At 66.8% G+C, this 57012-nt stretch carries 50 protein-coding genes (1 of these 50 only partly in view); 17 read left to right on the top strand and 33 right to left on the bottom strand.

Annotated elements, in window-relative coordinates:
* From AC3WUM_RS07590 to AC3WUM_RS07580, 3 genes are all read right to left on the bottom strand, one after another.
* Positions 1-245, bottom strand: partial view of an LptF/LptG family permease gene (locus tag AC3WUM_RS07590; RefSeq protein ID WP_492409611.1) — the 5' portion only. 949 nt of this gene lie to the left of the window's left edge; only the first 245 of its 1194 coding nucleotides appear in the window; its start codon is at positions 243-245; its stop codon lies beyond the left edge, outside the window.
* A gap of 16 nt (positions 246-261) precedes the next feature.
* Positions 262-696, bottom strand: coding sequence for an HIT family protein (locus AC3WUM_RS07585; RefSeq protein ID WP_492409610.1), 435 nt, complete (start codon positions 694-696; stop codon positions 262-264).
* 78 nt (positions 697-774) lie between these two features.
* The gene (locus AC3WUM_RS07580; RefSeq protein WP_492409609.1) at positions 775-1683 is read right to left on the bottom strand and encodes a metallophosphoesterase family protein; all 909 of its coding nucleotides are present in this window, start codon (positions 1681-1683) and stop codon (positions 775-777) included.
* A gap of 24 nt (positions 1684-1707) precedes the next feature.
* Between AC3WUM_RS07580 and AC3WUM_RS07575 the strand changes: the two genes are divergently transcribed.
* The 3 genes from AC3WUM_RS07575 to AC3WUM_RS07565 are packed head-to-tail and all read left to right on the top strand — an operon-like array spanning position 1708 to position 4750.
* Complete coding sequence (locus AC3WUM_RS07575; protein ID WP_492409608.1) at positions 1708-2862, top strand: CDP-alcohol phosphatidyltransferase family protein; 1155 nt, start codon at positions 1708-1710, stop codon at positions 2860-2862.
* Positions 2847-3800 (top strand): diacylglycerol kinase family protein, encoded by a 954-nt coding sequence (locus AC3WUM_RS07570; protein WP_492409607.1) that lies wholly within the window; start codon positions 2847-2849, stop codon positions 3798-3800. The genes AC3WUM_RS07575 and AC3WUM_RS07570 overlap by 16 nt, the downstream gene beginning before the upstream one ends.
* Positions 3797-4750, top strand: coding sequence for a hypothetical protein (locus tag AC3WUM_RS07565; protein ID WP_492409606.1), 954 nt, complete (start codon positions 3797-3799; stop codon positions 4748-4750). Before AC3WUM_RS07570 ends, AC3WUM_RS07565 begins: the two co-directional genes overlap by 4 nt.
* Before the next feature lie 104 nt (positions 4751-4854).
* Here AC3WUM_RS07565 and spt read toward each other — a convergent pair whose 3' ends face one another.
* From spt to AC3WUM_RS07545, 4 genes are all read right to left on the bottom strand, one after another.
* Entirely contained in the window at positions 4855-6081 is a 1227-nt protein-coding gene (gene spt / locus AC3WUM_RS07560) for a serine palmitoyltransferase (protein WP_492409605.1), read from the bottom strand.
* A 32-nt stretch (positions 6082-6113) separates the two neighbouring features.
* Positions 6114-6383, bottom strand: coding sequence for an acyl carrier protein (locus tag AC3WUM_RS07555; protein WP_492409604.1), 270 nt, complete (start codon positions 6381-6383; stop codon positions 6114-6116).
* A gap of 67 nt (positions 6384-6450) precedes the next feature.
* On the bottom strand, positions 6451-7416 hold the full coding sequence (locus AC3WUM_RS07550; RefSeq protein WP_492409603.1) for an NAD-dependent epimerase/dehydratase family protein: 966 nt from the start codon (positions 7414-7416) through the stop codon (positions 6451-6453).
* Positions 7406-9181, bottom strand: a complete 1776-nt coding sequence (locus tag AC3WUM_RS07545; RefSeq protein ID WP_492409602.1) for a fatty acyl-AMP ligase — start codon at positions 9179-9181, stop codon at positions 7406-7408. Before AC3WUM_RS07545 ends, AC3WUM_RS07550 begins: the two co-directional genes overlap by 11 nt.
* Before the next feature lie 128 nt (positions 9182-9309).
* On the opposite strand from AC3WUM_RS07545, the gene AC3WUM_RS07540 reads away from it, so the two are divergent.
* The 4 genes from AC3WUM_RS07540 to AC3WUM_RS07525 all read left to right on the top strand — a co-directional run bounded on the left by AC3WUM_RS07540 (position 9310) and on the right by AC3WUM_RS07525 (position 13551).
* Complete coding sequence (locus AC3WUM_RS07540; protein ID WP_492409601.1) at positions 9310-10425, top strand: phospholipase D-like domain-containing protein; 1116 nt, start codon at positions 9310-9312, stop codon at positions 10423-10425.
* 126 nt (positions 10426-10551) lie between these two features.
* Positions 10552-11955 carry a surface carbohydrate biosynthesis protein gene (locus tag AC3WUM_RS07535; protein WP_492409600.1) on the top strand — a complete coding sequence of 468 codons (1404 nt, stop codon included), beginning with the start codon at positions 10552-10554 and terminating at the stop codon, positions 11953-11955.
* Positions 11952-12884 (top strand): hypothetical protein, encoded by a 933-nt coding sequence (locus tag AC3WUM_RS07530; protein WP_492409599.1) that lies wholly within the window; start codon positions 11952-11954, stop codon positions 12882-12884. Before AC3WUM_RS07535 ends, AC3WUM_RS07530 begins: the two co-directional genes overlap by 4 nt.
* A gap of 1 nt (position 12885) precedes the next feature.
* On the top strand, positions 12886-13551 hold the full coding sequence (locus tag AC3WUM_RS07525; protein WP_492409598.1) for an acylneuraminate cytidylyltransferase family protein: 666 nt from the start codon (positions 12886-12888) through the stop codon (positions 13549-13551).
* Between the two features lie 44 nt (positions 13552-13595).
* Here the strand turns inward: AC3WUM_RS07525 and AC3WUM_RS07520 are convergent, their stop codons facing one another.
* Complete coding sequence (locus AC3WUM_RS07520) at positions 13596-15869, bottom strand: N-acetylneuraminate synthase family protein (protein WP_492409597.1); 2274 nt, start codon at positions 15867-15869, stop codon at positions 13596-13598.
* A gap of 108 nt (positions 15870-15977) precedes the next feature.
* Positions 15978-16847: a hypothetical protein gene (locus AC3WUM_RS07515; protein WP_492409596.1), complete on the bottom strand. Its 870-nt coding sequence runs from the start codon at positions 16845-16847 to the stop codon at positions 15978-15980.
* 213 nt (positions 16848-17060) lie between these two features.
* On the opposite strand from AC3WUM_RS07515, the gene AC3WUM_RS07510 reads away from it, so the two are divergent.
* A complete protein-coding gene (locus AC3WUM_RS07510; protein ID WP_492409595.1) occupies positions 17061-18824 on the top strand; it encodes an ABC transporter ATP-binding protein in 1764 nt (587 codons plus the stop codon).
* On the opposite strand, the gene AC3WUM_RS07505 is transcribed toward AC3WUM_RS07510, so the two are convergent.
* Positions 18821-19597: a glycosyltransferase family 25 protein gene (locus tag AC3WUM_RS07505; protein WP_492409594.1), complete on the bottom strand. Its 777-nt coding sequence runs from the start codon at positions 19595-19597 to the stop codon at positions 18821-18823. The two genes, AC3WUM_RS07510 and AC3WUM_RS07505, sit on opposite strands and share 4 nt — an antisense overlap.
* Positions 19598-19870: 273 nt before the next feature.
* Here AC3WUM_RS07505 and ettA point away from each other — a divergent pair, with 273 nt between their 5' ends.
* Entirely contained in the window at positions 19871-21535 is a 1665-nt protein-coding gene (gene ettA, locus AC3WUM_RS07500) for an energy-dependent translational throttle protein EttA (protein WP_492409593.1), read from the top strand.
* Between the two features lie 57 nt (positions 21536-21592).
* On the opposite strand, the gene AC3WUM_RS07495 is transcribed toward ettA, so the two are convergent.
* The 3 genes from AC3WUM_RS07495 to AC3WUM_RS07485 form a co-directional block, all read right to left on the bottom strand.
* Positions 21593-22606: an LLM class flavin-dependent oxidoreductase gene (locus AC3WUM_RS07495; RefSeq protein ID WP_492409592.1), complete on the bottom strand. Its 1014-nt coding sequence runs from the start codon at positions 22604-22606 to the stop codon at positions 21593-21595.
* A 70-nt stretch (positions 22607-22676) separates the two neighbouring features.
* Positions 22677-23234 carry a GNAT family N-acetyltransferase gene (locus AC3WUM_RS07490; protein ID WP_492409591.1) on the bottom strand — a complete coding sequence of 186 codons (558 nt, stop codon included), beginning with the start codon at positions 23232-23234 and terminating at the stop codon, positions 22677-22679.
* An 18-nt stretch (positions 23235-23252) separates the two neighbouring features.
* Positions 23253-25136, bottom strand: a complete 1884-nt coding sequence (locus tag AC3WUM_RS07485) for a RecQ family ATP-dependent DNA helicase (RefSeq protein ID WP_492409590.1) — start codon at positions 25134-25136, stop codon at positions 23253-23255.
* A gap of 93 nt (positions 25137-25229) precedes the next feature.
* Here AC3WUM_RS07485 and AC3WUM_RS07480 point away from each other — a divergent pair, with 93 nt between their 5' ends.
* Positions 25230-25997: an ATP-binding protein gene (locus AC3WUM_RS07480; protein ID WP_492409589.1), complete on the top strand. Its 768-nt coding sequence runs from the start codon at positions 25230-25232 to the stop codon at positions 25995-25997.
* A 64-nt stretch (positions 25998-26061) separates the two neighbouring features.
* On the opposite strand, the gene AC3WUM_RS07475 is transcribed toward AC3WUM_RS07480, so the two are convergent.
* The 3 genes from AC3WUM_RS07475 to AC3WUM_RS07465 form a co-directional block, all read right to left on the bottom strand.
* Complete coding sequence (locus tag AC3WUM_RS07475; RefSeq protein ID WP_411887877.1) at positions 26062-26328, bottom strand: acyl-CoA-binding protein; 267 nt, start codon at positions 26326-26328, stop codon at positions 26062-26064.
* A gap of 110 nt (positions 26329-26438) precedes the next feature.
* Positions 26439-26927 (bottom strand): dihydrofolate reductase, encoded by a 489-nt coding sequence (locus AC3WUM_RS07470; RefSeq protein WP_492409588.1) that lies wholly within the window; start codon positions 26925-26927, stop codon positions 26439-26441.
* Positions 26927-27721: a thymidylate synthase gene (locus AC3WUM_RS07465; RefSeq protein ID WP_492409587.1), complete on the bottom strand. Its 795-nt coding sequence runs from the start codon at positions 27719-27721 to the stop codon at positions 26927-26929. The genes AC3WUM_RS07470 and AC3WUM_RS07465 overlap by 1 nt, the downstream gene beginning before the upstream one ends.
* A 168-nt stretch (positions 27722-27889) precedes the next feature.
* Here AC3WUM_RS07465 and AC3WUM_RS07460 point away from each other — a divergent pair, with 168 nt between their 5' ends.
* A complete protein-coding gene (locus AC3WUM_RS07460; protein ID WP_492409586.1) occupies positions 27890-28639 on the top strand; it encodes an SDR family NAD(P)-dependent oxidoreductase in 750 nt (249 codons plus the stop codon).
* A 4-nt stretch (positions 28640-28643) separates the two neighbouring features.
* On the opposite strand, the gene AC3WUM_RS07455 is transcribed toward AC3WUM_RS07460, so the two are convergent.
* The 7 genes from AC3WUM_RS07455 to AC3WUM_RS07425 all read right to left on the bottom strand — a co-directional run bounded on the left by AC3WUM_RS07455 (position 28644) and on the right by AC3WUM_RS07425 (position 33717).
* Positions 28644-28967 (bottom strand): HesB/IscA family protein, encoded by a 324-nt coding sequence (locus AC3WUM_RS07455; protein ID WP_492409585.1) that lies wholly within the window; start codon positions 28965-28967, stop codon positions 28644-28646.
* Positions 28964-29383: an iron-sulfur cluster assembly scaffold protein gene (locus tag AC3WUM_RS07450; RefSeq protein ID WP_492409584.1), complete on the bottom strand. Its 420-nt coding sequence runs from the start codon at positions 29381-29383 to the stop codon at positions 28964-28966. The genes AC3WUM_RS07455 and AC3WUM_RS07450 overlap by 4 nt, the downstream gene beginning before the upstream one ends.
* A 4-nt stretch (positions 29384-29387) precedes the next feature.
* Positions 29388-30539: an aminotransferase class V-fold PLP-dependent enzyme gene (locus AC3WUM_RS07445; protein ID WP_492409583.1), complete on the bottom strand. Its 1152-nt coding sequence runs from the start codon at positions 30537-30539 to the stop codon at positions 29388-29390.
* Positions 30540-30555: 16 nt separating this feature from the next.
* On the bottom strand, positions 30556-30852 hold the full coding sequence (locus AC3WUM_RS07440) for a DUF6665 family protein (RefSeq protein WP_007185897.1): 297 nt from the start codon (positions 30850-30852) through the stop codon (positions 30556-30558).
* Positions 30849-31988 carry a cysteine desulfurase family protein gene (locus tag AC3WUM_RS07435; RefSeq protein ID WP_492409582.1) on the bottom strand — a complete coding sequence of 380 codons (1140 nt, stop codon included), beginning with the start codon at positions 31986-31988 and terminating at the stop codon, positions 30849-30851. The genes AC3WUM_RS07440 and AC3WUM_RS07435 overlap by 4 nt, the downstream gene beginning before the upstream one ends.
* A gap of 16 nt (positions 31989-32004) precedes the next feature.
* On the bottom strand, positions 32005-32790 hold the full coding sequence (gene cysE / locus AC3WUM_RS07430) for a serine O-acetyltransferase (protein WP_492409581.1): 786 nt from the start codon (positions 32788-32790) through the stop codon (positions 32005-32007).
* 69 nt (positions 32791-32859) lie between these two features.
* Entirely contained in the window at positions 32860-33717 is an 858-nt protein-coding gene (locus AC3WUM_RS07425) for an RNA methyltransferase (RefSeq protein ID WP_341920399.1), read from the bottom strand.
* A gap of 80 nt (positions 33718-33797) precedes the next feature.
* Here AC3WUM_RS07425 and AC3WUM_RS07420 point away from each other — a divergent pair, with 80 nt between their 5' ends.
* Together AC3WUM_RS07420 and AC3WUM_RS07415 are read left to right on the top strand one after the other, a co-directional pair.
* Positions 33798-34589, top strand: a complete 792-nt coding sequence (locus AC3WUM_RS07420) for an inositol monophosphatase family protein (RefSeq protein WP_007185893.1) — start codon at positions 33798-33800, stop codon at positions 34587-34589.
* Positions 34590-34685: 96 nt separating this feature from the next.
* Positions 34686-36416: a potassium/proton antiporter gene (locus tag AC3WUM_RS07415; RefSeq protein WP_007185892.1), complete on the top strand. Its 1731-nt coding sequence runs from the start codon at positions 34686-34688 to the stop codon at positions 36414-36416.
* 830 nt (positions 36417-37246) lie between these two features.
* On the opposite strand, the gene secF is transcribed toward AC3WUM_RS07415, so the two are convergent.
* The 3 genes from secF to yajC form a co-directional block, all read right to left on the bottom strand.
* Positions 37247-38176 (bottom strand): protein translocase subunit SecF, encoded by a 930-nt coding sequence (gene secF / locus AC3WUM_RS07410; RefSeq protein WP_007185891.1) that lies wholly within the window; start codon positions 38174-38176, stop codon positions 37247-37249.
* Positions 38177-38187: 11 nt separating this feature from the next.
* The gene (secD, locus tag AC3WUM_RS07405) at positions 38188-40050 is read right to left on the bottom strand and encodes a protein translocase subunit SecD (protein ID WP_411887874.1); all 1863 of its coding nucleotides are present in this window, start codon (positions 40048-40050) and stop codon (positions 38188-38190) included.
* 67 nt (positions 40051-40117) lie between these two features.
* On the bottom strand, positions 40118-40450 hold the full coding sequence (gene yajC / locus AC3WUM_RS07400) for a preprotein translocase subunit YajC (protein ID WP_007185889.1): 333 nt from the start codon (positions 40448-40450) through the stop codon (positions 40118-40120).
* Between the two features lie 138 nt (positions 40451-40588).
* On the opposite strand from yajC, the gene AC3WUM_RS07395 reads away from it, so the two are divergent.
* Positions 40589-43366, top strand: coding sequence for a protein kinase domain-containing protein (locus tag AC3WUM_RS07395; RefSeq protein WP_411887873.1), 2778 nt, complete (start codon positions 40589-40591; stop codon positions 43364-43366).
* A 332-nt stretch (positions 43367-43698) separates the two neighbouring features.
* On the opposite strand, the gene AC3WUM_RS07390 is transcribed toward AC3WUM_RS07395, so the two are convergent.
* Positions 43699-45483, bottom strand: a complete 1785-nt coding sequence (locus AC3WUM_RS07390) for a carboxypeptidase regulatory-like domain-containing protein (protein WP_492409580.1) — start codon at positions 45481-45483, stop codon at positions 43699-43701.
* Positions 45484-45703: 220 nt separating this feature from the next.
* On the opposite strand from AC3WUM_RS07390, the gene rlmKL reads away from it, so the two are divergent.
* A complete protein-coding gene (gene rlmKL / locus AC3WUM_RS07385) occupies positions 45704-47878 on the top strand; it encodes a bifunctional 23S rRNA (guanine(2069)-N(7))-methyltransferase RlmK/23S rRNA (guanine(2445)-N(2))-methyltransferase RlmL (protein ID WP_492409579.1) in 2175 nt (724 codons plus the stop codon).
* A 201-nt stretch (positions 47879-48079) separates the two neighbouring features.
* Positions 48080-49717 carry an ATP-binding response regulator gene (locus tag AC3WUM_RS07380; RefSeq protein WP_492409578.1) on the top strand — a complete coding sequence of 546 codons (1638 nt, stop codon included), beginning with the start codon at positions 48080-48082 and terminating at the stop codon, positions 49715-49717.
* A 45-nt stretch (positions 49718-49762) separates the two neighbouring features.
* Here AC3WUM_RS07380 and AC3WUM_RS07375 read toward each other — a convergent pair whose 3' ends face one another.
* Complete coding sequence (locus AC3WUM_RS07375; RefSeq protein WP_492409577.1) at positions 49763-50311, bottom strand: ECF-type sigma factor; 549 nt, start codon at positions 50309-50311, stop codon at positions 49763-49765.
* 164 nt (positions 50312-50475) lie between these two features.
* Here AC3WUM_RS07375 and AC3WUM_RS07370 point away from each other — a divergent pair, with 164 nt between their 5' ends.
* Positions 50476-53001, top strand: coding sequence for a protein kinase domain-containing protein (locus AC3WUM_RS07370; protein WP_492409576.1), 2526 nt, complete (start codon positions 50476-50478; stop codon positions 52999-53001).
* 3 nt (positions 53002-53004) lie between these two features.
* Here AC3WUM_RS07370 and tssE read toward each other — a convergent pair whose 3' ends face one another.
* The 5 genes from tssE to tssB all read right to left on the bottom strand — a co-directional run bounded on the left by tssE (position 53005) and on the right by tssB (position 56740).
* Positions 53005-53436 (bottom strand): type VI secretion system baseplate subunit TssE, encoded by a 432-nt coding sequence (gene tssE, locus AC3WUM_RS07365; RefSeq protein ID WP_492409575.1) that lies wholly within the window; start codon positions 53434-53436, stop codon positions 53005-53007.
* Between the two features lie 10 nt (positions 53437-53446).
* The gene (locus AC3WUM_RS07360) at positions 53447-53914 is read right to left on the bottom strand and encodes a hypothetical protein (RefSeq protein WP_492409574.1); all 468 of its coding nucleotides are present in this window, start codon (positions 53912-53914) and stop codon (positions 53447-53449) included.
* 71 nt (positions 53915-53985) lie between these two features.
* Positions 53986-54480: an Hcp family type VI secretion system effector gene (locus AC3WUM_RS07355; RefSeq protein ID WP_007185879.1), complete on the bottom strand. Its 495-nt coding sequence runs from the start codon at positions 54478-54480 to the stop codon at positions 53986-53988.
* 205 nt (positions 54481-54685) lie between these two features.
* Positions 54686-56176, bottom strand: coding sequence for a type VI secretion system contractile sheath large subunit (tssC, locus tag AC3WUM_RS07350; protein ID WP_492409572.1), 1491 nt, complete (start codon positions 56174-56176; stop codon positions 54686-54688).
* Between the two features lie 51 nt (positions 56177-56227).
* Positions 56228-56740 (bottom strand): type VI secretion system contractile sheath small subunit, encoded by a 513-nt coding sequence (gene tssB / locus AC3WUM_RS07345; protein ID WP_492409570.1) that lies wholly within the window; start codon positions 56738-56740, stop codon positions 56228-56230.
* Positions 56741-57012 lie beyond the last annotated feature (272 nt).

The raw sequence follows: 57012 nt of genomic DNA, 5'->3' as shown, positions 1-57012 counted from the left end.
CCGAGCTTGGCGACGACCATGAAGATGCTCGCGAAGAACGCGGCCGGCAGCGCGAGCCCGAGGTAATGCGGCAGCAGGTTGGCGACCATCAGCAGCACCGGCTCGAGGGCCGATCCGCTCGCCGCGACGATGTCGAACAGGCGCAGCAGGCGTTCGAGCAGCAGCGCGATCAGCACGGTGCCGAGCGACACCATGAGCGGTCGCACGAGCAGCCCGAGCAGATAGCGCTCGACGATGCCCGGCATCAATGGCCCCGCGCGTTCAAAGCGACCAGCGCTCGCGCAGGCGCGCGGTCAGCGCCTGCTGTTGGGCGGCGCTCAGTTCGACCGCCGCATCGAGCTTCGGCACGCCGGGCCAGCCGGCGTCGGCGAAGCTCAGGCCATCGAATTCGCGCGCGCTGCCGCTGCGCGGAATCACGTGGAAATGCACGTCCGGGTCGACCATCATGAGCATGAGGTAGTTGATGCGCTCGTAGTCCACCTCGGCCTTGAGCATGCGCTCGATGCCGGCGATGACGGGCTGCAGCGAGGCGAAAGCCCCGGCGCTCAGCTCACCGAAGGCGGACGCCGGCTCGCTGCAGACCAGCACCAGCGAACCGAGCGTCGGCTGCTTGGGCCGCAGCAGCACGAGCCAGGGGCCGTGTTCTGCGACGAGCGTTTCGGGATAGCCGAATTTGCGGGCGGTGGCGTTGGGCATGAGCTCGGTCCGGACGATGGCGGAGTTTAAGGAAACTGCGCGATCGCCGTCGCTTTGCTGACCCAGGCCCGTCGCCGCTCAGGCGACTTGCCGATCGAGCGCGAAGACGTAGGTTCCGGCACTCACGAACGCGGCCTGCCGCGGCTCCCACAGGCGCACGGCCTGATGCAGGCGCCAGCCCTCGCCTGCGCGCTGCAGGCTCAGCTGCTGCCAGCGCGCCCCGGCATCGTGCGCGCCGGGCTCGGCCGAGGCCGAAGGCAGGCCCAGGCAGGGCAGATGGCCCCTGGGCCCGCGCAGCCGGTCGAAGCGCGGATCGCGCGAGTGGCCGTGCAGGACGAGTTCGGCTCCGGCGCGCTCGATCACGGCGCGAAAGCCTGAAGCGTCGACGAGCGCCTTGCGCTTGCCGATGGCGCCGGCGGCCGGCGGATGATGCAGCATCACCACGCGGCAGAGCCCGCGCTCGCCGAGCTCGCGCAGGCGCGCTTCGAGCGCCGCGAGCTGAGCCTCGCCGATGCGCCCGCTCGCGAGCAGCGGTGGGGTCGGCAGTGCGGAGTTCACGCCGATCAGCGCGATGTCCGCACGTTCGCGCACGTAGGGCCAGCTCGCACTGCCATCGTCGTTCGACATCCAGCGCCGCCACAGGCCGAGCCCCTGCTCCTCCGGCACCGCGACGAGGGCGTCGTGATTACCGGGCACCACGCTGACGCGATGCTCGGGGCCCAGGCTCGCGAGCCAGTCGGCGGCGGCCGGAAATTCGCCGGGCAGCGAAAAATTGACGATGTCCCCGCTGATCAGCACGGCGTCCGGGGCATGCGCCTGGACGTCGGCCACCAGGGCCGAGAGCACCGCCGCCTGCTGGGCCTTGCCGCGGTTCTTGGCCCACGACCAGACGCTGAGCTGGCGCTTGGAGAAGCGCTGCGCCGGCGACAGCCGCGGCGTGAAGCTCAGGTGCGGGTCGGAAAAATGGGCGAGGCGGATCGCGGTCACAGTCGGGGTCGCGGATAGCGGATAATGGCGGACTTTTTTCTCGCCCTGCCGATCATGACACAAGCGCAGTCCTCCCCTTCCGCGACGCCGAGCGCGCTCATCGTCGGCGACGCTCCGGTTCGTCTCTGGGGCCTCACGTCCCGCCAGCGTCTGCAGCGCCAGTTCCAGCGCCTGGGCATCACCGAAGGCGCGAGCGGCAAGGAAGTGCTCGTGCTGCATGCCGGCTGGGTGTTCGACGAGCCACTCGTCGCCGCACTGCGCGATGGCCCGATCGACACGCTGCTGCTCGACGAAGCCAGTGGCAAGCCGGTGGCGGCGAAGGTGCGTGCCGCCGCCGCGCAGTCCACCGCCGAGGCGCTCGCTGGCGGCGGTGATCTGTCCACGCTCGCCACGCGCACGCCGGCGACGCTCGCGAACCACTACAACAACAAGCTGCGCAAGCGCGAAATTCCGTACCTGCTGCCGCTATCGGCGGAAACGCTGACGGGCATCGAGAAGCGCATGTTCTCGGGCTCGTACAAGGGTGTCACCGACATCGTCACCAAGTACGTCTGGCCGACGCCCGCGCGCCATGTCACCAAGGCCTGCAGCATCGTCGGCATCACGCCGAACCAGGTGACGACGACGAGCCTGCTCGCGGTGATCGCCGCGTTCTACGCGTTCTGGCACGGGCATTTCGCATGGGGGCTGCTCGCGGCCTGGTTCATGACCTTCCTCGACACCGTCGACGGCAAACTCGCCCGCGTCACGCTGAACTCATCGAAGTTCGGCGACATCTTCGATCACGGCATCGACCTGATCCATCCGCCGTTCTGGTACTGGGCCTGGGTCGTGGGCCTCGGCGTCGTCGGGCTGCCGCTCGAGAACACCGCGCTGATCCTGTGGATCGTCATCGGCGGCTACGTCGCGCAGCGCATCGAGGAAGGCCTGTTCCAGAAGCTGTTCGGCATCCAGCCGCACATCTGGCGCCCGTTCGACAGCTTCTTCCGTCTGATCACGGCGCGCCGCAATCCGAACCTGCTGCTGCTCACTTTCGCGGTGATCGTCGGCCGTCCAGATCTCGGCATGGAATGGGTCGCGTGGTGGACCGTCGTCGGTTTCATCGTGCATGCACTGCAGATCGTGCAAGCGTTCATCGCGCGCCGTCACGGGCCGATCACGTCGTGGCTGAGTCGCTGACAGCCACAGCGCTGGGCGCAGCGCTGATCCACAACCCACGCAGTCATCGCAATCGCAGCATCCAGCTGTCGATTCCGCCCGAGCTGCCTTCGGCGGTGCCGGCGACGACCGATGAACTGCGCGCGGCGCTCGCCGGTTTCGCCGAGCGCGGAACGAAGCTGCTGATCGTCAGCGGCGGCGACGGCACGCTGCGCGACATTCTCGGCCTGCTGCCCGAAACCTTCGGCGCGAACTGGCCGCGCATCGCGCTGATCGCCGCGGGCAATTCGAATTCGGTCGCGATCGACGTCGGCTCGATCTCGCCTGGACCCGGGGCCTTGCAACGCGTGCTGCTGGCGGCGAAGCACGGACGCTGGTCGCGCGAGGTTCATCGCCCGGCGATCACGCTGCGCTGGCCCGACGGATCGCGCGATCCGGTGTTCGGCTTCTTCATGGGCGCCGCGGCGCTCACACGGGCGACGCAGTACGCACGCGAGAACGTCGAAACCGGCGGCCGCTGGTCGGTCATCACCACGCTGATCGCGACCTTCTATCGCTGCATCTTCGGTGGCAGCGACTGGCTGAACGGCTCGCAAATGAGCATCGCCTACGACGAGCGGCCCGAGCTCGAAGGCCGGCGCTTTCTATTCGTCTCCACGAGCCTGCACACGATCATGCTGCACATCTGGCCGTTCTGGAACGATGGCGACGGACCGCTGCGGTACGTCGAGATCGATGCGCATCCGCGCCGGCTCGGACGCTCGCTGTTCCCGCTGCTGTTCGGCCGTCCGACGAAGTGGATGCGCAGCGCAGGCTCGGGTTATCGCAGCGGCGCGGCCACGCGCATGCGGCTGACACTCGACAGCCCGCTGATCGTCGATGGCGAAGCCTTCGCACCCGATCGAGACGGTCGCGTCGACGTCGAAACCGGGCCTGTCGTGCACTTCGTATCGCCATGAGCCTCGACAATCGACAAGCCGCGCGCGAGACGCTGATCGAGCGCGTGCACGCGGAATTGCAGCGCCCGCTGCCGTCCGCGATCGGCGCGTTCTCCGAGCATCTGATCGCCGGCAAATCCGCCGCCTGCGCCGTGCTGTTCTACGGCTCCACCTTGCGCACGGGCGATCTCGACAGCCTGCTCGACTACTACGTGATCGTCGATGACCTCGCCGCCTGGCACGGCCAGCGCATCGCCGCGATCGCCAACGGCTGGCTGCCGCCTAACGTCTCGTTCGAGACCTTCGAGCACGAAGACCGAACGCTGCGCGCGAAAGTCGCGGTGCTGAGCCGCGATCAGTTCGAGCGCGGCATGCAGACGCGTTCGATCGACACCACGCTGTGGGCCCGCTTCGCGCAGCCCATCGGCCTGCCGTGGGCACGCGACGCCGAATCGAGGCAGCGCATCATCGCCATCGTCGCCGACGCGATCGGCACCGCTGCGCACTGGGCCGCGCTGCTCGGCCCCGAGCAGGCCGAACCCGCGAAATTCTGGACCGCGCTGTTCCGTCACACCTACTCCGCCGAACTGCGCGTCGAAGGTGCGGCCGGACGGTCGAAGAGCATCATCGAGCACGAGCAGGCGCGCTACGAAGCCCTGTTGCCGCTGGCCTGGCGCAGCGTCGGTATCGACTACACGGTTCGCCTGGATGAGCTGAGCCCGCGCCTGTCCACGCAGCAGCGCGAACAGGGCCTGCGCGCCTGGAGCCTGCGCAGACGGCTCGGCAAGCCGCTCAACATGGCGCGCATCCTCAAGGCCAGCTTCACGTTCCACAACGGCGCCGATTACATCGCCTGGAAAGTCGAACGACACTCGGGCTACAAGCTCGAACTCAGCGACTGGCAGCGCCGGCATCCGCTGCTCGCGGCGCCGCTCGTACTCGTCAAGCTCAAGCGCGCGAAGGTGCTATGAGGCGTGAAGCGAAAAAGACAAGCAATCGTCGAGCGATAGCACACAAATAAAAAGGGCAGGTTTTCACCTGCCCTTTTCGTTTCTGTTGTCGCTCGGCGATTCGATCAGGCGACCATCGCGACCTGCGGAACCGACGACGGCGAGATGATGCCGAGCTCGACGCCGACCTGCGCGAACAGCGCGACGGCGGTATCGATCTGGCGCGGCGAATGCGCGGCGCTGATGCTCGCGCGCAGCAGCGGACGGCTCGTCGGCGTCGCCGGCGGCAGCGCGAGGTTCACGTAGAGCCCGCCCTGCAGCAGCGCATTCCAGGCCTTCACCGCGATTTCGGCGTTCTCGACTTCGACCGACACGATCGGGCTCGCTTCCGGACCGACATGGAAACCGAGGCCACGCAGGCCGTCGTACAGGCGGCGCGCGTTTTCACCGAGGCGCACGCGCAGCGTCTGGTCTTCGGACAGGCGGCGCAGCGCCTGCGTGGTCGAGGCGATCACGGCCGGCGGCAGCGACGCGGTGAACACGTAGGGACGGCAGGCCAGACGCAGCACGTCGAAGCCATCGATGTCGGAAACGCAGAAGCCACCGACGCTGCCGAGGCTCTTCGAGAAGGTACCGACGATGAAATCAACGTCAGCTTCGACGCCCGCGTGTTCGGCCAGCCCGCGGCCCTTGGCGCCGAGCACGCCCATCGAATGCGCTTCGTCGACGAGCAGGTAGGCGCCCATCTCGCGCTTCACGGCGGCGATCTCGGCGAGCGGCGACGAATCGCCGAGCATCGAGTAGATGCCTTCGACGACGACGAGCTTGCTGCCCGGCGCGTCCTTGATGCGGCTCAGGCGCTTGCGCAGGTCGGCCGGATCGTTGTGGCGGAAGCGGATCACTTCGGCGTGGCCGAGGCGCGCGCCGTCGTAGATGCTCGCGTGGCTGTCGGAGTCGAGAATGAGGTAATCGCCGTGACCCGCCAGCGTCGACAGCATGCTCAGGTTGGCCTGGTAGCCCGTGCTGAACACCATGCCGTGCTTGCGGCCGAAGTATTCGGCGAGCTTCTTCTCGAGATCGCGATGGCCGGCATAGCTGCCGTTGGCCACGCGCGAGCCGGTGGTGCCGGTGCCGAAACGGCGCACCGCGGACACCGACTCCTCGATGCAGTCGGCATCGAAGGTCAGGCCCAGGTAGTTGTTGGTGCCCAGCAGGATCGTCGTCTTGCCGTTGACTACGCCTTCGGTCGAAGAGTTGATCTTGTCGAAGGTGACTCGAAGTGGATTGGCGTCCGGCGGTCCCAGTTTTTCAAAGGTCCGCGCCAACGCATCAAACTTGGAGAGAATGCTCATGCCCGCTGTTTACTCGCTTTCACGACGGCCGATCAGGCCAGAGTCTCGACCGCATGGACGAGATCGTCCACCGTCACGATTTCCGCTACCCGATTGAGCGGAATGGAAATATCGAAGCTGTCCTCGATCGCCAGCATCAGGTTCATGACGGCGAGCGAATCCAGACCGAGGTCCTGCACGATCTGGGTGTGGCCGTCGATCTCGACCGGGCGGTTGACTGCGACGCGTAGCGCCTCCAACACCTGGGCTCGTACGTCGATGGAAGATGAAGTCATTCGATTCGGGTTGTAGTGATCCGGCATCCCGGCCGGACAGCGCACTTTAGCGCTGTAACGTGGTGGCAACAAATACTAACGTAAGGGGGAACGCTTACGTCACCTTCTCGGACAACCATCCGCTTTGTCGGTAAAAGCGTACGGCGCTCTCGAATCCGGATTGCAAATCGTAGGCCGGGGCCCAGCCTGCAGGCACCAGCCGCTGCTCCGGCGGCACTGCCCAGTCCTCGTGCAGCAGCTCGCGCAGCTTCTCCGAAGTGAGCATCGAGGCATCGCCGAAACGGGCCTTGAGGTCACCGAAGCCCGCCACCGTGCGCAGCAAGGCTTTCGGCAGCTGCAGCTTGGCACGCGGTTCGATGCCTTGAACCCGCGCCGCCGTGCTCAGAATTTCCTCCCAGCTGTAGCCCTGCGGTCGCTCGTCGGTAACGACCCCTACGGCGCAGGTCGGTTCCCCATCGAGCACGCGGACGAAAGCCTTGCACAAGTCCTCGACATGAACGACCGCCGAGCGGGCCCTGGGTCCGCCGATCAGCGGGATGAAGCCTGACGAGACCATTTTGAAGAAGGCCAGCGTCTCGCGATCGCCCGGTCCGAACACGGCCGGCGGCCGCACGATGCTCAGGCGATCGCCGAGCAGCTCCTGCGCCACGACTTCGGCCGCGCGCTTGCTCGCGGCGTAATGCGAAAGCTCCGGGTGCCGCGCGGCGAGGCTCGAGACCAGCAGGCAGTGCGCCTGCGGGGCCTGCGCGAGCATCGCTTCGGCCAGCCTGCGCGTGCCCTCGCGGTTGGCGCGCATGAACTCGGCTTCGCTGGTGGCCTTGATGAGACCGGCCAGATGGACGACCGCGTCGGCCCCGTCCATGAGCCGGGCGAGCGACTGCGCGTCCGCCAGGTCGCCCTGCACTACTTCGACGGTGAGCCCGCTCCATTGCACGTCGGCCGGGTCGCGGCGGATCAGCAGGCGCGGACGCCAGCCCTCGGCCGCGAGCAGCGGAACCAGGTGGCGACCGATGAAGCCGGTGGAGCCGGTGATCGCGACGACGCCGCGATCAGCCGGCACTGGCGGGCTCGGCGGCGGCACGGGAGCCCGATTCGAACTGGGCGGACAGGAACAGGGCCTTGGCCTTGGCGCGGCTGAGCTTGCCCGAGGAGGTTTGCGGCAGCGACCGCGGCGGCACGATCACCACGCGCGTCTCGACGCCGTGGCGCGTGCGCAGCACGCCCGCGACGGCATTGCAGAGCGCCTCGCGGGCGGCCGCATCGACGAGCCGCGATTCGACCAGCACGACCACGCTCTCGCCGTCGGCATCGTCGACCGCGAACGCGGCGACGTCGCCGCTGCGCAGGCCGTCGACCTCGCCCTCGGCGCTCCACTCGAGATCCTGCGGGCGGATGTTGCGGCCGTTGATGATGATCAGGTCCTTGGCCCGGCCGGTGATGACGATCTCGCCGTCGACCAGATAGCCGATGTCGCCGGTATCGAGCCAGCCGTCGTCGCTGATGGTGCGCGCGGTGGCCTCGGGTTCGTTGAAGTAGGCCTTCATGAGGCTCGGGCCGCTCACGAAGATCAGGCCGACGCCGCCTTCGGGCAGCACCCGGCCACGCTCGTCGCGCACCTCGACCGCATGCTCGGGCAGGATCGGCCCGCAGCGCACGAATTCGCGCTGGCGCGAGGTCCGCGCCGACGCCGCGACCGCCTGATGCCGGCTTTCGAGCGCATCGCAATCGAGCGCATCGAGGCGCAGGCCGCGGTCGAGCGGGGTGAACGACAGCGCCAGCGCGGCCTCGGCCATGCCGTAGCTCGGCACGAAGGCCTGGGCCTTGAAGCCCGAGCCCGCGAAAGCCTCGGCGAAGCGACGCAGCGGCCCCGGACGCACCATGTCGCCGCCGATGCCGGCAGCGCGCCAGCGCGACAGGTCGAGCCCGTTCGGCACGCCGTTTTCGACCCGGCGCGCGCAGAGCTCGTAGCCGAAGCTCGGGCTGTACGAAATCGTCGCCCCATGGCTCGAAATCAGCTGCAGCCAGGTCAGCGGGCGGCGGGCGAAATCGCGCGTCGCCATGAGGTCGACCGAGACCCCGCAGGCCATCGGCGTCAGCACGAATCCGACCAGTCCCATGTCGTGATAGAACGGCAGCCAGGCGGCGAAACGATCGCGTTCGGTGACTTTCAGGCCGTGCTGGCCGATCGCGCGCAGGTTGGCCATCACCGCCCGGTGCGTCACCGCGATCGCATGCGGAAAGCGCGTGCTGCCGGACGAAAACTGCAGGTAGGCCAGATCGTCGCCCGAGGGCGCCGGCAACTCGATCTCCGGGGCCTCGATGCGCATGAGCTTGCTGACGCCGCCGAGGAAGGCGAGCTCCATGCCACCGGACGCTTCGCTCATCCAGCTTTCGAACGAATCCGGCGTGACCACCGCGCTCGCGCCGATGCTTTCGAGCATGCGGCGGATGTGTTCGAGATAGGTCTGCTTGCCGCCGAGCGCGACCGGCAGCGGCAGCGGCGCCGGCACCAGCCCGGCCATCTGGCAGGCGAAGAAGGCGCGCACGAAATCGCCATCGGTATCGGCGAGCAGGCCGACGCGATCGCCGTGCTTCAGGCCGGTCGACAGCAGCCGCCCGGCCAGGCAGCGCGACTGTTCGAGCAGGCGCGAATACGGCAGCGCTTCGGTGAGCTCGCCGCGCCCGGAATAGAAGTAAAAACCCGTCGTGGCAGTGGCCGCGCGATGCAGCGCATGGACCAGATTGTCGCCTTCGGCGCCGTAGTCAGGTAGTGAGGCTCCCGAAGCCTGCGCGGGCGTGGTCATGAAGTTCGGATCGTCAGGCATGACGGCCAACGGCCGCAGACAGGGTAGGTTCGGCGCGATTTTAGCCGGTGTGGAAGCCGTGCGCAGGCGTAAAAATCGCCGATCACCGGGATGCCCCGGGCGACCGTTCTTGCGGATGCGGCCTCCCGATGCAGCAATCACTCGCCATCGGCCGAACGACTATCGTTAATATTCAACTCCCGAGCACGATCCGGCCGAAGCCCTACGCGATGCCTCTGCCTTCCTTCAAAGTTCATTTCGGCGGACCAGACCGCCCAGGCGCACTACGTGATCTGCTATCCGCGCGGGTGGCCGCCACACCTGTCTCCGGAAGTATCGACTGGGTCACCTACTATTTTCGTGATCGCCCGTTGGCAAGCGACCTGGCGAGCGCTCGGGCGCGCGGCGTGCAGGTGGCGGTGACGATGGAAGCCCGCCCGCGCGCGGCACAAGCCAATCGGGCGGTGATCGACCGTCTCTCCGCCCCCGAAGCGCTTGGCGCCGGACTGCGACCCTTGCAGATGTTCAAGCAGCGGCTGCACGAGAAAATCTATTGCTTCTCCCATCCGGTGCCGACGGCTTTCGTCGGCTCGTTCAATCCGTCGGCGGACAGCCCCGAAGAATTTCCGGACATCGTCTCGGAGATCGGCGACCACCGCGTCGCTCACAACCTGCTGGTGGAAATCCGCGATCCACGGCTCGTGCACTGCCTCCTCGAACATGCGCGCTCGCTGCATCGCAACGGTCCGTGGCTTCCCTTGGGCCTTGGGCCTCGGGCGGTGCGGGATTGCGACATCGGCGATACGCAGCTGCATTTCTGGCCTCGTTTCGGCGCTCACCCGGTCGAGCGACTGCTGAAGCGCTATGGCGCCGGCAGCCGGGTGAGGATCGCGGCCTCGCATATCAGCAATCGGGCTTCGGTTGCCTGCCTGAGGCGCCTGGCGCGGCGCGGCGCGAAGATCGAAATCGCCGCCGAACATACCGAACGGCGCGTGCCGCGGGCCGTGGAACTGCAGCTCGCCCGCGAAGGCATCGCCTTCACGCGGCTTGGCGCCGATGCCAATGTGCCCATGCACCTGAAGTTCGTATTGCTGGAGAACGCCGAGGGACGCCATGCCGTGTTCGGCAGCTTCAACTGGACGGCGCAGGCGTACTGGCTGAATCACGAACTCGCCGTCATCACGCGGGACGACGACGTTTTCGAAGCACTCGACCGGCACTGGACCACACTGCGGCAACCGGCTCCCGAAAGGGGCCAGCCGTAGTCATGTCGCAGAGCAGTTCGCCGAACCTGCGCGGCGGCTCCTTGTCATGGCCCGACGCCGCTCCGCGCGGCGTCCAGGCCGGTTTCACGGAACCGCGCCTCCCCTCCCCGCTTCGCGAGCCCTTACATGCCTGACGCTCCGCTGTTGATCATTCCGGTGGAAAGCCAGGTGCGCGAAATGGACGCCAAGCTGCTGCTCGCCTGTTGCGCGGTGGAACGCGGGTATCGGGTCGTCATCGGCTCGCGCGCCTACGTGCATTTCGCGATGGCGGAGCTGCCGCGCGGCGTCTATGCCGCCAAGAGCATGCGTGGCCTCAGCAAGCTGATGTTCCGGCTGATCCGTGAGCTCGGCCACGACATCATCGCCTGGGAAGAAGAGGCGCTGGTGCATCCGCCACCGGAAGTGTTCTATCCACTGCGGCTGTCGCCCGGCACCCTGCCCTACGTCTCGCACATTTTCGCGTGGGGCGAGGAAAACCGTGAGCTGCTGGCAGGCTATCCGCATCTGCCCAAGGGCATGCCGATGCACCTGACCGGCAATCCGCGCGGCGACATGCTGCGCCCCGAACTGCGGGCCTACTTCGACGACGACGTCCGCGCGCTGAAGCACCAGTACGGCGACTTTCTGCTGATCAACACCAACTTCACGGACGTCAACCCGTTCCAGCCCGGTCTGGGTCTGTTCGCGCCGTCGACGGACCCGACCAGGCCGCCGCCGATGGGCCAGGCCGGCAAGGGCATGCCGCGCGCGTTCGCCGAGGGCCTGCTCGCGCACAAGCAATCCATCCTCGACGACTTCCTCGCCATGATGCCGGCGCTGGAGCAGGCGCTGCCGGGCGTGACGCTGGTACTGCGGCCACATCCGAGTGAAAACCACGCCATCTACCAGGAACTCGCCCGCCGCTGCAGCCGCATCGTCGTTTCGCACCAGGGCAACGTGCTGCCCTGGCTGCTGGCCTGCCGCGCCCTGGTGCACAACGGCTGCACCACGGCGATCGAGAGCTACGCCATGGGCGTGCCGTCGGTGACCTATCTCAAGACCTTCAATACCGAATACGACCTCGATTTCCAGGGACTGCCGAATCGCCTGAGCGTGCAATGCCACACGCTCGACGAATTGATCGCGAGCCTCAAGGACATCATCGAAAACCAGGAGGCAGCGAGGACGAGCGCCGAGCGCGACGCTCTGATCGGACACTACATCACCGCCCGCTCGGGCCGGCTCGCCTGCGAGCGCATCCTCGATCAGCTCGATGCCATTTATCGTCGCGAAGGCAGCCTGCCGCTACCGCCGCTACCGGTGCGCCTGCGCGCCTGGCTGCACACGCGTTTGCGCTCGCTGGCGAAGCGGCGCAAGCACGAAAAACCCGGCAACTATCACGATCACCGCTTCCCGCGCCTGTCCACCGACGACGTCGCGCGACGGATCGAAAAACTCGGCCGCACACTGGGCCGCTTCGGCTCGGTCGGCGTGCGCACACGCAGCGAGCATCTGTTCGAGGTGTTCGCCACACCTCGCGCCGGACAATGAATTTTCCGTCAAGCCTTTCGTCCCGCCTGCTGGCGCTGCTGAGCCCGTCCTACAGGCGCGCGCAGGATGCCCGGCGCGCGACCGACACCTGGCGCGCCTTCGACGAGCAGCGCCACTACGACGCCTACCTCGCCCGCTGCCGCGCCGCCTTCGGCCGTTCGCCAGCCCCGGCGGCCGATGCCGAACTCGAACAGTGCGGCTTCCGGTATCTGCGGGCCCTGAGCGCCGACGCGGCCGCCGCCTGCATCGCCGAACTCGAGGCCGGCCACCCGCAGCTGCTCAAGAAGAACAGCCGGCATCTGGAAGGCTTCAAGCTCAGCGACGCCCGCTTGAAAGCCCTGCTCGACCAGATTCTGCGGGGCCCGGTCGACCAGGCCGTCGCGGGCTTTTTCGGCAGCGAATACCTGGTCCACTGGGCCGCGTTCTCGCTGACGCGCGCGGCACCCGAGCAGGAGTCGGTCTCGTTTCGCTGGCATTGCGACAAGGGCCCGAGCCGGCACCTCAAGCTGATCGTCTATCTGAACCCGACCGCGCAGCACGGCGGCAATACCGAGTTCATGGACATCGCCAGCACCCTGGCGGTCGCCGAGCGCGGCTACGTCTTCAACAAGACCCGAACCCGCACCGGCGATACCGGGCAGCTCGCGCGTCTCGCCGGCCGTCCACTGGTCACCGAACTGCGTGAGCGCGAAGCCGGTGAAGCGGTGCTGTTCCAGCCCTCACGGGCGCTGCATCGGGGCATCAGCCCGACTCGAGGCCCACGGCTGACCGCGACCTTGTGCCTGCTCCCGAGCCCGGTGCGCTGGGACCAGGCGCTGCAATCCGGCGCCCTGTCCGATCTCGCGGTCGACGAGAAATGGCACGACGACGCCCTCGCCTTCCTGGCCAAGCTCGAAGCGCGGCTCGAGCCGGCCACGGCAGGAGCCTGAAATGCGCTGGCTGGCCTACATGCCGCTGCGCGGCGGCTCCAAATCGATCCCGGGCAAGAACATCCGCCCGCTGGCCGGCCGGCCGCTGTTCGCCTGGTCGCTCGGCGCGGCGATCGACAGCGGCTGTTTCGATGAAATCTGGGTCGGCACCGACAGCGACGACATCCGGCGCTCGGTGGAGCAGGAATTCGGGCCGAAGGTGAAGCTGTTCCGTCGCGGCGCGGAGACCTGCACCGACGCCGCCTCCACCGAAAGCGCGCTGCTGGAATTCGCCGCCGCCGTGGACTTCGACGTGCTGTGCACGATCCAGGCGACTTCGCCGCTGACCCGTGTCGAAGATTTCCGGCGCGCGCAGCAGCGTTTTGATGAACAGCGGGCCGATTCGCTGGTCACCGCGGTGCGCACGCATCGTTTCTTCTGGACCGACGACGGCCGGGCGCTGAACTACGACCCGCTCAAGCGGCCGCGTCGCCAGGACTGGGCCGGCACGCTGATGGAAAACGGGGCGTTCTACTTTTCGAGCCGCGCGGTGCTGGAAAGTGGGCGCTGCCGGCTGGGCGGCAAGATCGTGGTGCACGAAATGGCCGCCGACAGCGCGGCCGAAATCGACGAACCGGAAGACTGGGTCACCATCGAGCGCCTGATCGAGAAGTCGCGCCCGGCTTGAACGTGACGATGGGTTAGGCGCTCGCGCGTACCTAACCCGGTCGCCTACGTTGGCGGTGTCATGCTCTGCTGCAGGCGATCCAGCGCGATCCAGAAGCCTTCGCCGTCGTTCTCGTGCCCCTGCCAGATTTCGGGCAGGAACGATGCCTGCGGCGCGATCTGGTCGAGGCGGCGATAGAAGGACTTGAAGTCGATCTCGCCCTCGCCGATCTGCAGGCCCTCGCCGTCCATGCCCGCCGCATCGGCCACGTGCAGATGCCGCGTGTGGCGGCCGACGATCGTGGTGAAATCCTCGAATGAATGCTTGAGCAGGTTGCAGGCGAGTTTGGAGTGCGAAATGTCGAAGCACAGGCCGAGCTTGAGCTCGCTGCACAGCACATCGATTTCCTCGGCCTCCACGAACAGGTTGTGGAAGCGCTGGCCGCCGAAATGCCAGGGATAGGGCGGCATGGTCTGCGGCCAGATCTCGACGTCGGCGGTGTCCAGTTCGGCGAGGCTGCGCTTGAGCGTCTCGCGCCGCTGCTGGCGCTCGGACGGAGTCAGCGGCCGGTCGAGCGAAAAACCGCCGACGTTGGTGACGATGCCGGTCGGGCCCGACGTCTCGAAATATCGCCGCAGCGAATGCGTCTTGGCGATCACGCGCCGCATTTCGCGCACCGAATGCTGGCGGTAGGCCTCGTCCGGCGAGCACAGGTCCAGCACGTGATCGCCCGCGAACAGCTCCGGCGCATGCACCACCAGGTTCAGCGGCTGTCGACCCGAGAAGAAGCGTTCGTCTTCGAGTTCGAGGTCGCGATAGCTCAGATGGAATTCCACGAAATCCGGCGCGCTGGCTTCGAGCAGCTTGGCGTAGTCGTGATGCCGGACCGGCAGGCCCCAGGGCCGGTGGAAACGATAGCTCCGCTTGCCATCGCCCTGGCGCGTCGCGCGGCCATCGAGGTCGGAAGCGAAGAACGGCGTGCCCGAGCGCACGGTCCGCGTCAGCCGCTTGCCGATCAGCTCCAGCTTGCGGTTGGGTTGCAGCCCGCGACCGGGGCTGCGCACCTCGAGCATGCTTTCCTCGATCACCTGGCCGGCCTTGATGTCGACGTTGGCGAACACCGATTTGGCCAAGGTGACGCGGTTCATCATCTCGCCCTGCGAAATGCGTCGCGGGGCATCGCTGCCGACGGCGTCTTCCACCTGGCGAATGCCTTCGACCATGCGTGCGAATTCGTCCGGCAGCAGGCTGACGCGATGGTCGTTGCCTTCCATGCCGCGATCGAAGGTCAGGTGCTTCTCGATCACCCGGGCGCCGAGCGAAACCGCCGCGATCGAGACGAAGATGTCGCGCTCGTGGCCGGAGTAGCCGACCGTGCATTGTCCGATCTGCTCGAGCCGCCGCAGGTAGCTCAGGTTCACATCGCGGAACGGCGCCGGATAGGTGGAATTGCAATGCAGCAGCACGTACGGCGCCCCGCAGCGCTGCAGCAGATCGGCGCTCTGGCGGATTTCCTGCTCGGTGGTCATGCCGGTGGAGCAGATCAGCGGCTTGCCGAGGCTGCCGAGCGATTTCAGGAAGCCGTGATTGGTGAAATCCGCCGAGGCGATCTTGAAGGCCGGCAGGCCGTAGCGATCGAGCTTCTCCATGCTCGACTCGTCCCAGGGCGTGCACAGCGGAACCAGGCCGCGCTTGCGGGAATGATCGAAGCAGCGGAACAGGTCGTCGGTCGACAACTGGTAGCGCGCCAGCAGGTCGAGCACGTATTCGGTGCCGAGGTTCTCGCTCGCGCCGCGGCCGTCGCTGGCGCCGCCATAGAGTGTCTCCATGTCGCGCATCTGGAACTTGGCGCAATCGGCGCCGGCATCGGCCGCGGCGTCGATCAGGCGCAGGGCCAGTTCGAGGCTGCCGTTATGGTTGTTGCCGATCTCCGCGATCGTGAACACCGGGGCGTCGCGCGCGATCCGGCGGTTGTCGAGCACCACGCCTTCGGCCGCCACCCGATGCCGGGCGACGGCCTCCAGGCGACCGCGCGCATCGAGGATCGGCACGTACAGCACATCTTCGAGCAGGGCGGCGATGCGGTCGCGCGAATCGTCCGGCCCGACCGATTTGAATACCCGGTTGGCGATGGACAAGGCAGTGGTCTGCGAACCCCGGGGACTGCCGGCTCCGAGCCAGCGAATCAGGTCACCGTTGGAGATAGTGCCGAGCAGCACGCCGTTCTGATCCACCACCAGCGCGATGCGACCCTTTTTCTGCGCGATCAGCTGCGCGACCTCCTGGATCGAAGCGGTGTCGCGGGTGGTGTACTGCCTCAGGTTTCGGTCGATCAGCATGGATCTTCAGGGCTTTGCCGCCACGGGATTGCCAAGCGGGCGAGTTTACTGGCTGCGACCGGGCCGCGCCGTGCGCGAAAACCGGGCCCGACACTGCGGGCGCCCTGGCTAGGGCTTGCCCGGCTTCGCGGGCGCCGAGCCGCACTCTTGCCAGTAGGCTTCGTCGCGCACCACCACCAGGTCGTCGGCCCGGCTCTGCCCGCTTTCCTTGCGGTTGCCCTTCATGTGATCCATGAAGCTGCCGAGCCTGGAGTTGATCAGCACGTGCCGTGCCTTGGCGCCGATGCCTTCGGCGATGTCGTAGCTGCGGGCCCCGCGCGCTTCGGCGCGCTCGCGGACCACGTCGAACAGGAAGGCGTCGTGATACTCGCGCTCGGCGAACAGCAGGTCCTGCGTATAGAGCCGTTCGAAATCGTCGAGGAACTGCGCGGTCTGCGGGTGCCGCAGGTTGTAGGTGACGAAGCCGGCCTCGGTGAACTTGGGCCGGCGCAGGCAGCCGACGAAGCGATCCGGCGGCATGAAGCTGTCGAGCATCTCGAGCGTCACCGGGGCGAAGAAGCGCGTATCGGCGTCGATCCAGATCAGCACGTCGGCATCGACGCGGCGGGCGGCGTCGAAGATGGCGAAGGTCTTGTGGGCGAAGCGCACCGCGTTGTAGCGATACGACTTCTTGCGGCTGCGCAGCGGCAGCGGAATCGCGATGCCGCCCGGCAGCGTGAGCCGGCGAAACGGCGGCTTCCTGCCGTGCGCGACCGGGTTGTCCGCATGGCGCCGCTTGAAGGCGACCAGATCCGGCGAACTCGCGAGCAGATCGTGCGTGCGCAGGCGTGGATCGCGCAGTTCGCAGTCGAAGCCTTCGGTGTAGAAATCGAGCGTCACCTCGTCCGGCCAGTACTGCAGGAAGGTCTGCGCCATCAGGCGCCCGTAGGTTTCGTAGCCCGCCGCATGGCAGGTCGTGACGACGGCGAAGCGGCGCATGCTCAGTGCCGCCCGCGGCGGGCAGACGGCGAAATGCGGATCGGGATCAGGAGCATCGGCGGTCGGGAGGCGATCAAGGGGCGCTAGCATAACGGCCTCCGCCGCGGTCGGTCGGCTGCGGTCGAACCTGCGGGGCGCCCCACCGCGGTACCGGCCGCGCACCCGGCCGGGCGCCTTTTTACGCTATCGTGGCGCCCCTTCGCGCTTACGCTCATGACCGCCCCTCGAACCGCTTCCCAGCCCGCTCACGCCGCCAACCGATCGCTGCTCGGCCGCCTTCCGTTCCTGCGCTTCTCGGGCCTGATCCCGACGCGGCGCGCCGCCCTGGTGGCGATCTGCGTGATCGTGGCGAGCCTGGCCGACGGCTTCGGCATCGCCAGCCTGCTGCCGCTCATGTCGGTGCTCGGCGACGACGCGGCCAAGGCCAGCGGCATGAGCAAGATCATCCTCGGAGCGCTCGACAAGGTCCACATTCCGCACGATCCGATCGTGCTGCTCGGCCTGGTCGTCGGCGGCACCATCCTCAAGGGCGTGCTGATGGTCCTGACCACGCGCATGGTCAGCAGCACGGTGGCCGAAGTCTCCGCCAAGCTGCGCCTCTGGCTCGTCGACGCGCTCATCAACGCGCGCTGGAGCTATTACGTGCATCAGCCGGTGGGCCGCTTCTCGGCTGCGCTCGGCGCCGAGGCGACCGGCGCCGGCGAGGCCTACATGGCCTCGATGCAGATGCTCTCGCAGTCGGTGCAGGCGGTGGTCTACCTGAGCGTGGCGGCGCTGGTGTCCTGGCAGCTGGCGGTGTTCACGCTGCTGGTCAGCGCGATCATGCTCAGCACGCTCGCGCGCTTCCTGACGATCTCCAAAGCCATGGCGCGCAATCAGTCGGCGCTGCTGCGTGTGATCCTCGGTCGGCTCACCGACGTGCTGATCGGCATCAAGCCGATGAAGGCGATGTCGCGCCAGGCCCGCTTCGCGCAGCTGTTCGACCGCGACCTGCGGGAGATCAAGCGCACCTACCGGCGCCAGGCCTTCGCCAAGAACGTCAACAAGGCGCTGCAGGAACCGATCCTCGCGCTGTGCCTGGCGGCCGGCATCTTCGTCTCGCTGACGGTGCTCAAGATGCCCGTCGCCGAAGTCATCGTGATGTGCCTGCTGCTGATCAAGACGGTGATGGTGATCGGCAAGAGCCAGCAGGAACTGCAGAACTTCTACGCCAACCAGAACGGCCTGATCACGGTGGAAGACGCGATCGCCGAAGCGCGCGAGCAGGCCGAATCGCAGCGCGGCCGCCTGACGCCGACGCTCGACCGCCAGATCGCATTCGAGGGCGTGGGCTTCAGCTACGACGGCAAGCCGATCCTGCAGTCGATCGACCTGCAGATCGAGACCGGCACGCTGGTATCGGTGACGGGTTCGTCGGGCGCCGGCAAGACCACGCTGGTGGACGTGCTGCTGGGCTTCCACCAGCCGCAATCGGGGCGGATTCTCGTCGACGGCCAGCCGTTGTCCGAGATCGACCTGATCCAGTGGCGCTCGCTGATCGGCTACGTGCCGCAGGAGCTGATCCTGTTCCACGAGACCATCGCGGCCAACATGACGCTCGGCGAGCCGCGCTTCACCGAAGCCGACATCGAACGCGCGCTGCGCGCAGCCGGGGCGGATTTCGTCGACCAGCTGCCCGAGGGCGCGAACACCGTCGTCGGCGAACGCGGCTCGGCGCTTTCGGGCGGCCAGCGCCAGCGCATCGCCCTGGCGCGCGCGCTGCTGCACCAGCCCAAGCTGCTGATCCTCGACGAGGCCACCAGCGCGCTCGATCCGCAGACCGAGGAGATGATCATCGCCAATGTGCTGCGGCTCGTGCGCGAGCAGGGCCTGACGGTGATCTCGGTGACCCACCACCCGGCCTGGCTCGGGGTTTCCGACCAGGTGATCCGGCTCGGCGGAGGGCGCCTGCAGGCCCCGCGGCCGGCGGTGGCCTAGGCGGTCGCGGTCGCCGGCGCAGCAGCCGTCACGGCCGCGGCCTGCAGTTCGCGCTCCAGCTTCAGGCGAATGCGGCGCACCGCCCAGGCCCGCCGCGCGTTCTCGAACTTGCGCGGCAGATAAGCCTGCGGCTTGCTGCTGCGCTGGACGATGGTGCTCGCGAAACCCGGCGTTTCCCAGACGGCCGGCGGGTCGAGCAGCAGGACCTTGAGTCCGTGCTGCCAATAGCGGTCGAGGGCCTTGTCGAAAGGCCGTGTCGGCGTCGCCCAGCAATCGAGCAGCCGCCGCGCGCCCGCTCGCGTGAGCCAGTAGCCCTGCGAGCCGCTCGGGTTGATGCGCGCCAGCAGCAGATTGCGGCCGGCGTCCAGGCCGAAGATTTTCGGGCCGCGCGGAGGCTTGAGACTCGAGACGCGGACCATGTCGGGCTGCACCGGCAGGCGACCGAGTTCGCGGCACAGGGCCTCGATGTCGTCGACGACGCTGACGTCGTCCTCGAGCACGAGCGCGCCCTCGAACGGCGACTCGGCGACCAGGCGCCAGACGCCGACGTGGCTCAGATAGCAGCCCAGTTCGGCGTTCGTGAGCGCCCGGCCGGCCGGATACTGCGCGCGATCGATCTTGGCGCCTTCCACCGCGTCGAAGAATTCGAACTGCAGGCCGCTGTGCTGCAACTTCTGCTGCATGGCCGAGCGCCGGTCGGTGCTGCGCGGCATGCTGATGACGAAGGCCTGCACGCCGGGCGGCGAGCTCGAGTGGGAAGCGGTCGTGGTCATGGTCGCGGGGAAGGCGCGGTTTGTCCGGGAACGGCCGGAGCCGGCAGCAGATGCGTGAATTTTCGTCCGAACCGGGCCGCATTGGCAGGACTTTTTTCACCAACGCCGGAAATAAAGCCACCTCGAAGCCACCACCATCATCGCCCCTAGCCGGCTCCTGACGCGGTAACCGATAATGCGTGTCCGAGCGACGCGCATCTGGCGGCGACTCTCAGGTCCGCCAGTCCCAGCGACTCCCGCGATTTTTTGCGATTCCAGCGATTCGAATACCCCATGAGCCAATACGTTTACACGATGAACAAGGTGGGCAAGACCGTCCCGCCGAAGAAGGAAATCCTGCGCGACATTTCGCTGTCGTTCTTCCCGGGCGCCAAGATCGGCGTGCTCGGCTACAACGGCGCGGGCAAATCGACCCTGCTGCGCATCATGGCCGGCGTCGACAAGGAGTTTCACGGTGAGGCACGGCCGATGCCGGGCCTCAAGGTCGGCTACCTGCAGCAGGAGCCGCAGCTCGATCCGTCCAAGAACGTCCGCGAGAACGTCGAAGAGGCACTGTCCGACATCCTCAAGCTCAAGAGCGATCTCGATGCGGTCTACGCCGCCTACGGCGAAGAGAACGCCGATTTCGACAAGCTGGCCGCCAAGCAGGCCGACCTCGAAGCCAAAATCGCGGCCGCCGACGCCGAGAACATCGACGTGATCCTCGACAAGGCCGCCGAGGCGCTGAACCTGCCGCCCTGGGACGCCGACGTCACCAAGCTCTCGGGTGGCGAGCGCCGTCGCGTCGCGCTGTGCCGCCTGCTGCTCAGCAAGCCCGACATGATCCTGCTCGACGAGCCGACCAACCATCTCGACGCCGAATCGGTGGCCTGGCTCGAGAAGTTCCTCAAGGATTTCCCGGGCACCATCATCGCGGTCACCCACGATCGCTACTTCCTCGACAACGTCGCCGGCTGGATTCTCGAACTCGACCGCGGCCACGGCATTCCGTACCAGGGCAACTACACGACCTGGCTCGAGACCAAGGAAAAGCGCCTCGCCACCGAACAGAAGCAGGAAGACGCCCACGCCAAGGCGATGAAGGAAGAGCTCGAGTGGGTGCGCAAGAACCCCAAGGGCCGCCAGTCCAAGAGCAAGGCGCGCGTCGCCGCCTACGAGGAACTGGCGAGCCAGGAGTTCCAGAAGCGCTCCGAAACCAAGGAGCTCTACATTCCGCCCGGACCGCGCCTCGGCGACAAGGTGCTGGAGGTCAGCAACGTCGGCAAGAAGTACGGCGATCGCTGGCTCTACAGAGGCCTCAACTTCAGCGTGCCGCGCGGCGCCATCGTCGGCATCATCGGCGCCAACGGCCGCGGCAAGACCACGCTGTTCCGCATGCTGCTGAACCAGGAGCAGCCCGACGAAGGCACGATCACGATCGGCGAAACCGTGAAGCTCGCCTACGTCGACCAGAGCCGCGACGCGCTCGACGCTTCCAAGACCGTGTTCCAGGAAATCTCGGGCGGCAACGACATCATCCGCGCGGGTAGCTTCGAAATGCCGAGCCGCGCCTACATCGGCCGCTTCAACTTCAAGGGCGAGAGCCAGGGCAAGCGCATCGGCGACCTGTCGGGCGGTGAACGCAATCGCGTGCATCTGGCCAAGCTGCTGCTGTCGGGCGGCAACACCCTGCTGCTCGACGAACCGACCAACGATCTCGACGTCGAAACCCTGCGCGCCCTCGAAGACGCGCTGCTCGATTTCCCGGGCTGCGCACTCGTGATCTCGCACGATCGCTGGTTCCTCGATCGCGTCGCCACGCACATCCTCGCGTTCGAAGATTCCGGCGAGATCGTGTTCCTCGAAGGCAATTACCGCGAGTACGAAGATGACTTCCGCCGCCGCTACGGCGCCGAGCCCGGCGTGAACCGCCGCAACCGGCACAAGAAGCTCGCGTAAGCACAACGAAAAAGCCCCCGCAGAAACGGGGGCTTTTTCGTTGTGGCGCCGAATCGATCAGGCGCTCATCGCCTCGGCGACGAGTTCGTACGAGCGCAGCCGCAGCGCGTGATCCCAGACGTTGGTGATCAGCATGAGTTCGTCGGCGTAATTGTCGCGCGCGAGTTCGAGCAGGCGCTCGCGCACGGTCGCCGGCGAGCCGATCACCGCGAGCTTGCGGAAGCGTTCGAGCGCCTCGCTCTCGTAGCCGTACTGATACGCGGCCGCGGTCTCCGGGCTCGGCAGCGGCGGGAACTGATTGGACTGCATGCGCACCCAGGCCAGCTCCATGCTGCCGGCCAGATAGCGCGCTTCCTCGTCGGTCGGCGCGCAGATCACGGCGACGCAGAGAATCGCGTGCGGCGCGGTGAAGTGCTCGTCCGATGGCTGGAAGCTGTCGCGATACGTGCGCATCGCCGGCGCGGCCGGCGTCGGGCTGAAGTGCGTCGCGAACGCATAGCCGAGGCCCGCGGCGCCGGCCATGCGCGCCGATGCGCCGCTCGATCCGAGCAGCCAGATCGGCGGCAGGCCCGCATCGGCCGGCACCGCATGAACCTCGGACGACGGATCCATCACCTGACTCCAGTCCGGCGCCGAGTACGCGTACAGCTCGGCGAGCTGCTGGCCGAACATTTCGCCCGGTGCGGCACGCAGCGCGCGCGGAACGTTCGGCACGCCACCCGGCGCACGGCCAACGCCGAGGTCGATGCGATCCGGATACAGCGCGCGCAAGGTGTGGAAGTTTTCGGCGACGCGCAGCGAAGCATGATTCGGCAGCATGATGCCGCCCGAGCCGACGCGGATGCGCTGCGTCACCGAGGCCGCATGCCCGATCAATAGCTCGGGCGCCGAACAGGCCACCGACGGCAGCGCGTGATGTTCGGCGTACCAGATGCGCGCGTAATCGAGCTTCTCGGCGAGCCGGGCGAGGTCGCCGACGCGGCGGATCGCATCCGACGGCGCCGTGCCCTCGGACACCGGAACGAGATCGAGGACGGAGAGTGCGGGCCTGCTGTGCGTGTTCGTGTTCATGCGCCGCATCTTAGCCCCCAAGTCGAGAGCGAAAAGACGACTTAAGTCGGACGCGCTCGCCGAAACGAGGCTAGACGCCGCCGCGACGCTCTGCGAGCCAGGCCTCGGCGTCGCGCTCGAACCAGGCCAGCGGCGCGCCATTGCTGTAGGCCGCGAAGCGGCGCTCGCCCTTGCGATGCAGGCCGGACTTGAGCAGCACGTGCTGCGAATCGACGTTGCCGAGATCGGTGATCGCGACGATCGTCGGCAGCTTCAGCGTCGTAAAGCCGTATTCGAGCAGGGCCACCGACATCTCGGTCGCGTAACCCTTGCCCCAGGCCCGCGGGAACAGCCGATACCCGACCTGGATCGGCGCCTCGCCACGAATATGGTTGAGCAGATGCGAGCCGACGATCCGGCCGCTGCCGCGCTCGTAGGTCACCCACATGCCCAGGCCCGGATGCTCGTCGTAGTAGCGCAGGATGCGGCCTTCGAGCATGTCCTGCGTCGCCTCTGGACTCATCGGGCCATCGATGTAGCGCATCACTTCGGCATCGCCGTTGAGTTCGATCAGCCACGGAAGATCGTCGCGCGTGAAGCGGCGCAGCGCGAGGCGCTCGGTTTCGAGAATGTCGTTCGGCTGCTTCATCGGATCACTTCCCACGAATCACTTTTCGAGCACTTCGAGAAACGCCTCGCCGTAGCGCTCGAGCTTGCGCGAACCGAAGCCCGGAACCGCGCCGAGCTCGCCGAGGCTGCGCGGCTGCAGGCGCGCGATCTCGCGCAGCGTGCGGTCGTGCGCGATGACGTAGGCCGGCACGCCTTCGGACTTCGCGAGTTCGAGCCGCACCTCGCGCAGCGATTCGAACAGCAGCTGCTCGATCGCATCCAAGGGCTCTTCGTCGGGCGCCACGCGCGCGGCGCGCGCACTGCGCGACTCCTTGGGCTTGCCGCTCGCCACATCGCTCGGCGGCAACCAGCGCGCGACACGTTGACCGCGCATGATCGCGACGCCGTCGTCGGTGAGCCGGACGACCGGATGCAGGTCGCCCGAAAAGCCGATCCAGCCGGCCGTCACGCAGCGCGACAGCGCGCGCTGGATCCAGTCCGCGCTGCGTTCGCGCAGAATGCCGAAGGTCGGTACCTGCGTGAGTCCCATGCGTTCGAGCCGGTCTTCGGATTCGCCGTGCAGCAGGCGCACGACCTGCTTGAGGCCGAAGCGGTTCTGCAGGCGCGCGACGCCCGACAGCAGCTTGCGCGCGAGTTGCGTGGCCTCTTCGACCGAGACTTCGTCGACCGCATCGATGGCGACGCAGACGTCGCAACGGCCGCAGCCATGCAGGGTTTCGGCCTCGTCGCCGAAGTAGCGCAGGATCGCGTCGTGGCGGCAGGCGGCACCGTCGGCCCAGCGGATCAGTTCGAGAAACAGATTCCAGCGATGCTCGACGATTTCGGGATCGCTCTGCGCATCGCCGCCCGGCGCTTCGAGCAGGCGACGGCGCAGCGGCAGATCGTTCTGCTGCCAGCACAGCAAGCCCAGCGCATCGCCGCCATCACGGCCCGCGCGCCCGACTTCCTGGTAGTAGGCCTCGATCGAACCCGGCGGTCCGAGATGCACGACCGCGCGCACGTCGCCGCGATCGATGCCCATGCCGAAGGCGTTCGTCGCGCAGACGATCTCGGCCTCGCCGCGCGTGAACGCGGCCTGCGCGCGAGCGCGCGCATCGGCCGGCAAGCCGGCGTGATACACCGTGGCCTTCCAGCCCGCGCCGACGAGCCGCTCGGATTCTTCCTCGGCCATGCGACGCGTCGGCGAATAGATGATCGCCGCACCGCGTCCGGCGCCGGGCGCGAACAGCGCCTCGGACAGCAACGCGTCGACGCGCGCGGCGCGCTCGCGTGAGCCGCCGACTTCGGCTGCGCGCAATGCGAGATTCGGCCGCGCGAAGCCGCGCACGAGCTGCGGCGTATCCGCAGGCAGGCCGAGCCGCACGATGATTTCGTCGCGCACGATCGGCGTCGCCGTTGCGGTGCAGGCGAGTACGTGCGGCGGCGCGAGCTCGGCGAGCAGCTCGCCGATCTGTCCGTATTCCGGACGAAAATCGTGGCCCCATTCGCTGATGCAATGCGCCTCGTCGACCGCGACGAGCGGGCAGCCGAGGCGCTTGAGCCGCTCGCGAAAACCCGGCAGCGCAAGCCGTTCGGGCGCGATGTAGGCGAGCTTGTATTCACCGCGCGAGAGCGCATCGAGCCGGGCGCGCGATTCGGCGGCGTCGAGCGTCGACGCGAAGAACGTCGCTGCCACGCCACGCGCCTGCAAGGCAGACACCTGGTCCTGCATGAGCGCGATCAGCGGCGAGATCACCAGCGTGGTGCCCGGCAGCAGCAGCGCGGGCAGCTGATAGCACAGGCTCTTGCCGCCGCCGGTCGGAGCGACGAGCAGGGCGCGGCGAGTCTGCAGCAGCGTTTCGACGGTCTCGCGCTGGCCGGCGCGAAACGCGGAGTAACCGAGCTCGGCCAGCGCCCGGTCGTATGCGGATGAATCGATCATGGCGCAAGCATAAAACACACGGGCACGCACGCCGCGTGACGGGGCGCTCGTGGGCGCAACATCGTCCGCCGCTTCGGGCCTATGATGCGCGCCATGAACGACGCCCTCGCCTACCGCTGGCGCTCCCGAGCGCTGCAGCCGGTTTCCTTTCCGCAGAACCTGCGGCTCGATTCGCTGCTCGGCATCGACCGGCAGAAGGAGCTGCTCGTGCGCAACACGCGCCAGTTCGTCGAAGGCCTGCCGGCCAATCACGCGCTGCTCACGGGCTCGCGCGGCACCGGCAAATCGTCGCTCGTCAAGGCGCTGCTGAACGAGTTCGGCAACCGCGGCCTGCGCCTGGTCGAAGTGCCGCCGCACGATCTGATCGAGATGCCCGACATCGTCGCCCCGCTGCGCAAGCGGCCCGAGCGCTTCATTCTCTACGTCGACGATTTCTCGGTCGCTTCGAACGATCGCTCGCTCGCCGCGCTCAAGACCGCGCTCGACGGCGACGTCGAGGAAGCCCCCGAGAACGTGCTGATCTACGCGACGTCGAACCGCCGCCACCTGATGCCGGAGTTCACCAAAGAGAACGAGGAATATCGCTGGGAAGGCGAGGAACTGCATCCGGGCGAATCCGCGGAGGAGAAGATTTCGCTGTCCGAACGCTTCGGCCTGTGGCTGTCGTTCCAGCCGTTCAACCAGGCGCAGTATCTCGATCTGGTGCGTGCGCACCTGCGCATGCTCGGCGTCGAAGTGCTGAGCCCCGAGGGCGAAAAACTCGCGCTGCGCTGGGCCCTGTCGCGCGCCTCGCGTTCGGGCCGCGTGGCCAAGCAGTTCGCCCGCGATTACGCGGGCCAGCAGGGCTTGCAGCAACTCTGAAACATACTCTCGCCGCAACGAAAAAGCCCGGCTTTCGCCGGGCTTTTTCGTTGGCACGGCCTGATCAGCCGAGCTTCTTCTGCAGCTCTTCCACCTTGGCGATGTACTGCTTCATCGCCGCATCGTTCTTGGTGCCCTTGAGCTTGGCCCAGGCGTCGTACTTGGCGCGCGCGACGACGTTGAGCATGCCCGGGCGCGCGCCGCTCGCATCGCCTTCGGTGGCCTGCTTGAACAGCGAATAGAGCGCGAGCAGATCGTTGTCGCTCGGCTTCTTGGTCAGCTTGCGGACGTCCTTCTGCGCCTGTTCGAACTGTGCCTTGAGGTCGGACATCGTCGTCTCCTTGGATGGTGGGATGCTGCGCGTCGTTGTGGGTGGCCGAGCTTATAGCAGCGCAGCTGAAGCGCTCACAACGGCGCGGCGGACAGCGGCGAGGCGTCGGCTCAGCCGCGGCGCTCGAGCGTGATGAAGCTGTACGCGTGGGCGTGGCGCTCGTCGGCCGCATGCGGCTCGCGCGTGGTTTCGACGAAGCCGGGCGGAATCGGCGGGAACCAGGTGTCGCCGCCTTCGACATGCGCGTGTACGCGGGTCAGGTGCAGCACGTCGGCGCGGTCGACGGTCTGCCGATACAGCTCGGCACCGCCGATGACCATGATCGTGTCGAGGTCCTCGCCCGCTGCCAGCGCGGCGTCGAGACTCGGAAACACCGTCGCGCCGGGCGCTTCGAAACCCGCATCGCGCGTGATGACCCAGTTCTCGCGCTGCGGCAGCGGACGGCCGAGCGACTGCCAGGTCTTGCGACCCATCAGCACGGTCTTGCCGAGCGTGAGGCGCTTGAAGTGCTGCAAATCCGCCGGCAGGCGCCACGGCAGGTCGCCGTTCTTGCCGATCAGATTGTTCTCGTCGAGCGCCGCAACGATCTCGATGCGCATCAGACCGCGACCGGCGCCTTGATGTGCGGATGCGGGTCGTAATCCGACAGCACGAAGTCCTCGAGTTTGAACGCGAACAGGTCGCGCACCTCGGGGTTGATCGTCATCGTCGGCAGCCGCTTCGGCTCGCGCGAGAGCTGCAGGCGGGTCTGTTCGAGATGGTTGCTGTAGAGGTGGCAGTCGCCGCCGGTCCAGATGAATTCGCCGGGCTTCAGGCCGCAGACCTGGGCGATCATCATCGTCAGCAGCGCGTAGCTCGCGATGTTGAAGGGCACGCCGAGGAAGATGTCGGCCGAGCGCTGGTACAGCTGGCAGCTCAGCCTGCCGTCGGCCACGTAGAACTGGAACAGCGCGTGGCAGGGCATCAGCGCCATCTTGTCGATCTCGCCGACGTTCCAGGCCGAGACGATCAGGCGGCGCGAATCCGGGTTGCCCCTGATCTGGTCGAGCAGCAGCTGGATCTGGTCGATCTGCCGGCCGTCCGGCGCCGGCCAGCTGCGCCACTGCTTGCCGTAGACCGGCCCGAGTTCGCCGTTCTCGTCGGCCCATTCGTCCCAGATCGAGACCTTGTGTTCCTTGAGCCAGCCGATGTTGGTCTCGCCACGCAGGAACCAGAGCAGTTCGACGATGATCGACCGCAGATGCAGCTTTTTGGTGGTCAGAACCGGAAAACCTTCGGCCAGATCGAAGCGCATCTGGTGACCGAAGACCGACAACGTGCCGGTGCCGGTGCGGTCGGATTTGGAAGCCCCGTGATCGAGCACGTGGCGCATGAGATCGAGGTATTGGCGCATGGCGCCATGGTATCGCAGCGCCCACTGGGTCTGCCGGCCTTGCGTCCCCAGGCAATGATTGGGTCAAAGCGACCTGCGGCAATTGCCGTCATGAACAGGACATCATGTTTGTAACGAGATGTGCGGGCCAAGGAGAGGGCGACGCGCACCGAACTCAGGAACCACCCCATGGCCACACGGCCGAGCATTCTGATCACGGGCGCGGCCGGCGATATCGGACGCGCCACTGCTCTGCGCTTCGCCCGCAAGGGCTATCGGATCGCGGTCTGCGACCTGCGCGAATCGGCCGCCGAAGAGACCGCCGAGGTGATCCGCGCGGGCGGCGGCCTCGCCAACGCCTATGCGGCCGATGTCGGCGATTCGGCTTCGGTGGCCGAGTTGTTCGAACGGCTCAAGCGCGATTACGGGCGGCTCGACGCGGCCTTCAACAACGCCGGGCGTGGCGGCGGACGCACACCGCTCGACGAATCCGACGACGCTCTCTGGGACGATTGCATCCGCGTCAACCTGACCGGCACGTACTACTGCATGAAGCAGGAGCTCAAGCTCATGCTCGCCCAGGGCGGCGGCGTGATCGTCAACAACTCATCGCTGTGGGGGCTGCACGGCGGCCCGTCGGCGACTTACACCGCGAGCAAGCACGGCATCATCGGGCTCACCAAGTCCGCCGCGCTGTCGTACGCGGGCAAGAACATCCGCATCAACGCGGTCTGCCCGGGGCTCATCGATGGCGGACTCGGACTCAAGGTGCTGAGCCAGGCACCCGAATTCGTCAGCGGTGTGGTCGGGCGCGTGCCGATGGGCCGGCCCGGAACCGTCGACGACGTGGCCTCCGCGGTGGTCTATCTGTGCTCGGACGAGGCGGCCTACGTGACCGGCCATTCGATGGCGATCGATGGCGGTTGCGGCAGCGTCTGAGGCCTCAGACGGCGAAGCTCTCGCCGCAGCCGCACTGGGCTTTCACGTTCGGATTCAGAAACTTGAACGATTCGTTGAGGCCCTGCTTCTGCCAGTCCAGGGTCAGGCCGTCGAGCACCGGCAGGTGCTCGGCCTTGACCACGAGCTTGGCGCCGTGGGCTTCGAAGACCTGATCCTCGGCGCCGATGTCGTCGGCGTAATCCATCGTGTAGGCGTAACCCGAGCAGCCCGACTTCTTGACCCCGACACGCAGACCCAGGCCCTTGCCGCGCTTGGCGATCTGGGCGTCGATGCGGCGGGCTGCGGACTCGGTCAGTTGAATGCTCATGTCTCGGTACTCGTTTGGCTGCGGCGGGCGAGCAGCGCTTTCATCGCGTCCTCGCCCATGAGGGCACAGTGGGCCCGGTCCTCGGGAATTTCAAGGACTTCGCGCAGCTGGCGGGCGTTCAGGCTCGCGAGTTCGGCAGCGTTGCGTCCGATGCTCCAGTCGGCGATCCAGCTGCCGATCGCGATGCTGCTCGGGCAGCCGTAGGCGCGGAAGCGCGCGTCGGCGACGCGCTCGCCGTCGAAGCGCAGTTGCAGTTCGAGCACCGACCGCGCGGCCGGCGTTCCGGCCCGGCCTTCGACGACACCCGGCGTTTCGGCAGCGAAGCGCCCGGCGCGCTCGGCCGCTTCGAAGCGGCTCCAGATCGGCTGCGGATAGTCGAAGGGGTTGGCCAGGTCGATCTCGTGTTCGATGCTCATGGCTTCAGTTCCAAAGCGCGGAGATCGAGCGCAGGCGCTTCACCTGCAGGCACACGCGCTCGGCCGCGGCGTCGACTTCCCCGGCCGTCGTGAACCGCCCGAACGAAAACCGCAGCGAGGCGTTGGCGAGTTCGTCGTCGCGGCCCAGCGCGCGCAGCACGTAGGACGGCTCGGCGGTCGCGGACGAGCAGGCCGAGCCGCTCGAGACCGCGAGATCGGGCAGGCTCGCGCGCAGCGATTCGCCCTCCACGCCCTCGAAGCTCACGTTGAGCACATGAGGAGCGCTCGGCCCGGCGCCGTTGCGGCGAATTTTTTCGAGCCCCTGCAAACCCTGCCAGAAGCGCTCGCGCAGCGCGGCGATACGCTCGCCCTCGGCCGCGCCGTCGCGGCGCAGGATCTCGAACGCAGCGCCCATGCCGACGATCTGGTGCGTCGCCAGCGTGCCCGAGCGCATGCCCTGCTCGTGCCCACCGCCGTGCATCTGCGGCGCGAGCCGGGCGCGCGGCTTGCGCCGCACGAACAGCGCGCCGATACCCTTGGGCCCATAGGCCTTGTGCGCCGAGACGCTCAGCAGGTCGACCGGCGTTCGCGCGAGATCGATGGCGATGCGTCCGCTCGCCTGCGCCGCATCGACGTGCAGCAGCACGCCGCGCTCGCGCAGCAGCGGAGCCAGGCGCTCGATGTCGTTGCGCACGCCGATCTCGTTGTTGACCCACATCAGGGAGACCAGCGCGGTGTCGGGCGTCAGCGCGTCGAGCACCTGTTCGGGCGTGATCGAACCGTCCGCGCCGGGCTTCAGATACGTCACGCGCGCGCCCTGCGTCTCGAGATAGCGGCAGGTGTCGAGCACGCATTTGTGTTCGATGCGCGACGTCACCACGTGTGCCTGGCGCAGGCCGCGGAATTCGAGCACGCCCTTGATCGCGAGATTGTTCGATTCGGTGGCGCCCGAGGTGAAGATGATCTCGCCGGGCTCCGCGCCGAGCAGCTCGGCAACCTGCGCCCTCGCCCGCTCCACCGCGGCGCGCGCGCGAAAGCCCGGCGCATGCGAGGACGCCGCGTTGGCCTGCAGGCCGTCGGCCACCAAGGCCGGCATCATCGCCTCGAGCACGCGCGCATCGAGCAGCGTGGTCGCGGCGTAGTCGAGGTAGATCACGGCGGCGGAAAACGAATCAGGAAGGACGCGGCGTCGCGCCCATGCGGCGCCAGACTTCGTCCGGAATCCGGTACTGCTCGCGCGCTTCGCGGTGATCGCGCAGGCCGCTCATCTCGCGCTGCACGATGTACTCCCAGACCAGCTGCGAGGCGACGTCGACGAGCAGATGCCGATCGGAACGCTGCTCTTCGGTGAGCCCGAGACCGGCGTGCTTGGCGTCGTAGGTTTCGAGCGCGAGCAGCGACACTTCGACTCGGTGCGCCGCGTTTCGCAGCGTGGTGGCGCGGTCTTCCGCGGTAATCGATTCGATCATGATCTCAGCGTCCCTGCGATCTCCGCCAACACGTGCAGAAACCGCGCTACTTCATCGGTGGTGTTGACGACTCCGACGCTCACGCGGATCGCGCCCTTGGCGGTCACCGGATCGAAGCCCATCGCCAGCAGTACGTGGCTCGGCTCACCCGATCCCGAGGCGCAGGCCGAGCCCGACGATACGGCAATGCCTTTGCGATCGAGTTCCATCAGCAAGGCTTCGCCGTCGTAGCCGCTCAGCGCGAACTGGCGCGTGTTCGGCAGCCGGGCGACGCCGTCGCCGAACATCACGATCTCGGGAATCTGCCGGAGCCCGGCGTCGAGCCGCTCGATGAGCTGCGCGTAGTGCTGCGTGCGCGTGTCGAGTTCTTCGATCGCGAGTTCGGCCGCGCGGCCGAAGCCGGCGATGGCGGCGACGTTCTCGGTGCCGCCGCGGCGGCCACGCTCCTGGGCGCCGCCGTGCTGCAGCGCTTCGAGCTCCACGTCCGAGCGCACCACCAGCGCGGCGATGCCCTTGGGCCCGTAGATCTTGTGGCTCGACACCGTGAGCAGGTCGGCGCCGAGCTCGTCCATGTCGACCGCGAGCTTGCCGGCCGCCTGCACCGCATCGACGTGCAGCCAGGCACCGGCCGCATGCACGATGGCCGCGAGCGCCGGAAGGTCCTGGATGACGCCGGTTTCGTTGTTCGCGCGCATGATCGAGACCAGCCGCGTCGGCGCTTTCGCGAGCTGCGCCGCGAGCGCATCCGCCTCGATGATCCCGCGACGGTCGACCGGTATCGCCTCGACCTCGCAGCCGCCCGCGCGCAGCGATTCGGCCGCCTCCATGACGGCCGGATGCTCGGTCGCGCCGTACAGGACTCTCAACGGCACGCCCCCACGCGCGGCCTGCATGACACCCTTGATCGCGTAGTTGTTGGCCTCGGTGCCGCCCGACGTCCAGATGACATCGCGCGGCTGGGCACCGACGAGCTGGGCCACCTGCACGCGCGCGGCTTCGATCGCGTCGCGCGCCAGGCGGCCGTAGCGATGCAGGCTCGACGGGTTCGCGGCCGGCCCGGACAGGTAGGGCATCATCGCCTCGAGCACGCGCGCATCGAGGTGCGTGGTGGCGTTGTGGTCGAAGTAGATCGGCATCGGGGGACTTCGCAGCTCAGCCGTTGCCGACTTTCTTCACCGGTTCGGCGTCTTCGGCGCAGAAATCGGGCAGCTCGAGCTTGTCGAGGCTCGCCGCCGGGACCGGCAGCCTGGCCTGGTTCAGCGCCGCATGCAGATCGGCGAGCTGGGCATCGAGCTTGTGAATGTGGTCGAGCATCGCGCTGATCGCGTTGGCGACCGGGTCGGGCATGTCTCGCGTGACGCCGTACGCATCGAAGCCGAGCTGGTCGGCGACGCTTTTCGCGCTCTCGGACATCGCCGGCTTCTGCTGCTCCTGGACGATGCGCGCCGGAATGCCGATCGCGGTCGCGCCGGCGGGCACTTCCTTGACCACGACCGCGTTCGAGCCGATGCGCGCGCCGTCGCCGACCGTGAAGCTGCCGAGCACCTTGGCGCCCGAGCCGACCACCACGTTGTTGCCGAGCGTGGGATGGCGCTTGCCGCCCGCGAGCGAGGTGCCGCCGAGCGTCACGCCCTGGTAGAGCGTGCAGTCGTCGCCGACTTCGGCGGTCTCTCCGATCACCACGCCGAGGCCGTGATCGATGAAGAAGCGCCGGCCGAGCCTGGCGCCCGGATGGATTTCGATCCCCGTGAGCCAGCGCGCCAGATGCGAAACGAAGCGCCCGAGCCACAGGAAGCCGTGCCGCCAGAACCAGTTCGCGATTCGATGCGCCCAGACCGCGTGCAGGCCCGGATAACACGTCATCACTTCCCAGACCGAGCGGGCGGCGGGATCGCGTTCGAAAACGCTGCGGATGTCTTCGCGGATGCGGGCGAACATGGAGAACCAGTGCGGGTGAACAGGCCCGGTTCAAGACCGGAACGGCCTGAGATTGTACCGATTCGGTACTCAGCCCCCGGCCTCGGGCCCGGCCGCAGGGCCAGGCTTCACCCGCGGCGTGCGCTTTTTAGGCCGCTCCACCGACTTGAGAATGCCGCGCAGGATGTTGAGCTCGTTGGTGTCCGGCCGCGCCCGGTTGAACAGCTGGCGCAGCCGGCGCGTCAGCAGCCGCGGATTGCGCGGATCGAGAAAGCCGGTGCCGAGCAGCACGCGCTCCAGGTGTTCGTAGAACTGCTCCATCTGCTCGGCCGTCGGCGGCCCGAAGCGCCCGTTCATGTAGCCCGGGTCTTCCTTGAGCGAAATCTTCGGCGGCGCGATCGCCGCCCGGCGCAGCTCCCAGCACAGCAGCTGCACGGCCGCGGCCAGGTTGAGCGACGGATAGACCGGGTTCGACGGGATCGTCGTCAGGCGGTGGCAGCGATCGAGTTCCTCGGCCGTCAGGCCGGTACGCTCGCAACCGAACACCAGGGCGACGCGCGCCGCCGATTCCGCCGCGCCTGCGGTTTCGAGCAGCACGCTGGCGGTCTCGGCCGGGCTCAGCGGTTCGTCGCCCAGATAGCGCCGACGCGAGGAGCTGCCAACGACGAAGGCGCAGTCGGCGACCGCCGCTTCGAGCGACTCGAACAGCTGCGCCGAATCGAGGACCGACTGCGCTCCGCTGGCCATGGCGGTGGCCTGCTCGTGCGGAAAGCGGTGCGGATTGACCAGCCGCAGCTGCATCAGGCCCATCGTCATCATCGCGCGCGCAGCCGAGCCGATGTTGCCGGGATGCTGGGTACCGCTGAGCACGATGACGATGTTGTCGAGCGGGCTCGTCGAGGCTTCGGGCGAAGCCTCGTGCAGTGACGGGGACGGCGATTCGGACACGGGCGGCACGAGGGAGGCGGGCGGGTTTGCTATTCTAACGTTCGTCCCCTTCGCTCCTTGCCCCTACCGTGCATCCCCTGGTGAACATCGCCGTTTCCGCAGCGCGCAGCGCCGGAAACTTCATCATGCGCCATCTCGAGCGCGCCGATACCCTTCAGGTCGAGCACAAAGGCCGCAACGACTTCGTCACGCTGGTCGATCGCGGAGCCGAAGCCGAAATCATCCGCACCGTCCACAAGGCCTACCCTCACCACGCCATCCTCGGCGAGGAAGGCGGCCAGATCGGCGAGAACGAAGTCACCTGGATCATCGATCCGCTCGACGGCACCACCAACTTCCTGCATCGCCTGCCGCACTTCGCGGTTTCGATCGGCATCCAGGTCAAGGGCGTGCTGCAGCACGGCGTGATCTACGCCCCGTGTACGCAGGATCTCTACGTCGCCAGCCGCGGCGCCGGTGCCACGCTCAACAACCGCCGCATCCGCGTTTCCAACTGCCGCGATCTCGACCAGGCCCTGGTCGGCACCGGCGTGCCGATCCGCGCGGCCAAGCTGCCGGCCTATCTGCCGATGCTGACGACCATCGTCGAGAACACGGCCGGCGTGCGCCGCGCCGGTGCGGCCTCGCTCGATCTGGCCTACGTCGCGGCGGGCCGTCTCGATGCCTACTGGGAGCTCGGCCTCAAGCCCTGGGACATCGCGGCCGGCATGGTGCTGGTGCAGGAAGCGGGCGGCATGATCAGCGAGATCTATGGCAACGGCGATCCGCTCAACACCGGCAACATCCTGGTCGGCAATCCCAAGCTGCATGGCCAGTTCGCGGACATGCTCAAGGCCGCGGCGCCTTTCGCCGCGGCGCCGGACGCCGAATAAGCGCATCGCGCTTTGGGCGACCGCAAGGAACGATTGCTGCATAGAGGCTGCTGACCTCCCACTCGAAACACGAACCCCGACACCGCAGCGGCCGATATGGAAATCGCCAATCACCTGATTCTCGTCGGCGGCCTGTTGTTCATCGTTTCGATCCTCGCTTCGATCCTGTCGCCGCGCCTCGGCGTCCCGCTGCTGCTGGTGTTCCTGATCGTCGGCATGCTCGCCGGCGAGGAAGGGCCCGGCGGCATCCAGTTCCACGACTTCGCGCTCGCCAACCTCGCGGGCACCGCGGCGCTGGCCGTGGTGCTGTTCGACGGCGGCATGCGCACGCGCATGACCACCTTCCGCGTCGGCCTCGCGCCGGCGGTTTCGCTCGCCACCGTGGGCGTTGTCGTGACCACGGCCGTGGTCGGGCTGTTCGCGGCCTGGTGCCTCGATCTGACCCCGGCCGAAGGCCTGCTGGTCGGGGCCATCGTCGGCTCCACCGACGCGGCCGCGGTGTTCTCGCTGCTGCACACCAACGCGGTGCATCTCAACGAACGCGTCACCTCGGCGCTCGAGATCGAATCGGGCACCAACGATCCGATGGCGGTGTTCCTGACGCTGGGCCTGCTGCAATACCTGCAGGCACCGGACACCTATCGCTGGTTCGAGGCGCTGCTGTTCCTCGTGCAGCAGATGGGGCTCGGGGCTTTGATCGGCATCTTCGGCGGACGCGCGCTGGCCTGGTCGCTGAACCGACTCAAGCTGTCCGATTCGCTGTATCCGCTGATGGCCCTGTTCAGCGGCCTCTTCATCTTCGGCCTCACCTCGTCGCTGCATGGCAGCGGTTTTCTGGCCGTGTATCTGGCCGGCGTGGTGCTCGGCAACCGCAAGGTGCGCGCCTTCGGCGGCATTCGCCGCTTTCACGACGGCGTCGCCTGGGCCTCGCAGATCGGCATGTTCGTGATCCTGGGCCTGCTCGTCACGCCGAGCAAAATGCTGCCGCTGGCGATTCCGAGCCTGATCATCAGCCTCGTGCTGATCGTGGTCGCCCGGCCGGTCTCGGTCGCGCTTGCGCTGGCCCCGTTCCGGTTTCCGTGGCGCGAGCAGGCCTACATCGCCTGGGTCGGGCTGCGCGGCTCGGTGCCGATCGTGCTCGCCACGTTCCCGTATCTGGCCGAAGTCGAGAACGCGGCGGTGGTTTTCAACGTCGCCTTCTTCATCGTGCTGGTTTCGCTCGTCGTGCAGGGCTGGAGCGTGGCGCCGGCCGCGCGCCTGCTCGGCCTGCAGATGCCCGCGACCACTGCGCTCGTGCATCGCAGCGACTTCGACCTGCCCGGCACGCGCGGCTACGAGATCGTGAGCTACTACATCGGCGAGAACAGCCCGCTGCTCGGGCTCAAGTCCAAGGAGCTGCCGATCAACGATCTCTCGCGCATCGTCTGCCTGGCGCGGCGCGGCAAGGTCATCAGCTACCGCGAATGGGGCACGCTGCGCGCGGGCGACTACATCGCCCTGCTCGCCTCGCAGGACGAGCTGCCGGCGCTCGACGAAATCTTCCGCGCCGATGGACTCAAGCCCAAGACCAAGCGCGACGGGGGCATCGAGGTTCCGTTCTTCGGCGAATTCGTGATCGACCTCAAAGCGCCGGCGACGGCGCTCGCGGATGCCTACGGGCTCGAGTTGCCCGATTCGGCGAAGCATCGCAGCGTGGTGGAGTTCTTCGCTTCGGTGATTCCGCGGCCGGTGGTCGGCGATCGCCTGCGGCTCGGCGAGATGGAGTTGGTGGTGAAGCGGATGGAGGGAGAGAAAATCACGGAAATTGGGTTGCGGTTGCCGCATTAGCTTGCGCTTCGGTGGCTGCTTCCGTGGCGCTAGCTTCGCTTAGGGGTTAGCTGAGCGCTGAGGCTTTTGACCTCGCCGGTCGGGCGTTACTTCTCTTTGCTTGTGCAACGAGAAGTAACCAGGAGAAAGCACACCCTGGTGACGCACTTTCGCTGCGCGAAAGTCCCCTGCGCTGCTCACGTGCTCGGGGCAGGAGTTTCGACGCGATGCAACATTCTGGTCGCGACGAAACTCGGCGGGCATCCATGCCCGCCGACCCCTGCGCGCGCTCCGCTGCTCGGTGCGTCACAAGGGAACCCGGTAAGACAGAAGCGAACGGAGACAGCAAAGCTGCGGCTGCTGTTGACGGTCCCCTCTCCCGCTTGCGGGAGAGGGTGGTCCGAAGGACCGGGAGAGGGGGCACTCGGAAAGGGCGCTCACTTTGCGGATGAACCCTCTCTCCCCGCCTTCGGCGGGACTCTCTCCCGCAAGCGGGAGAGAGGAACGGCAAGACAGCTCGACGCTGAAAATCAGCGGCGAAGCGTAGCGAGCCAATAGCCGTTGACGTTCAACCCCTGGCAGCGCCGGCTGGAGTGGCGCGCGCAGTGGGTCTGGCGGATATGGATATCCGCCAGAGCGACGTCGCGACAGGATGTCGCGTCGGCGCGACCCCGAGCATGTCGCTCCAGCCGGGGACCCGTTCGTCGTGCAACGACGAACGGGCGCGGACTTCGGGGCCTGCTTTCTTTGCTTACTTTCTTTGCAGGAGCAAAGAAAGTAAGACCCGGCCGGGAAGGCCAAACACCTTCAGAGCCGAGCAGGCTCAAGAACACAAAGCCAACCCGCCACCGTCACGGCGATTCGTCGATCGCCTCTTCCTTCGGCGGCAACAAATCCTCGCGCGAAATGCCCAGCACGATCGCCAGTCCCGTCGACACATAGATCGACGAATACGTCGCCACGATCACACCGACGATCAGCGCCACCGAGAAGCTGTGCACGCTAGCGCCGCCCATCAGGAGCAGTGCCGTCAACACCAGCAGCGTCGTCAAGTGCGTGATCACCGAACGCAGCACGGTCTGGTTGATCGACAGGTTCACCACTTCGAAGATGTCCGAACGACGCTGCGAAATCAGGTTCTCGCGAACACGATCGTAGATGACGATGGTTTCATTGTTCGAATAACCGATCAGCGCGAGGATGGCCGCGAGCGTGGTCAGGTCGAACTCCACCCAGAAGATCGACAGAAAGCCCAGCGCCATCAGCGCATCGTGAATCAGCGCCGACACCGCGCCGACCGAGAATTTCCATTCGAAGCGAAGCATGATGTAGACGGCGATGCCGATGAAGGCGACGAGCAGCGCGAGCGCACCCTTCTCGGTCAGCTCCTCGCCGACCTGCGGACCGACGAAGTCGATGCGGCGCAGCTCGATGTTCTCGTTTCGCGCATCGAGCGCTTCGAGGATGCGCGAGCTCACTTCGGCCGAATTGGCGTTGGCCGCGGGAGGCAGGCGGATCAGCACGTCCTGCGTAGTGCCGAAGTACTGCACGATCGCGCGTTCGTAACCGCCCTTCTCGAGGTGGGTACGGACGTCGTCGAGCTCGACCGCCTGCGGATACGCCACTTCGACGAGCACGCCGCCCGTGAAGTCGATGCCGAAGTTCAGACCGCGGAAGACCAGCAGCAGGATCGTGGCGATCGTCAGCACCGAGGAAACGATCAGGCCCACCTTGCGCTGGGCCATGAAGTCGATGTTGGGAACGCGAGCGAAGAATTTCATGGTGCGCTCCTTTACCAGATCGGCAGATCGTTCATGCGCGCGCGGCGCCCGAACACCAGATGGGCCAGCGCGCGCGTGCCGACGATGGCGGTGAACTGCGAAGCCGCGATACCGAGCGCGAGCACGACCGCGAAGCCGCGCACCGGACCGGCGCCGACCGCGATCAGCACGATCGCCGCGATCAGCGTGGTGATGTTGGCGTCGGCGATGGTCAGGAACGCGCGGTCGTAACCGGCTTCTATCGCCTTGGCCGGGCTCATGCCGTTTCTCAATTCTTCTCGGATGCGCTCGTAGATCAGCACGTTGGCGTCGACCGCGATACCCATGGTCAGCACCAGGCCGGCGATGCCGGGCATCGTCATCGTCGTCGGCAGCAGAGACAGCGAGGCGATCAGCAGCAGCAGGTTCAGCGTCAGCGCGGCGATCGCGAACAGGCCGAAGACCTTGTAGTAGAAGCACATGAACAGCGCGACGAGGCCGAGGCCGAGCGCCGCCGCCTGGAAGCCCTGACGGATGTTGTCTTCGCCGAGGCTCGGGCCGATGGTGCGCTCCTCGACGATGTCGACAGGCGCCGCGAGCGCGCCGGCCTTGAGCAGCACCGCGAGATTTTGCGATTCCTTGCTGCCGAGGCCGGTGGTCTGGAAGTTCTTGCCGAACACGCCGCGGATGCTCGCCACCGAGATGATCTCGTTGACGTCCTGGTGCTCGCGCATCGGCTCGCCGCGGGCGTTGTAGGTGGTGATGACCTTGCGCTCACGGAACAGCACGGCCATCGGTTTGCCGACGTTCTTGCTGGTGAAATCGAACATGCGCTTGGCGCCCTGCCCGTCGAGCGTCACCGACACCATCGGCGTGCCGCTCTGCTGGTCGATGCCGGGCTGGGCGTCGACCAGTTGCGAGCCGCTCGCGATGATCTCTTTCTTGAGCAGATACGGAATGTGGCCTTCGCGCGTGTAGAACAGCTCGGTGCCCGCGGGCGCGATGCCGCTGGCCGCCGCGGACGCCGCGTTACCGCTTTCGTCGACCGCGCGATACTCGAGCGTCGCGGTCGCGCCGAGCAGTTCCTTGACGCGCGTGGTGTCCTGCACGCCGGGCAGCTGCACGAGAATGCGGTTGGCGCCCTGGCGCTGCACCACCGGCTCGGCCACACCGAACTGGTTCACGCGGTTGCGCAGCGTGATGAGGTTCTGCTGCACCGCGAAGGTCTGGATGCGCTGCGCCTCGGCATCGGAAATGCGCGCCGACAAGGTCAGCGGACGATCCGGCGGCGTGCTCACGGTGAGCTCGCGATACTCCTTGGCGATGAACTTGCGCGCCGCCTCGAGCTTGGGCTCATCGGCAAAGTCCAGTTCGATGCCTCTATCGATCTGATGCCGGCCGCTATATCGGATGTCTTCCTTGCGCAGGGACGCAGGAATGTCCAAACGATAACCCTCGACAGCCTTGGCTAAGGGCACACTTCCATCGACTTCGAGAAGAAAGTGCACGCCGCCGCGCAGGTCCAGGCCCAGCGCCATCGGCTTGGCGCCGAGCGCGGCCATCCAGGCGGGCGTCTTCGAGGCGAAGTTCAGCGCGACCACGTAGTCGTTGCCGAGCGCTTTCTTGATGGACTCGTTGGCGCGCAGCTGCGCCTCGGCCGTCGAGAAGCGGGTGACCCAGTGGCCCGACTCCAGGCGGCTCGACGAGGGCTCGATCTGCGCTTCCTTGAGCGCCGCGTCGACGCGCGCGCCGGCGCTATCGGGCAGCGGATCGCCCGATTCGAGTGAAACCTGCACGGCCCAATCCTGCCCGTACAGATTCGGCGCCGCATACAGGGCGCTGACGACGAGGGCGATCAGCAGGACGACGTACTTCCAGCTTGCGTAGGGACGCATCGAAAGACTCCGGTCAACCGGAGCGGCCGGCGGCCGAAACGGCCCGGCCGCTCCGGCATCGATTCAATTACAGGGTCTTGAGCGTGCCCTTGGGCAGGACGCTGCCGACGGAGGCCTTCTGCACCTTCACGCTGACGCCTTCGGCGACTTCGAGGGTGACATAGGCTTCGCCGATGCTGGCGACCTTGCCGGCGAGGCCGCCGTTGGTCACCACTTCGTCGCCCTTGGCGATCTTCTCGAGCATCTGGCGATGCTCCTTGGTGCGCTTCATCTGCGGACGGATCAGCAGGAAGTAGAACAGCACGAACAGGACGACCAGCGGCGCGAACTGCACGAGGGCGTTGGGCTGGGCAGGCGCGGCAGCCTGGGCGTAGGCCGGGCTGAGAATGAAATCGAGCATGGGATGGGGCTTGAGGGGGCCGAAAAAGAGCGGCGGATTATGCCATAAGGCTTTTCAGCGGCCGTTCAAGAGTGCGTTCGCGGCCCTGGGCGCTTTTGGCCCGTGTCGCGAACGCCATGCGAGCCCCTATGATCTGGCATGTCCAAGAAACGGCTCCCCCCGGCAGTCGACGACAGCCAGCCTTCTTCGGGAGCGCTGCGCTGGCGTTTCGCCGGCTTCGTGCTCGAGGAATCGCGGCGCGAACTGAGCCGCGACGGCAGGGTGCTCAAGCTCGAGCCCAAGCCGTTCGACGCGCTGATGCTGTTGCTGCGCCACGCCGGCGAGCTCGTCACCAAGGACGAGATGATCGCCGCGGTCTGGGGCGGTCGCCCGGTCACCGACAACGTCATCGCGCGCTGCGTCGCCAAGCTGCGCGAGGTGCTCGGCGAACCGCCCGGACTGCGCCTGGTCACCGTGCACGGCTTCGGCTACCGGCTCGATGCGGCCGTCGAGCGCGAGCATGTGCACGCTTCGGCGCTCGCCGAGCCGCTGCGCATCGGAGCCGGACATCGGCTGCCGATGCGCCCGCACTGGATGCTCGAACGCCGGCTCGAGGCCGGCACCGAAGTCTGGCTCGCCCGCCACGAGAAGACCCGCCAGCAGCGCGCGTTCAAGCTCGCCTTCACGCCCGAGGAGCTCAGCGCGCTCAAGCGCGAGATCACACTGCAGCGCTTCCTGCTCGACGCCCTGCCCGAGGCGCGCTGGCGCATCGAGATCCTCGACTGGAACCTCAGCGACGCACCGTGGTTCCTCGAGATGGCCTACGAGCCGCTCGGCAGCCTCAAGCACTGGAGCGAGGCCCAGGGCGGCCTGAAGAACATTCCGCTGCAGACGCGCCTGGACCTGATGATCCAGGCTGCCAGCGCGATCGGCGAGGCGCACGCGGTGGGCGTGCTGCACAAGGACATCAAGCCCTCGAACCTGCTGATCCGCAGCTCGCCGCAGGGCAGGCCCGAGATCGCGATCTGCGATTTCGGCTCGGGACGCGTCGATTTCGAACGCCTGCAGGCGCTCGAAATCACCCGCCTGGGCCTGAGCCGCACGAGCGCGACGCTCGACGATTCGGGCGGCACCGCGCTGTACCTGGCGCCCGAGCTGCTCGCCGGCCACGCCTCGACGATCGGCTCGGACATCTACTCGCTCGGGGTGATGCTCTATCAGCTCGTGATCGGCGATCTGCGCGCCCCGCTGTGCCCGGGCTGGGAACGCCAGATCGACGACGAACTGCTGCGCGAGGACATCGCCGACGCGGCCGACGTGCAGCCCGCGCACCGGCTGCATTCGGCCACCGAACTCGCTGCGCGCCTGCGCAATCTCGACGAGCGCCGCCGCCAGCGCGAGCAGGACGCCCTGCAGCAGCAGCTGGCACTGCAAGCCCAGCGGCAGCTCGAGCGCTCGCAGCTCGTGCGCCGCTGGCAGACCGTGGTGGCACTGGCCCTCGCCGCCGGCCTGGCGATCGCCTTCGTGCTCTATCGCCAGGCCCGGCTGGCCGAAAAACAGGCGCAGACCGACGCAGAGATCGCCTCGGCGGTCACCCGCTTCGTCAACGAGGACCTGCTCGGCGCCACCGACGCCGAGCGCATCGGCGGCGGGCGCAGCGTCACCATCGGCTCGCTGCTCGACACCGCCCGCCTGCGCCTGCAGACGAGCTTCGACGGCGCGCCGGCCGTGCATGCCGAACTCGCGCATACGATCGGCAGCGCCTATTCGAGCCTCGGGCTCGAGTCCGAGGCTCGAGCCGTGCTCGTCCGCGCGCTCGAGCAGGATGAGGCGCGGCTCGGTGCCGGTCACCCGACGCTGCGGCGCATTCACTCGCGGCTCGGCTGGCTCGGCATCGAGACCGCGGATTACGCGCAGGCGCAAAACCACCTCGAAACCCTGCTGACGCTCGCCAGCGCGGCCGATGACGCCAAAGCCGCGGCCGATCGCCAGTCCGCCGCCTACGGGCTCGCCCGGCTGCGCTTCGAAATGGGCTACTTCGCCGAGGCCGCCGATCGCTACCGCGGGCTGCTCGACGAACTGCAGCACTCGGCGCACCGGGACGAGCGCCTGATCGCGGACATCGACTGGGATCTGGCCGAGGCCTTGTTCGAAACCCACGACTGGGCCGAAGCCGAGCGCCGTCTCGACAGCGCCCAGCGATACGTCGAGAAGCAGGGCTTCGTCGTCGACAGCACCTACCGGCTCTGGCTCGAAGTCAGCCGCATCTATTCATTGCAGATCCGCGAGCGGCTCGACGAGGCCGCGAGCCGCTGCCTGGAGCTCGGACGCGTGGCCGGCGAATCGCTCGGCGAGCGTCATCCGGTCAGCGCCTCCAGCCTGCACATGCTCGGCATGATCCGGATCAAGCAGAGCCGGCCGGCAGAAGCCTTGCCGCTATTGGCCAAGGCCTTGCACCGCCGCATGGCCCGCCTCGGACCGAACCACTACGCCACGCGCATGACGCAGATGCGCATCGCCGAGGCCGAGCTCGCGCTCGGTCACACCGCGACCGCACTGGCCAAGCTCGAAGCGCTCTGGAAAGGCTCGCTGGCGACGCTCGGAGCCGATCATCCGCACACGCTGGATCTGCAGCGCATGCTCGCCGAGGCCAGGGCGGCCGACGGCCAGCTGCAGCGGGCGGAAGAAAACCTGCGCGAAGTGCTCGCCCTCGCCCCGCATCGCCTGCAGCCGCACAACAACCGCGTCGCCTGGGCACACTACGGTCTGGGCCGGGTGCTGCTGCGCGAACGCAAGCTCGCCGAAGGCTTCGACGAGCTGCGCCAGGCGCGCGCCCTGTTCGTGCGCAATTTCGGCGACGGGCATTCGCAGATCGCGGTCATCGACACGATGCTGGCCGACCCGAAGACCGCCGAATCGGCGCGCAAGACCTCCTGATTCGTCATTTGGGATGACGACATAAAAAGCCGTCGCGCGCCCCCCGGCAGCGCGACGACCCGACAGCCAGGGTCGATGCGGATCGGCGAAGCGGTCCCCAAACCGTTACGCCGCATCCGGCCGACATCATCCGACCGGCAGTTGACCGGGTCTCCCGGCACTGCGAAGTCAGTGTGCGGGCAACCCAGGCTTGATACCTGCCGGATTGCTGACGGATTCATGACTTATTGCGGGCGCATCGCAATGAAGCTCGTCATGCACGCGAACGGCGTGGAGGTTTTGGCCTCCACGCCTGGAACATCAGGCTATTCCGAGATCCCCGGAAGACGCCGCTAGCGTGAGCAGAATGCAGCGCTCGGGTTTTCGGCCTGCGGCAGGGTCGGCTCCTCTGCCGACCATGGCGCCGTCGACGGCGTGATGGTGGCGGTGCAGTCGGCCGCGATGCTGATGTCGAACACCTTCCAGTAATAGGTCGCGGCGGTTTCGCCGGCCGGCGGAGTGAAGATTCGCGTCAGGCCGTTGGCCTTGAGCTCGATGCGCGCCGGCGAGGTGCTGATGCCCGGCGCCGGGTCACGGTCGTAGTTGTTGACGAAGTAGCGGTAGGTGCCGACGCGCGGACGCAGGACGGTGACCACTTCCGGGCCGAACGAGTCGGTGTCGTCGACGTCGAGGCTCGCGAACGGCGCTTCGGTCAGGCTGCCCTTGCGGCGGTAATAGATGTGCTCGCCATCGGGCGTCAGCAGGTGCGAATCGATGTCCTCGGGCAACTGGCCCCAGGTCAGCGTCACCGTGAAGCCGTTGCCGTCGGCCGTTCCGAGTTGCAGGCAGCTAGGCAGCGCCTGATCGACGTTGGTGGTCTCGACCGCCTGCGTCGAGGTCAGCTGCAGGCCGATGTAGCCGCCGATCGTCAGCTCGGAGCCGGCGCGAACCGGAATGGTGAAGTCGCCGTTGGCGTCCGAGACCGCCGTCGAGGTGCCGGTGTAATCGATGCCGGTGGACTGCAGACGCACGCCGGCCACCCGGCTGCCGTCCGCGTTCTGCACGCAGCCGCTCAGCGTCACCGTGTTGTAGACCTGATCCGCATTCCAATAGGTGAAGTGCGAAACCGTGCCCTCGTAGTACGAACCATCGGGACCGGTCAGCAGCCGGGCCTCGCCTTCCTGCACCCAGCGGCCGGCGGTGGTGTCGTAGAAGAACAGCGGAATCGTGTCCGGGCGCGACGACGAGCGCGTATCGAGCGGAATGCGGATCGTGGCCGTCTGACCGCTCTTGAGATTGGTCGAGCTGCCGTCTTCCCGGTAGAGATTCACCGATAGCGCGCCGAAGCTTTCGATCGGCGAACCCGCAGTGGTGAAATCGCCCGGCATGTTGTCCGGAGCGGCCGACGGATTCACGTCGGTGATCGTCACGCGCACGGTGCTGGTGGCATCGATCGCACCGGCCGGGAAGCTCACCTGGGCCGGCGAGCCGGCGATGCCGACATCGCCGCCGGCGGCCGGATCGAGCGTCTGCGAGGCGCCGACGGGCAGCAGCACCACCGAGGCGAAGCTTTCCGCATCCCGGGCTACCGGAACGATGCGCTGGTTGGTCTCGTAATTGGCCTTGCTGACCTGGAGCAATGCACGTTCACCGACCGGCACGCCCGCCAGAGTGAAATCGCCTTCGCCATTGGTCGTGGTGCTCGCCGAACCGACGCGCACGCTCGCGCCGTCGATCTGGGCTCCGGTCTTGGTGTCCACCACCTTGCCACTGATGCTGCCGGTGGCGACCGGGGCGGTCACGGTAACCGTGGCCTGCTTTTCGGTGGAGCCGCCCGTTCCCGAGCAGCTGAGCTTGTAGACGGCATCGCCGACCGCAACCGGGGTCACGGTTTCGGTGCCGCTGGCGCTCTTGGCGCCGGTCCACGACCCGCTGGCCGTGCAGGCGCTGGCGTCGGTGGACGACCAGCTCAGCGTCGACGACGCGCCGAGCACCACCGAAGTGGGACTCGCCGCCAGCGTGACGGTCGGCGCCGCGGGCGTGGTGCCGCCGCCGTCATCGTCTCCACCACCTCCGCCGCAGGCGGACAGCAACAAGGAACCGGCCGCGATGATCGCGGCACGCCATGAGGTCTTCATCTCGATCTCCCTATCAGAACCAGAAAAACAACAGCGAGCGCCACGGCGGCCGGCACTCGCCATTCCCATGAGTGCCCGCCCCGGCTACGGTGCCCGATGCTCCACCAAGCGATCGCCGGCTGGAATATACCGTGAGCCTTAGTCCATTCGGCCATCCCGCCCGAAACCGGGGCATCGCCAGGGTTCCGGGCCTCGCGGCGACTCATGCGATCATTGCGCGATGTCCGACACGTCTTCTCTTTCGTTCTTCGCCACGGCTCCGCGCGGCGTCGAACCGCTGCTCGCCACCGAACTCGCCCGCTTCGGCGCCCAGACCACCAAGGAGCGCAAGGGCGGCATCGCGTTCACGGGCACGCTCGAATCCGCCTACCGCGCCTGCCTGTGGTCGCGGCTGGCGAACCGCATCCTGCTGCCGCTGGCGACGTTTCCGCTCACCGATGCGGACTCGCTCTACGCCGGCGCGGCGACCATCGAATGGCCCGAACTGTTCGCGCTCGACAAGCGCTTCGCGATCGAAGTGGCCGGGCGTTCGGCCGCGGTCACGCACACGCATTACGCCGGGCTCAAGGTCAAGGACGCGATCGCCGACGCCTTTCGCAAGCGTTTCAACGAGCGGCCCAACGTCGACACCGAAAGCCCGGACATCGGCATCCACGTCCATCTCGACCGCGCACAGGCGACGATCAGCCTCGACCTGTCGGGCGAAAGCCTGCATCGGCGAGGCTATCGCAGCGGCGCCGGCGAAGCGCCGCTCAAGGAAAACCTCGCGGCCGCGATCCTGATCCGCGCCGGCTGGCCCGAGATCGCGGCGGCCGGCGGTGGGCTCGTCGATCCGATGTGCGGTTCGGGCACGCTGGTGCTCGAAGCCGCGCTGATCGCGGCCGACATCGCGCCGGGCCTCAAGCGCGTGAAGTACGGCTTCGAAGCCTGGTCGCAGCACGACGCCGAGCTCTGGCGGAAGATTCGCGCCGAGGCCTCGGGCCGCAAATCGGCGGGCCTGGCAAAGCTGCCACCCCTGGCCGGCAGCGATACCGATGCGGGCGTGCTGCGCAAGGCCGCGCAGAACGCGGCCAACGCCGGGCTCGCCGATCGCATCCAGTTCACGCAGCTCGATGCGCTCGACGCGCGGCCGGTCGGCGATCGGCCGGGCCTGCTCGTGACCAACCCGCCGTATGGCGAGCGGCTCGGGCAGGAGAGCGAGATCATCAAGCTCTACTCGCTGTTCGGGGCCACGCTCAAGCAGCACTTCGGCGGCTGGAAGGCGGCCGTGTTCACCTCGCGTCCGGACCTGTCTCCGCGCCTGGGCCTGCGCGCGCATGCGATGCACACGCTGTTCAACGGCGCGATCGAGTGCAAGCTGCTGCAGTTCCAGATGGCCGCTCGCGAACCTTCGCTGATCGAGTCCGCGCTGTCGCAGGCCCCGAGCGGCGGCGAAGACTTCGCCAACCGCCTGCGCAAGAACGCCAAACACCTCGGCAAATGGGCGCGCCGCAACGGCGTCACCAACTACCGCCTCTACGACGCCGACCTGCCCGATTACGCGCTCGCGGTGGATCTGTACGAGACGCCCGACCTGCACGTCCACGTGCAGGAATACGCGGCGCCCGACAGCATCGATCCGGCCAAGGCCGAGAAGCGCCTGCGCGAGGCGCTCGCCCAGCTGCAGGCGATTCTCGCGGTGCCGGCCGGGCGCATCCACTACAAGCTGCGCAAGTCGCAGCGCGGCAGCGCGCAGTACGGCAAGCAGGACGAAAGCCGCGACTTCAAGACCGTGGTCGAGCACGGCTGCAAGCTCTGGGTGAACTTCGAGGATTACCTCGACACCGGCCTGTTCCTCGATCACCGGCCGATCCGCCTGCGTATCCAGAAGGAAAGCGCGGGCAAGCGCTTCCTGAACCTGTTCTGCTACACCGGCAGCGCGAGCGTGCATGCGGCCGTCGGCGGGGCCGAGTCGACGACCTCGGTCGATCTGTCGAACACCTACCTCGACTGGGCCGATCGCAACCTGCTGCTCAACGGCTACGACACGCGTTCGGCCTGGGGCGCGCACCGGCTCGTGCGCGCCGACTGCCTGGCCTGGCTGCGCGAGCAGGCGGCCGATCGCAAATCACCGCGCTACGACCTGATCTTCTGCGATCCGCCGACGTTCTCGAACTCCAAGAAGATGGAAGGCGTGCTCGACACGCAGGAGGACCACGGCCAGATGATCCGCGACGCCGTCGCCCTGCTCGCCCCGGGCGGCAAGCTGTACTTCTCGACCAACCGCCGCCGCTTCAAGCTCGACGAGTCGCTGGCCGCCGAATTCGCGGTCACCGACATCAGCCAGCAGACGCTCGACGAGGACTTCAAGCGTCCGCCGCCGGCGCATCGCTGCTGGAGCATCGAGCGGCGCTGATTATTCCTCTCCCGCTGAAATCTTCCTGAAAAAGGTTTCAGGAAACGTGTCCGGATTGCCCGACTGATCTCGTTCTTGAAGGTAAGTCAGCAAAATTCGGCTCACCGGCCACCGCGGATTCGTCGTTCCGCGTGGCACCGGAGGCCCGGGATGCGGAACGGGGAGAAGGGTATGCCAAGGAGAGGAAGACTGGCGCCGGGGATGTCCGCCGGTTTCCGCTGGGCTCGGTCCAGCAGCCGTCATGGCCGGCTCATGAGCGTCGGTCTCGATACCGGACTCATGCAGGCTGCGGCGGTGGCCGAGCCGTTCGGGGTGGCTGGCGCGACGCTGGCGTTCGCCCGCGAGCGGGCCGTTCCGGCCGCGCCACGCCAGAGTGCCCGCAACAGCGCGCCGGTGCTCGGCTACACGCGCATCACCGTGCCGGCCATGGTGCTCGTGTCGATCGCCATCGGCGTCGCGCTCGGTTTCGTGATCCAGGGCGCTCACGATGCCGGCATCGAAGCGGTCGCCGCGACGCTGGTGCTGCTGACCGTGGCTGCGGGCGCCCTGCTCTGGCTGGCGCTGCGCCGCCGCAGGCCGCAGCCGGAGCGCGAGCTCACCGCCTCCGCCACGATCGAATCGCAGCCCGCTCAAAACAGTCTCGCCATCGACGAGCTCGTGCAGCACACGCTCGCCGAGCTCGCGCACAAGAACGCCGAGCTCGAAGCGGCCAATGCCGAGAAGACCCGCTTCCTCGCTGCCGCGAGTCACGACCTGCGCCAGCCGCTGCATGCGCTCGCCCTGTTCTCGGCGAATCTGCGCGAAGGCGAGCGCGACGCCGAGCGGCTCAAGCGCATCGGTCATGTGCAGGAATGCGTCGAATCGCTCGACCGCCTGTTCACCGGCATGCTCGATGTCTCGCGGCTCGATTCGGGCACCGAACACGCGGTGGCTACGCGCTTCGCGCTCGATAGCCTGTTCGTCGAGGTGAGCCAGAACTTTCGCGCGCTCGCCGAATCGCGCGGGCTGCGGCTGGTGGTGCGGCAGACGCCGCTGTGGATCGAATGCGATCGCGGCATGCTCGCCCGCGTGATCAACAACCTGGTCTGCAACGCGATCCGCTACACGCAGAGCGGCGGCGTGCTGCTCGGGGCGCGTTGCCGCGGCGAACAGGTGCGCATCGATGTCTGGGACACCGGCGTCGGCATCGCGCCCGAACATCAGGCGCGCATCTTCGACGAGTTCGTGCGCCTCGGCGAAGTCGACAGCGGCGATCGCGGCCTCGGGCTCGGGCTCGCCACCGTCAAGCGGCTCTGCCGGCTCATGCAGGCCCCGCTCGAGATGCGCTCCACGCCGGGCTCGGGCACCGTGTTTCAGCTGCGCCTGCCGCGCATCGCGCCGCAGCCGGTACTCGACGCCGTGGTGACCACGCCGTCCGCGCCCAGGACGATGAACCTGCGCGGCCAACGCATCCTGGTCATCGACGACGAGGCCCCGATCCTCGAAGGCATGGACTGGCTGCTGCAATCCTGGGGCTGCGAGACGCGCACCGCGGAATCGGCCGATCAGGCGCTGCGTCATCTCGACGATGGCTACGCACCCGATCTCGTGATCGCCGACCTGCGCCTGCGCGAAGGCAAAAGCGGCATCGAGGCGATTCGCGCGATCCGCAAGCGCTATCTCGGCCGGCACGCGCCTTCAGCGCTGCTGATCACCGGCGAGAGCTGCCCGCAACGCCTGCGCGAGGCCGCGCGCATGAAGCTGCCGATGCTGTGCAAGCCAGTCTCGCCGGCGCAGCTGCAACAGGCCATCGCCGATCATCTGCCGGAGCCGATGCCGGCGATGCTGCAGGCCCGTTGAGGCCGGGCTCGTTCGCGTCATCGACGCGATGGCGCTGGTCGCCGATCAGCTTTCTTCGTTGCGAATGGAGTCGTACAGCCAGGCCTTGGCGCGCAGCCAGTCGCGGCGCACGGTGCGATCGGAAAGGCCCAGCAGCTGCGCGGTTTCGACTTCGCTGTAGCCCGCGTAGAAGCGGCATTCGACGAGCTGCATGAGCCGCGGCTCGAGCTGGCCGAGACGCTCGAGCGCCTCGTCGAGACGCAGCAGGATTTCGTCGGGCACGACCGGCTCTTCGTCGATCGCCTCGAGCGGCAGTGGCTTTTCGCCGCCGCCCCGCTTGGCCGCGAGCCGCTCCTTGGCCTGGTCGAGCAGGATCTGCCGCATCGCGCGCGCCGCCGTGCGCAGAAAGTGCTCGCGATCGTTCCATTCCACCGAGCGCCGCAGCTTCAGGTAAGCCTCGTTGATCAGCGCGGTGGTCTGCAGCGTATCGCTGCCGCCGGCACGCATGCGCACGCGGCGCGCGAGCGGACGCAGATCGCGATAAAGATCGGCGATCAGTGCCTGGGCCGGCGCCTGAGCCTCGGCGGGCGCTGCGATCGGCTGCGTCTCTGACATGGGGAACCAGCGGCATCAGCAGGGGGTAACCGCAGTGTAGATCAAGTTTTGTCCGGCTTTCACCGCATTTTTATGAACGTCCGTCCCTCATGGACCGCGTTTGCGGTTGTCTGTGGGCCTGCGAGTGCAACAGACTTTGCGCATTCGCAGGCCACCGACACACCATGACTTCATCATCGCAAGCCGACAGCCGTGACTGGGCCGAAGTGCAGCGTCTGCTCGCCGAACTCGTCGATCTGCAGCCTGCCGAACGTGCAGCCGAACTCGACCGCCGCGAGCCGAGTCCGGCTATCGCCCAGCGCGTGCGCGAACTGCTGTCCGCGCTCGATGAATCGCCGGACTATCTTGAAGCGCGCAGCGCCCCGTTGCCCGCATCCGCGGCGCCCGTCGCATCGCTGGGCGAAGGCACGCAGATCGGCCTCTGGCGCATCGAGCGCCTGCTCGGGCGCGGCGGCATGGGCGAGGTCTACCTGGCGAAGCGCGCGGACGACGCCTTCGAACAGCGTGTCGCCATCAAGCTCGTCGGCGCCCATGCGGTCGCGCATATCGGCCGCTTCCACGAAGAGCGGCGCATTCTGGCGAGCCTCGAGCATCCCGGCATCGCGCGATTACTCGACGGCGGCGTCGCGGCCGATGGCCGGCCGTACATGGCGATGGAATACGTCGATGGGCTCGATATCGCCGCCTGGTGTCGCGAGCACGCGCTTGATCTGAATGCGCGTCTACAGCTGTTCGGCCAGATCTGCGAGGCCGTGCGTTACGCGCATTCGCTGCTCGTGGTGCATCGCGATCTCAAGCCGCACAACATCCTGGTAACACGCCAGGGCCAGGCCAAGCTGCTCGATTTCGGCATCGCCCGATTGATCGATGTCGCCAATCCGGATGCAGCTACCGATGCGGCCACCCGCACGCAGCAATTGCTGACGCCCGAATATGCATCGCCCGAACAGCTCGAAGGGGCCCCCGTAAGCCTGGCGACTGACGTCTACGCGCTCGGGCTGCTGTTATTCGAACTGCTGACCGGGCGCAGTCCGTGGCGGCAAACGGATTCCGCGGTGCCGACCATGATCCGTCGCATTCTGGAAGGCGATCCGCTCGCCCCGAGCCGTATCGCGCCGCTACCGCCCGACGCGAGTGCCAAGTCTCCACCACTGCCGATCGAAGCCTCGCGACTGCGCGGTGACCTCGATGCGATCACGCTCAAGGCGCTACGCCGCGAACCACAGCAGCGCTATGAAACCGCTGCGCTGTTGTGGGCCGACGTTCAGCGCTACCTGCGCGGCGAACCAGTGCTCGCGCGTGCCGCTACGCCGCGCTATCTGCTAAGCCGCTTCGTACGACGTCATCGCGCGCTCGTCGGGGCCGCCGCGATCGTGCTCGTCACCTCGCTGGTCGGCGTAGCCGGCATTGCGCTGCAAGCGCGTGAAACCGCCATCGAACGCGACAACGCGCAGCGTCAGGTCGCACGCCTGCAGGCGGTGCAGGACTACCTGCAGCTGATGTTCAGAACAGCCTCGCAGCAGCAATCGGGTGATCAGCCGCTGACCGCCAAGAGCGTGCTCGATCGTAGCGCAGCCGAGCTGATGGAGCGCTTCGACGGCGACCCGACGCTGCGCGCCAACATGCTGTTCCTGCTCGGCCAGCTCTATGTTTCGCTGAGCGATTATCCGGGCGCCCTGCCCTTGCTGCAGCGCTATGAATCGCTGCCCGAGATTCGCGCCGATGCAGCGCATCACGCCGATGTGCTGCGCGAGCTTGCGACCACGCAACTGCGGCTCGGACAGTTCGATGCGGCACGTGCCTCGCTGACTGCAGCGCAAGCGATCTGGGCCGCTGGACCGACGGCGGCGTGGGAAAAGCTCTCGTCTTCGCGCTCGATCGAAGTGGAGCTCGCGTATCAGCTCAATCAGCCCGAAGCCGCGATCGCGAGCCTGCGGCAAGCCTTGAGCGAACGCGATCGCCATCTGCCCGAAGGAGACGACATCACGCTCGAAATGCTCAATTCGCTCGCCGCCATACTCGCCAACGTCGCGCAGCTGGACGAGGCTCGCAGCACGGCTGATCGGGCCTGGAGCATGATGGAAAAGCGCGATCAGATGCGAACGCCGCAGGCGCTCACGCTCATGAACACGCGCGCCACCGTCGCGGCCCTGCAAAAGCGTTCGGACGATGCGATCGCGCTCTACAAGGAGGCGATCGATCTACGTCGCGCCCTGTATGGCCCCTCTGCTTCGCTGGCGACGCTGGAACTCAATATCGCGAGAGCCTTGCTGAAAGTGCAGCGCGGCGCGGAGGCCGTTCCCTGGCTGGTCGAAGCCGAACCGATGGCGGTGCAGTACACCGGGGAAGACAGCATGGTCACGCTCGGCACGCGACAAGCCCATGCCGATGCCTTGGTCCAGATCGGACGCGCGTCTCAAGCCGAGCCCATACAAATCGCCACGCTCAAAACCATCGAGCGCCTCAAGGGCGCTCGCAGCCTGGAATATATGCGCGGCCTCATCGGCAACGTGGAACTGCGCATCGCGCAGCATCGCTTCGACGAAGCCGATCGCGTGCTCAAGGACATCGAATCGCGAGTGATCGAACTCGGCCCGGCGGCACAGATCAATGCCTCGCGACTGGTCGAACTCCGGGAGCTGGTGAATGCGAAGCGCTCGCCCTATCCCGATGCGCCAACCACACCGTGAGACTCACTTGACCTGATACGCCTGCGTCGTGAGTTCGAGCGTCGCATCGAAGCGCACTTTCTCGCGATCGGGCCCGAGGTTCAGCAGGGCATCGACCTTGAAACGCAGCGACTGATCATGCGGCTGCGGCGGATCGAGCGTCACGCGTACGCGCGTGAGCCTCGCCTCATGCAAACCGACGGCCTGCTCGATCGATCGCCGGATGCGATCGCGATCGACCGGATTGAGCAGGCTGTAGGCCGAGAAGTCCGGAATGCCGAAAGTCAGCGACGACTTGCGGCATTCCGCGAAAGCCTCCGGAATCAGGCGCGATCCCTCGGAGCGCGTGTTGAGCAGCACCTCGAGATCGCGCGAGACCGAATCGCGCAGCGTGTATAGATCGAGGCGCGCCGGCGTGGCGGCCGTCGAACTGAGCTTGTCGATCAGGCTCAGCACGAGCGTCGGTCTAGAAGCCGCGCTGGATCAGCCAGGTGCGCAGCAGCGCACCGCAGGCATTGTGCTGGCTCATCCGCAAACCTGGCGAAAGACCATTGATCGCCTTGTAGATTTCCCAGGTGCTCGCGAGTTGGCGAATCGTGTAGAGGCCGGCCCCATAGCTCAGCGATCCGCCGCTCGACTTCGGCACGCTGACCTTGCCGTCCGCCGTCACGTAGTGGCCGGTACCGCGCAGCTGGCGCGCCTGGTTCAGCTGGAACTGGAAGATGCGACCGACCAGATCCGCGTCCTCGGTCATCACGTCGCGATCGGGCGCATGGTTGCTGCCGTTGGGCGGGCGATCCATGTTGCGCGTGATGTTGAGATAGAAGCGGACGAGCTGGATATCCTCGATCCGGTTCGGATGCTTGGCAGCGTTGCCGACTTCGGTGTCGTTGACCACCATCGGCTCGCCCATGTCGAGCATGATCTGTGGCATGGAATGCTCCGTTGCTCCAACAAGAATGGACTGCGGAAGCGGCGGGCAAGGCCCGCCGCTTCCGCGTGCGATCACACCTTCTTGTTGGCCTTGAGATCCCAGCCCGCCGAGGTGTTGCCGGCCGCGCGTCCGTCGATGCCGATCTTGGTGTAGATCAGCTCGATCTTGCCGAAGGCCAGCGAAACCGATTCCACCGGCACGTCGCTCTCGGCCTTGGAATCACCGCCCTTGCCGACCGAGGTCACGATCACGTCGGTGAGCTTGTACTCCATGTACTTGCCCTTGTCGCCGCCGGCGCGATTCAGATTGACGATCGCGGACTTGATGGTCTGGCCGGTCACGCAAGCCTCGAACAGCTTGGGGCTCGCGAGATCGAGGTGGTGCAGGAAGTTGAAGTTCTGCAGGTTGACGCGCGCGGCGCCGAGGTTGCCGGCCGACGAGACCGTGCCCGACTGCGGCTGGCTGGCGCCGAAGCTGAAGTTGAGGATCTCGATCCAGTCCTTGTGCTTGTCGTCGGTGCTCTCGCCCTTGATGCCGTCCAGCTGGATGAATGCGTCGAAAGACATGGTTCCACTCCTTTGGTGTTGCTTGATGCAGCGTGTTTGATGAGATTTTTGCTAACGGCTCTGGACTGAGTCGTTGAATAAGCGTTGCGAGCGATGGCAGGTCGCAGGAAGACGGAGCGCAGGAACCGGAGCGTGCGTATGGCACGTGAGGATTCCGAGCACCGCCCTCGTGCGAGATGCCGAGCGCAGCAGCTTACTCAGCGGCTCAGCGTGCGGACTTCGGCAACTCGGCAACCAGTCTCAGCGACACGCTGAGCTCGTCGAGCTGGTAGTGCGGACGCAGGAAGGCCACCGACTTGTAGGCGCCGGGCTTGCCCGGAATCTCGGCGACTTCGATGCGCGCCTCGCGCAGCGGAAACTGCGCCTTGCGCTCCTGCGAAGCGTTGTCGTCGAGCAGCACATACTGCGAGATCCAGGTGTTCAGGAAGGTCTCGACACTGCTCTTGCTCGCGAAGCTGCCGACCTTGTCGCGCATCATCGACTTGAGGTAATGCGCGATGCGCGAGACCGAGAAGATGTACTGCAGCTGCGAAGACAGGCGCGCGTTCGCATTGGCCGCGTCGGTGTTGTACTCCTTGGCCTTCTGCGCGGATTGCGTCGAGAAGAACGCGGCGTAGTCGGTGCCCTTGCAATGCACGAGCGGAATGAAGCCGAGGTCTGCGAGTTCCTTCTCGCGACGATCGGTGATCGCAATCTCGGTCGGGCACTTGAGCGCCACTTCGCCGTCATCGGTCGCGAAGGTATGCGTCGGCAGGCCTTCGACGAGGCCGCCGCCTTCCACGCCGCGGATCGCGGCGCACCAGCCGAACTTGGCGAAGGCATCGGTCACGCGAGCCCCGATCGTGTAGGCCGCGTTCATCCACAGATACTTGTCGTGTTCCTTGCCCGACACGTCCTCGCGGAACGTGAACGATTCCACCGGCAGCGTCTCCGGGCCGTAAGGCAGGCGGCCGAGCACGTGCGGCAAGGCGAGACCGACGTAGCGCGAATCTTCCGACGAGCGGAACGACTTCCACTTGGCGTATTCGACGGTGTCGAAGATCTTGGCCAGATCACGCGGGCTCGACAGCTCGGTGAACGATTCGAAGCCCATGAGTTCGGGCGAGGCCGCCGACAGCAGCGGCGCATGCGAAGCCGCGGCGACGTGCGACATTTCTTCGAGCAGGTAGAGGTCTTCCGGATGACGGCCGAACTCGAAGTCGCCGATCATCGTCGCGAACGGCGCGCCGCCGAAGGTGCCGTACTCTTCTTCGTAGACCTTCTTGAACAGCGCGGACTGATCGAAATCCGACGCGCTCTTGAAGTCGCGCACGAGTTCCTTCTTCGTGCAGTTGAAGACCTTGATCTTGAGCGTGGTGCTGGTCTCCGAACTGTCGACCAGATACTTGAGGCCGCGCCAGGAACCCTCGAGCTTCTGCAGCGCCGGATCGTGCAGGATCGCGGAGACCTGGTCCGACAGCAGCTTGTCGAGTTCGGCGATGCGCGCATCGAGCGTCGCGATCGCATCCTTGGCCAGGGTCAGCGAACCATCGGTGACCTGGTTGACGAGCTCGGCGATCAGATCCTTCGCACGCGCCTTTTCGGTGTCGGTCTTGGCGATGCGGCTCTGGCCGAGAATTTCGTCGAGCAGGCTGCCCGGCTCGGCATCGGCCGCAGCGGCGCCCGCAGCACTGTTCTGCAACTGCGTATCCGACATGAGTGTCTCCTGGTGATCCCTTGATCGTGACTGGCGTTATGAACTGCGTGCTTACTGCGGCGACTTGTTGCCGCCGACTTCCTTCGAGAGCTGCGTGAGCTTTTCGGTGCTCTGCAGCACTTCGTTGAGCAGGTCTTCGAACTTGTTGTTGCCTGCGGCCTTGTTGCGCAGGTCGGCGAGCTTCTGGCGCGCTTCCATGAGACGGCGCAGCGGCTCGACCTGATCGACGATGGCTTCGGGAGAGAAGTCTTCGATGTGCTTGAAGTTGAGTTCGACGCCGAGCTTGCTGCCGTCGTTCTGCAGCTTGTTGTCCACCTGCAGCTGCACGCGCGGCTTCATGCCCTTGAGTACGTCGTTGAAGTTGTCCTTGTCGATGTTGACGAACTTGCGGTCCTTGAGCTTGCCGGGCGGCTCGGCCGGCTGGCCCGTGAAATCACCGAGCACGCCGGCGACGAACGGCAGCTCCTTCTTTTCGATCGCATTGCCCACTTCGACGTCGTAGGTGAGCTGTACGCGCGGAGCGCGAACGCGATCGAGCTTGTGCTGGGTGCTTTCTCTGGCCATGGCGGACTCCTGTTTGGGTGGGAGCAGTCTGCTGTGGCGGCTTGAAGGGATGAATCCGCCGGACGGCCAGACTTCGATATATGCCGTTTGCGTTAAAGCGCGTGGCTTCGCGCTGGGTCAGCTGTGCGCTGAGAGCTTTTGACCTCGCCGGTCGGGCCGTACTTCTCTTTGCTTGTGCAAAGAGAAGTAGGCAAGAGAAAGCACACCCTGGTGACGCACTTTCGCTACGCGAAAGTCCCCTGCGCTGCTCACGTGCTCGGGGCAAGAGTTTC

The sequence above is a fragment of the Hydrocarboniphaga sp. FW305-C-57 genome (assembly GCF_058783045.1).
Note: the sequence above shows the minus strand (reverse complement) of the source record. Positions and strands in the feature narration are given on the sequence as shown.

Coding starts and splice junctions, on each gene's coding strand:
- AC3WUM_RS07585 (WP_492409610.1), bottom strand. CDS start 696: ATGCCCAACGCCACCGCCCGCAAATTCGGCTATCCCGAAACGCTCGTC.
- AC3WUM_RS07575 (WP_492409608.1), top strand. CDS start 1,708: ATGGCGGACTTTTTTCTCGCCCTGCCGATCATGACACAAGCGCAGTCC.
- AC3WUM_RS07565 (WP_492409606.1), top strand. CDS start 3,797: ATGAGCCTCGACAATCGACAAGCCGCGCGCGAGACGCTGATCGAGCGC.
- spt (WP_492409605.1), bottom strand. CDS start 6,081: ATGAGCATTCTCTCCAAGTTTGATGCGTTGGCGCGGACCTTTGAAAAA.
- AC3WUM_RS07555 (WP_492409604.1), bottom strand. CDS start 6,383: ATGCCGGATCACTACAACCCGAATCGAATGACTTCATCTTCCATCGAC.
- AC3WUM_RS07545 (WP_492409602.1), bottom strand. CDS start 9,181: ATGCCTGACGATCCGAACTTCATGACCACGCCCGCGCAGGCTTCGGGA.
- AC3WUM_RS07540 (WP_492409601.1), top strand. CDS start 9,310: ATGCAGCAATCACTCGCCATCGGCCGAACGACTATCGTTAATATTCAA.
- AC3WUM_RS07535 (WP_492409600.1), top strand. CDS start 10,552: ATGCCTGACGCTCCGCTGTTGATCATTCCGGTGGAAAGCCAGGTGCGC.
- AC3WUM_RS07530 (WP_492409599.1), top strand. CDS start 11,952: ATGAATTTTCCGTCAAGCCTTTCGTCCCGCCTGCTGGCGCTGCTGAGC.
- AC3WUM_RS07525 (WP_492409598.1), top strand. CDS start 12,886: ATGCGCTGGCTGGCCTACATGCCGCTGCGCGGCGGCTCCAAATCGATC.
- AC3WUM_RS07520 (WP_492409597.1), bottom strand. CDS start 15,869: ATGCTGATCGACCGAAACCTGAGGCAGTACACCACCCGCGACACCGCT.
- AC3WUM_RS07515 (WP_492409596.1), bottom strand. CDS start 16,847: ATGCGCCGCTTCGCCGTCGTCACGACCTGCCATGCGGCGGGCTACGAA.
- AC3WUM_RS07510 (WP_492409595.1), top strand. CDS start 17,061: ATGACCGCCCCTCGAACCGCTTCCCAGCCCGCTCACGCCGCCAACCGA.
- AC3WUM_RS07505 (WP_492409594.1), bottom strand. CDS start 19,597: ATGACCACGACCGCTTCCCACTCGAGCTCGCCGCCCGGCGTGCAGGCC.
- ettA (WP_492409593.1), top strand. CDS start 19,871: ATGAGCCAATACGTTTACACGATGAACAAGGTGGGCAAGACCGTCCCG.
- AC3WUM_RS07495 (WP_492409592.1), bottom strand. CDS start 22,606: ATGAACACGAACACGCACAGCAGGCCCGCACTCTCCGTCCTCGATCTC.
- AC3WUM_RS07490 (WP_492409591.1), bottom strand. CDS start 23,234: ATGAAGCAGCCGAACGACATTCTCGAAACCGAGCGCCTCGCGCTGCGC.
- AC3WUM_RS07485 (WP_492409590.1), bottom strand. CDS start 25,136: ATGATCGATTCATCCGCATACGACCGGGCGCTGGCCGAGCTCGGTTAC.
- AC3WUM_RS07480 (WP_492409589.1), top strand. CDS start 25,230: ATGAACGACGCCCTCGCCTACCGCTGGCGCTCCCGAGCGCTGCAGCCG.
- AC3WUM_RS07475 (WP_411887877.1), bottom strand. CDS start 26,328: ATGTCCGACCTCAAGGCACAGTTCGAACAGGCGCAGAAGGACGTCCGC.
- AC3WUM_RS07470 (WP_492409588.1), bottom strand. CDS start 26,927: ATGCGCATCGAGATCGTTGCGGCGCTCGACGAGAACAATCTGATCGGC.
- AC3WUM_RS07465 (WP_492409587.1), bottom strand. CDS start 27,721: ATGCGCCAATACCTCGATCTCATGCGCCACGTGCTCGATCACGGGGCT.
- AC3WUM_RS07460 (WP_492409586.1), top strand. CDS start 27,890: ATGGCCACACGGCCGAGCATTCTGATCACGGGCGCGGCCGGCGATATC.
- AC3WUM_RS07455 (WP_492409585.1), bottom strand. CDS start 28,967: ATGAGCATTCAACTGACCGAGTCCGCAGCCCGCCGCATCGACGCCCAG.
- AC3WUM_RS07450 (WP_492409584.1), bottom strand. CDS start 29,383: ATGAGCATCGAACACGAGATCGACCTGGCCAACCCCTTCGACTATCCG.
- AC3WUM_RS07440 (WP_007185897.1), bottom strand. CDS start 30,852: ATGATCGAATCGATTACCGCGGAAGACCGCGCCACCACGCTGCGAAAC.
- AC3WUM_RS07435 (WP_492409582.1), bottom strand. CDS start 31,988: ATGCCGATCTACTTCGACCACAACGCCACCACGCACCTCGATGCGCGC.
- cysE (WP_492409581.1), bottom strand. CDS start 32,790: ATGTTCGCCCGCATCCGCGAAGACATCCGCAGCGTTTTCGAACGCGAT.
- AC3WUM_RS07415 (WP_007185892.1), top strand. CDS start 34,686: ATGGAAATCGCCAATCACCTGATTCTCGTCGGCGGCCTGTTGTTCATC.
- secF (WP_007185891.1), bottom strand. CDS start 38,176: ATGAAATTCTTCGCTCGCGTTCCCAACATCGACTTCATGGCCCAGCGC.
- secD (WP_411887874.1), bottom strand. CDS start 40,050: ATGCGTCCCTACGCAAGCTGGAAGTACGTCGTCCTGCTGATCGCCCTC.
- yajC (WP_007185889.1), bottom strand. CDS start 40,450: ATGCTCGATTTCATTCTCAGCCCGGCCTACGCCCAGGCTGCCGCGCCT.
- AC3WUM_RS07395 (WP_411887873.1), top strand. CDS start 40,589: ATGTCCAAGAAACGGCTCCCCCCGGCAGTCGACGACAGCCAGCCTTCT.
- AC3WUM_RS07390 (WP_492409580.1), bottom strand. CDS start 45,483: ATGAAGACCTCATGGCGTGCCGCGATCATCGCGGCCGGTTCCTTGTTG.
- rlmKL (WP_492409579.1), top strand. CDS start 45,704: ATGTCCGACACGTCTTCTCTTTCGTTCTTCGCCACGGCTCCGCGCGGC.
- AC3WUM_RS07380 (WP_492409578.1), top strand. CDS start 48,080: ATGTCCGCCGGTTTCCGCTGGGCTCGGTCCAGCAGCCGTCATGGCCGG.
- AC3WUM_RS07375 (WP_492409577.1), bottom strand. CDS start 50,311: ATGTCAGAGACGCAGCCGATCGCAGCGCCCGCCGAGGCTCAGGCGCCG.
- AC3WUM_RS07370 (WP_492409576.1), top strand. CDS start 50,476: ATGACTTCATCATCGCAAGCCGACAGCCGTGACTGGGCCGAAGTGCAG.
- AC3WUM_RS07360 (WP_492409574.1), bottom strand. CDS start 53,914: ATGCCACAGATCATGCTCGACATGGGCGAGCCGATGGTGGTCAACGAC.
- AC3WUM_RS07355 (WP_007185879.1), bottom strand. CDS start 54,480: ATGTCTTTCGACGCATTCATCCAGCTGGACGGCATCAAGGGCGAGAGC.
- tssC (WP_492409572.1), bottom strand. CDS start 56,176: ATGTCGGATACGCAGTTGCAGAACAGTGCTGCGGGCGCCGCTGCGGCC.
- tssB (WP_492409570.1), bottom strand. CDS start 56,740: ATGGCCAGAGAAAGCACCCAGCACAAGCTCGATCGCGTTCGCGCTCCG.